56 protein-coding genes, 1 pseudogene and 1 CRISPR repeat array (2 of these 58 only partly in view) are annotated in these 54,495 nt (G+C 74.0%); of the genes and pseudogenes, 36 read left to right on the top strand and 21 right to left on the bottom strand.

The window, feature by feature from the left end; translation table 11 throughout:
* On the bottom strand, positions 1-599 hold the 5' portion of the coding sequence (locus O7625_RS24635; protein ID WP_282341912.1) for a glutamate-cysteine ligase family protein. 880 nt of this gene lie to the left of the window's left edge; only the first 599 of its 1,479 coding nucleotides appear in the window; the start codon lies at positions 597-599; the stop codon falls past the left edge of the window.
* A 162-nt stretch (positions 600-761) separates the two neighbouring features.
* Here O7625_RS24635 and O7625_RS24630 point away from each other — a divergent pair, with 162 nt between their 5' ends.
* On the top strand, positions 762-1,097 hold the full coding sequence (locus O7625_RS24630) for a DUF3817 domain-containing protein (protein WP_067310957.1): 336 nt from the start codon (positions 762-764) through the stop codon (positions 1,095-1,097).
* A gap of 31 nt (positions 1,098-1,128) precedes the next feature.
* On the opposite strand, the gene O7625_RS24625 is transcribed toward O7625_RS24630, so the two are convergent.
* A complete protein-coding gene (locus O7625_RS24625; RefSeq protein ID WP_282347077.1) occupies positions 1,129-1,674 on the bottom strand; it encodes a hypothetical protein in 546 nt (181 codons plus the stop codon).
* A gap of 154 nt (positions 1,675-1,828) precedes the next feature.
* Here O7625_RS24625 and O7625_RS24620 point away from each other — a divergent pair, with 154 nt between their 5' ends.
* The 4 genes from O7625_RS24620 (at position 1,829) to O7625_RS24605 (ending at position 7,718) form a co-directional block, all read left to right on the top strand.
* Positions 1,829-2,947, top strand: coding sequence for a Vms1/Ankzf1 family peptidyl-tRNA hydrolase (locus O7625_RS24620; protein WP_282341910.1), 1,119 nt, complete (start codon positions 1,829-1,831; stop codon positions 2,945-2,947).
* A complete protein-coding gene (locus O7625_RS24615; protein ID WP_282341909.1) occupies positions 2,940-4,709 on the top strand; it encodes a thiamine pyrophosphate-binding protein in 1,770 nt (589 codons plus the stop codon). Before O7625_RS24620 ends, O7625_RS24615 begins: the two co-directional genes overlap by 8 nt.
* Positions 4,710-4,844: 135 nt before the next feature.
* A complete protein-coding gene (locus tag O7625_RS24610) occupies positions 4,845-6,233 on the top strand; it encodes a hypothetical protein (protein WP_282341907.1) in 1,389 nt (462 codons plus the stop codon).
* Positions 6,234-6,578: 345 nt separating this feature from the next.
* Positions 6,579-7,718: a SigB/SigF/SigG family RNA polymerase sigma factor gene (locus tag O7625_RS24605; RefSeq protein ID WP_282341905.1), complete on the top strand. Its 1,140-nt coding sequence runs from the start codon at positions 6,579-6,581 to the stop codon at positions 7,716-7,718.
* Positions 7,719-7,785: 67 nt separating this feature from the next.
* Here the strand turns inward: O7625_RS24605 and ctaD are convergent, their stop codons facing one another.
* From ctaD to O7625_RS24585, 4 genes are all read right to left on the bottom strand, one after another.
* Positions 7,786-9,789: a cytochrome c oxidase subunit I gene (gene ctaD / locus O7625_RS24600; protein ID WP_282341903.1), complete on the bottom strand. Its 2,004-nt coding sequence runs from the start codon at positions 9,787-9,789 to the stop codon at positions 7,786-7,788.
* 89 nt (positions 9,790-9,878) lie between these two features.
* Positions 9,879-10,607 carry an ATP-binding protein gene (locus O7625_RS24595; protein ID WP_282341901.1) on the bottom strand — a complete coding sequence of 243 codons (729 nt, stop codon included), beginning with the start codon at positions 10,605-10,607 and terminating at the stop codon, positions 9,879-9,881.
* A 104-nt stretch (positions 10,608-10,711) separates the two neighbouring features.
* Positions 10,712-11,869 carry a glycosyltransferase gene (locus tag O7625_RS24590; protein ID WP_282341899.1) on the bottom strand — a complete coding sequence of 386 codons (1,158 nt, stop codon included), beginning with the start codon at positions 11,867-11,869 and terminating at the stop codon, positions 10,712-10,714.
* Between the two features lie 109 nt (positions 11,870-11,978).
* Positions 11,979-12,995 carry a glucosyl-3-phosphoglycerate synthase gene (locus O7625_RS24585; RefSeq protein ID WP_282341897.1) on the bottom strand — a complete coding sequence of 339 codons (1,017 nt, stop codon included), beginning with the start codon at positions 12,993-12,995 and terminating at the stop codon, positions 11,979-11,981.
* Between the two features lie 233 nt (positions 12,996-13,228).
* On the opposite strand from O7625_RS24585, the gene O7625_RS24580 reads away from it, so the two are divergent.
* Both O7625_RS24580 and O7625_RS24575 read left to right on the top strand, forming a co-directional pair.
* Positions 13,229-14,443 carry a Gfo/Idh/MocA family oxidoreductase gene (locus O7625_RS24580; protein WP_282341895.1) on the top strand — a complete coding sequence of 405 codons (1,215 nt, stop codon included), beginning with the start codon at positions 13,229-13,231 and terminating at the stop codon, positions 14,441-14,443.
* Complete coding sequence (locus O7625_RS24575; RefSeq protein ID WP_282341893.1) at positions 14,436-15,524, top strand: zinc-binding alcohol dehydrogenase; 1,089 nt, start codon at positions 14,436-14,438, stop codon at positions 15,522-15,524. The genes O7625_RS24580 and O7625_RS24575 overlap by 8 nt, the downstream gene beginning before the upstream one ends.
* A gap of 344 nt (positions 15,525-15,868) precedes the next feature.
* Here O7625_RS24575 and O7625_RS24570 read toward each other — a convergent pair.
* Positions 15,869-16,144, bottom strand: a pseudogene (locus tag O7625_RS24570) (hypothetical protein); the annotation flags it as partial.
* Positions 16,145-16,410: 266 nt separating this feature from the next.
* Between O7625_RS24570 and O7625_RS24565 the strand changes: the two are divergent.
* The 7 genes from O7625_RS24565 (at position 16,411) to O7625_RS24535 (ending at position 24,865) form a co-directional block, all read left to right on the top strand.
* Entirely contained in the window at positions 16,411-17,178 is a 768-nt protein-coding gene (locus O7625_RS24565; RefSeq protein WP_282341891.1) for a DUF5753 domain-containing protein, read from the top strand.
* Positions 17,169-17,369, top strand: a complete 201-nt coding sequence (locus O7625_RS24560; protein WP_282341890.1) for a DUF397 domain-containing protein — start codon at positions 17,169-17,171, stop codon at positions 17,367-17,369. Before O7625_RS24565 ends, O7625_RS24560 begins: the two co-directional genes overlap by 10 nt.
* A 39-nt stretch (positions 17,370-17,408) precedes the next feature.
* A CRISPR array of direct repeats spans positions 17,409-18,107; the repeat unit is 28 nt; unit sequence CTGCTCCCCGCGCATGCGGGGGTGATCC.
* 146 nt (positions 18,108-18,253) lie between these two features.
* Complete coding sequence (locus tag O7625_RS24555) at positions 18,254-19,498, top strand: IS256 family transposase (protein WP_282341888.1); 1,245 nt, start codon at positions 18,254-18,256, stop codon at positions 19,496-19,498.
* Between the two features lie 627 nt (positions 19,499-20,125).
* The gene (gene secA2 / locus O7625_RS24550) at positions 20,126-22,417 is read left to right on the top strand and encodes an accessory Sec system translocase SecA2 (RefSeq protein ID WP_282341887.1); all 2,292 of its coding nucleotides are present in this window, start codon (positions 20,126-20,128) and stop codon (positions 22,415-22,417) included.
* Positions 22,418-22,595: 178 nt separating this feature from the next.
* Complete coding sequence (locus tag O7625_RS24545) at positions 22,596-23,336, top strand: GAF and ANTAR domain-containing protein (RefSeq protein WP_282341885.1); 741 nt, start codon at positions 22,596-22,598, stop codon at positions 23,334-23,336.
* A gap of 175 nt (positions 23,337-23,511) precedes the next feature.
* On the top strand, positions 23,512-24,015 hold the full coding sequence (locus O7625_RS24540) for a DUF2231 domain-containing protein (RefSeq protein WP_067314398.1): 504 nt from the start codon (positions 23,512-23,514) through the stop codon (positions 24,013-24,015).
* Between the two features lie 70 nt (positions 24,016-24,085).
* Positions 24,086-24,865 (top strand): class I SAM-dependent methyltransferase, encoded by a 780-nt coding sequence (locus O7625_RS24535; RefSeq protein ID WP_282347076.1) that lies wholly within the window; start codon positions 24,086-24,088, stop codon positions 24,863-24,865.
* Between the two features lie 83 nt (positions 24,866-24,948).
* On the opposite strand, the gene O7625_RS24530 is transcribed toward O7625_RS24535, so the two are convergent.
* Complete coding sequence (locus tag O7625_RS24530; RefSeq protein WP_282341883.1) at positions 24,949-25,341, bottom strand: ankyrin repeat domain-containing protein; 393 nt, start codon at positions 25,339-25,341, stop codon at positions 24,949-24,951.
* Between the two features lie 169 nt (positions 25,342-25,510).
* Here O7625_RS24530 and O7625_RS24525 point away from each other — a divergent pair, with 169 nt between their 5' ends.
* From O7625_RS24525 to O7625_RS24480, 10 genes are all read left to right on the top strand, one after another.
* On the top strand, positions 25,511-25,963 hold the full coding sequence (locus O7625_RS24525) for a cysteine dioxygenase family protein (protein ID WP_282341881.1): 453 nt from the start codon (positions 25,511-25,513) through the stop codon (positions 25,961-25,963).
* Positions 25,964-26,019: 56 nt separating this feature from the next.
* Entirely contained in the window at positions 26,020-26,511 is a 492-nt protein-coding gene (locus O7625_RS24520; RefSeq protein ID WP_282341880.1) for a rhodanese-like domain-containing protein, read from the top strand.
* Between the two features lie 137 nt (positions 26,512-26,648).
* Positions 26,649-27,146 carry a winged helix-turn-helix domain-containing protein gene (locus O7625_RS24515; RefSeq protein ID WP_282347075.1) on the top strand — a complete coding sequence of 166 codons (498 nt, stop codon included), beginning with the start codon at positions 26,649-26,651 and terminating at the stop codon, positions 27,144-27,146.
* A gap of 283 nt (positions 27,147-27,429) precedes the next feature.
* Positions 27,430-28,047 (top strand): winged helix-turn-helix domain-containing protein, encoded by a 618-nt coding sequence (locus O7625_RS24510; protein ID WP_282341879.1) that lies wholly within the window; start codon positions 27,430-27,432, stop codon positions 28,045-28,047.
* 69 nt (positions 28,048-28,116) lie between these two features.
* Complete coding sequence (locus O7625_RS24505; protein ID WP_282341877.1) at positions 28,117-28,773, top strand: uridine kinase; 657 nt, start codon at positions 28,117-28,119, stop codon at positions 28,771-28,773.
* Between the two features lie 125 nt (positions 28,774-28,898).
* Positions 28,899-29,297: a TraR/DksA C4-type zinc finger protein gene (locus O7625_RS24500; protein ID WP_067314378.1), complete on the top strand. Its 399-nt coding sequence runs from the start codon at positions 28,899-28,901 to the stop codon at positions 29,295-29,297.
* A 278-nt stretch (positions 29,298-29,575) separates the two neighbouring features.
* The gene (locus O7625_RS24495) at positions 29,576-29,767 is read left to right on the top strand and encodes a hypothetical protein (RefSeq protein WP_067314404.1); all 192 of its coding nucleotides are present in this window, start codon (positions 29,576-29,578) and stop codon (positions 29,765-29,767) included.
* Between the two features lie 5 nt (positions 29,768-29,772).
* On the top strand, positions 29,773-30,201 hold the full coding sequence (locus O7625_RS24490; protein ID WP_282341873.1) for a DUF2267 domain-containing protein: 429 nt from the start codon (positions 29,773-29,775) through the stop codon (positions 30,199-30,201).
* Positions 30,202-30,349: 148 nt separating this feature from the next.
* A complete protein-coding gene (locus O7625_RS24485) occupies positions 30,350-30,655 on the top strand; it encodes a hypothetical protein (protein ID WP_282265679.1) in 306 nt (101 codons plus the stop codon).
* Between the two features lie 8 nt (positions 30,656-30,663).
* Positions 30,664-31,935 (top strand): cupin domain-containing protein, encoded by a 1,272-nt coding sequence (locus O7625_RS24480; protein ID WP_282341871.1) that lies wholly within the window; start codon positions 30,664-30,666, stop codon positions 31,933-31,935.
* Positions 31,936-31,974: 39 nt separating this feature from the next.
* Here the strand turns inward: O7625_RS24480 and O7625_RS24475 are convergent, their stop codons facing one another.
* The 5 genes from O7625_RS24475 to O7625_RS24455 form a co-directional block, all read right to left on the bottom strand.
* On the bottom strand, positions 31,975-32,634 hold the full coding sequence (locus O7625_RS24475; RefSeq protein ID WP_282341870.1) for a hypothetical protein: 660 nt from the start codon (positions 32,632-32,634) through the stop codon (positions 31,975-31,977).
* On the bottom strand, positions 32,631-35,315 hold the full coding sequence (locus O7625_RS24470) for an FtsK/SpoIIIE domain-containing protein (RefSeq protein ID WP_282341868.1): 2,685 nt from the start codon (positions 35,313-35,315) through the stop codon (positions 32,631-32,633). Before O7625_RS24470 ends, O7625_RS24475 begins: the two co-directional genes overlap by 4 nt.
* Positions 35,308-36,387 (bottom strand): hypothetical protein, encoded by a 1,080-nt coding sequence (locus O7625_RS24465; protein ID WP_282341866.1) that lies wholly within the window; start codon positions 36,385-36,387, stop codon positions 35,308-35,310. Before O7625_RS24465 ends, O7625_RS24470 begins: the two co-directional genes overlap by 8 nt.
* Positions 36,388-36,396: 9 nt before the next feature.
* Complete coding sequence (locus tag O7625_RS24460; protein WP_067305468.1) at positions 36,397-36,657, bottom strand: hypothetical protein; 261 nt, start codon at positions 36,655-36,657, stop codon at positions 36,397-36,399.
* 222 nt (positions 36,658-36,879) lie between these two features.
* A complete protein-coding gene (locus O7625_RS24455) occupies positions 36,880-37,257 on the bottom strand; it encodes a hypothetical protein (protein ID WP_067305471.1) in 378 nt (125 codons plus the stop codon).
* A gap of 122 nt (positions 37,258-37,379) precedes the next feature.
* Here O7625_RS24455 and O7625_RS24450 point away from each other — a divergent pair, with 122 nt between their 5' ends.
* Genes O7625_RS24450 through O7625_RS24440 form a run of 3 tightly spaced genes read left to right on the top strand, consistent with a single transcriptional unit; the run spans position 37,380 to position 40,454 of the window.
* Complete coding sequence (locus O7625_RS24450) at positions 37,380-39,926, top strand: ATP-dependent Clp protease ATP-binding subunit (RefSeq protein WP_282341864.1); 2,547 nt, start codon at positions 37,380-37,382, stop codon at positions 39,924-39,926.
* Positions 39,927-39,939: 13 nt separating this feature from the next.
* Entirely contained in the window at positions 39,940-40,104 is a 165-nt protein-coding gene (locus tag O7625_RS24445) for a hypothetical protein (RefSeq protein ID WP_172898358.1), read from the top strand.
* Positions 40,104-40,454 (top strand): DUF3140 domain-containing protein, encoded by a 351-nt coding sequence (locus O7625_RS24440; RefSeq protein ID WP_067305479.1) that lies wholly within the window; start codon positions 40,104-40,106, stop codon positions 40,452-40,454. Before O7625_RS24445 ends, O7625_RS24440 begins: the two co-directional genes overlap by 1 nt.
* A 97-nt stretch (positions 40,455-40,551) precedes the next feature.
* Here O7625_RS24440 and O7625_RS24435 read toward each other — a convergent pair whose 3' ends face one another.
* From O7625_RS24435 to O7625_RS24425, 3 genes are all read right to left on the bottom strand, one after another.
* Complete coding sequence (locus O7625_RS24435) at positions 40,552-40,788, bottom strand: hypothetical protein (RefSeq protein ID WP_282341861.1); 237 nt, start codon at positions 40,786-40,788, stop codon at positions 40,552-40,554.
* A gap of 19 nt (positions 40,789-40,807) precedes the next feature.
* On the bottom strand, positions 40,808-41,806 hold the full coding sequence (locus O7625_RS24430; RefSeq protein ID WP_067305487.1) for a LysR family transcriptional regulator: 999 nt from the start codon (positions 41,804-41,806) through the stop codon (positions 40,808-40,810).
* A gap of 85 nt (positions 41,807-41,891) precedes the next feature.
* Positions 41,892-42,512 (bottom strand): hemerythrin domain-containing protein, encoded by a 621-nt coding sequence (locus tag O7625_RS24425; RefSeq protein ID WP_282341858.1) that lies wholly within the window; start codon positions 42,510-42,512, stop codon positions 41,892-41,894.
* Positions 42,513-42,736: 224 nt separating this feature from the next.
* Here O7625_RS24425 and O7625_RS24420 point away from each other — a divergent pair, with 224 nt between their 5' ends.
* Entirely contained in the window at positions 42,737-44,065 is a 1,329-nt protein-coding gene (locus O7625_RS24420; protein WP_282341857.1) for a M20/M25/M40 family metallo-hydrolase, read from the top strand.
* 45 nt (positions 44,066-44,110) lie between these two features.
* Complete coding sequence (locus tag O7625_RS24415) at positions 44,111-44,770, top strand: hypothetical protein (protein WP_067305496.1); 660 nt, start codon at positions 44,111-44,113, stop codon at positions 44,768-44,770.
* 101 nt (positions 44,771-44,871) lie between these two features.
* On the opposite strand, the gene O7625_RS24410 is transcribed toward O7625_RS24415, so the two are convergent.
* Positions 44,872-45,063 carry a DUF5703 family protein gene (locus tag O7625_RS24410; RefSeq protein WP_282341856.1) on the bottom strand — a complete coding sequence of 64 codons (192 nt, stop codon included), beginning with the start codon at positions 45,061-45,063 and terminating at the stop codon, positions 44,872-44,874.
* A gap of 102 nt (positions 45,064-45,165) precedes the next feature.
* Positions 45,166-46,137 (bottom strand): aldo/keto reductase, encoded by a 972-nt coding sequence (locus tag O7625_RS24405; protein ID WP_282341854.1) that lies wholly within the window; start codon positions 46,135-46,137, stop codon positions 45,166-45,168.
* 257 nt (positions 46,138-46,394) lie between these two features.
* Here O7625_RS24405 and O7625_RS24400 point away from each other — a divergent pair, with 257 nt between their 5' ends.
* From O7625_RS24400 to mshC, 6 genes are all read left to right on the top strand, one after another.
* Positions 46,395-47,447 (top strand): LLM class F420-dependent oxidoreductase, encoded by a 1,053-nt coding sequence (locus tag O7625_RS24400; protein ID WP_282341852.1) that lies wholly within the window; start codon positions 46,395-46,397, stop codon positions 47,445-47,447.
* Entirely contained in the window at positions 47,444-48,280 is an 837-nt protein-coding gene (locus tag O7625_RS24395) for an undecaprenyl-diphosphate phosphatase (protein WP_282341851.1), read from the top strand. Before O7625_RS24400 ends, O7625_RS24395 begins: the two co-directional genes overlap by 4 nt.
* 79 nt (positions 48,281-48,359) lie before the next feature.
* Positions 48,360-49,064, top strand: a complete 705-nt coding sequence (locus O7625_RS24390; protein ID WP_282341850.1) for a histidine phosphatase family protein — start codon at positions 48,360-48,362, stop codon at positions 49,062-49,064.
* A 102-nt stretch (positions 49,065-49,166) separates the two neighbouring features.
* The gene (locus O7625_RS24385; RefSeq protein ID WP_282341849.1) at positions 49,167-49,742 is read left to right on the top strand and encodes a DUF3090 domain-containing protein; all 576 of its coding nucleotides are present in this window, start codon (positions 49,167-49,169) and stop codon (positions 49,740-49,742) included.
* Entirely contained in the window at positions 49,739-50,554 is an 816-nt protein-coding gene (locus tag O7625_RS24380) for an SCO1664 family protein (protein WP_282341848.1), read from the top strand. Before O7625_RS24385 ends, O7625_RS24380 begins: the two co-directional genes overlap by 4 nt.
* A 67-nt stretch (positions 50,555-50,621) precedes the next feature.
* Positions 50,622-51,860, top strand: coding sequence for a cysteine--1-D-myo-inosityl 2-amino-2-deoxy-alpha-D-glucopyranoside ligase (gene mshC / locus O7625_RS24375; RefSeq protein WP_282341846.1), 1,239 nt, complete (start codon positions 50,622-50,624; stop codon positions 51,858-51,860).
* Positions 51,861-51,964: 104 nt separating this feature from the next.
* Here mshC and O7625_RS24370 read toward each other — a convergent pair whose 3' ends face one another.
* A complete protein-coding gene (locus O7625_RS24370) occupies positions 51,965-52,411 on the bottom strand; it encodes an Lrp/AsnC family transcriptional regulator (RefSeq protein ID WP_282341845.1) in 447 nt (148 codons plus the stop codon).
* A 68-nt stretch (positions 52,412-52,479) separates the two neighbouring features.
* Here O7625_RS24370 and O7625_RS24365 point away from each other — a divergent pair, with 68 nt between their 5' ends.
* Positions 52,480-53,259 carry a LysE family transporter gene (locus tag O7625_RS24365; protein WP_282341842.1) on the top strand — a complete coding sequence of 260 codons (780 nt, stop codon included), beginning with the start codon at positions 52,480-52,482 and terminating at the stop codon, positions 53,257-53,259.
* 58 nt (positions 53,260-53,317) lie between these two features.
* Here the strand turns inward: O7625_RS24365 and O7625_RS24360 are convergent, their stop codons facing one another.
* Together O7625_RS24360 and O7625_RS24355 are read right to left on the bottom strand one after the other, a co-directional pair.
* On the bottom strand, positions 53,318-54,109 hold the full coding sequence (locus tag O7625_RS24360; RefSeq protein ID WP_282341840.1) for a GntR family transcriptional regulator: 792 nt from the start codon (positions 54,107-54,109) through the stop codon (positions 53,318-53,320).
* 119 nt (positions 54,110-54,228) lie between these two features.
* Positions 54,229-54,495, bottom strand: the final stretch of a protein-coding gene (locus O7625_RS24355; protein WP_067305527.1) for a PAC2 family protein. 603 nt of this gene lie beyond the right edge of the window; the window shows 267 of its 870 coding nt (coding positions 604-870); its start codon lies beyond the right edge, outside the window; its stop codon occupies positions 54,229-54,231.

Genomic DNA, 54,495 nt, shown 5'->3' with positions numbered 1-54,495 from the left:
TCGGCCGGGCTGACCTGGAGGTGGAACTGGGTGCTGGTGCAGGCCGCCTCCGGGGTGATGGTGTCGGCGGTGGTGGCCAGCCGCTCCACCCCGCTGATGGCGATCCGCAGATCCTCGCCCCGGGCGGCGAAGATCTGCTCGTTGAGCAGCGCGTAGCGCGGGTTCGCCGACAGTGCGCCGGCGGTCAGGTGCCCCGGTTCCAGGGTGGGCAGGATGCCGATCATGACCATGTGGGCGCCGACCGTCCGGGCCTTCTCCTCGGCGGCGTTCAGGCTGGCCCGCACGTGCGACTCGAACTCGGCCGTGCCGGTGCCGACGAGCCGCCGGGGCGCCACGTTGATCTCCACGTTGAACTGGCCCAGCTCGGTCTGGAAGCTGGGATCGGCGACGGCGGCGAGCACGTCGGCGTTGCGCATCGTCGGGCGGGAGTCGTCGTCGACCAGGTTCAGCTCGATCTCCAGGCCGGTCATCGGCCGTTCGACGTCGAACCGGGACTCCCGCAGCATCTCGGCGAAGACGTCCAGACACCGGCGTACCTTCTCCCGGTATCGGGCCCGGTCCTCCCGGCTGAAGGTGCGCGCTCCGACTTCCTCGCCCATGGCCACCGCCCTGTCACCGTTGGTCCGATCAACCTTGCACGTCCCCGGGGAACCGGAAAGGCCCGAAGGACCCTCTACGTACCCACCGACGACCCTGGTGATCCCCACGGTCTCCCGGCCGTCGCGGACCGGCCGGCGACGACCGCTGGATAGCATGGCGCGATGCGCGAGAAGACGACCCGACTGTTCGTGGCGGCCGCCATCGCCGAGGCGTGCTCCTGGCTGGCCCTGCTGGTCGGCATGGCGGTGAAGTACGGCCCGCCGGGCAACGAGATCGGCGTGCAGGTCTTCGGGCCGATCCACGGCGCGCTCTTCGTGGCGTACGGCATCCTGGTGCTCGCCGTCGCCCGGCTGCACCGGTGGTCCCCCGGGGTCACCGTCGTCGCGCTGGTCTGTGCGGTGCCGCCCTTCGCCACCCTGTTCTTCGAGCGGTGGGCCGCCCGTCGGGGGCTGCTGCGGGCCACCCCGGCGTCGCGCCCGCTGACCCCGGTCGGCTGACCCGCGCCCGCTGACCCCGGTCGGCCCGCGGTCAGGTGAGGATCACGGCGGCGGCGACCAGCAGCACCAGCACCGCCCCCAGCACCGCCTGGATCAGCAGCGGCGGGCCGAGGTGGCTCCACACCGTCGCGATACGCGGGGTCAGCAGCTGCCCGGTGGTCAGGTTGACGATCCGCTCTATGCGCGGCGGCAGGTCGACGTCCTGTGGGCGGAGGGTCAGCTGCACCCAGTCGGACGGGTGCACCGCGCTCTGGGGCAGGTGCCCGTGCAGCTCCACCTCGTAGAGCTGGCCGTTGTCGTCGCGCACCCGCAGCGGGGTGACCAGGAACTCCGGCCCCTTTTTGAGGTCCTTCCACTTTCGGCGGGCGCCCCCACCGCCGAGGCTGGACAGCACCGTACGCACCAGCATCACCAGCAGCCCCGCCACGCTCGCCGCGGTCAGCACCGCCACCAGCACCGGCTGGCCGATCCTGACCTCGCGGGAGTAGCCGTCCATGAACCGGACCACCCGCCCGGTGAGTATCCGCTGCGTCGGGCGTATCACCCGATTACGGAGATCGCTGTCCATGTTCACCACCGAGAGTCCGGTTCCGTTCACTGATGGTATCCGCCTCCTGGGTCGAATGACGTGAATGAACCGGCGTCTCACGGCCCCCGGCCGCCCCGTCGTGACGAGGTGACATCCCGGGTGGCGCGGGTAAGCGGGCGGTCGAGCCGGAAAGGGGTCGAGCATGCAGCTGTCCTTCCTGCGCCCGCTCTACGACCGTCCCGGGCCGTGGTGCTCTGTCTATCTGGACGCCTCCCGGGACACCCAGGACGCGCGTCCGGCACTGGACCTGCGCTGGCGTGCCCTGGCCGAGCAGCTCGTCGCCGACGGGGCGGACGAGCCCACCGTCGCGGCACTGGACCGGGTGGTCCGGGGCCACGACCCGATGCCGGGCGACTACGGGCTGGCCGCGTTCGCCAGCCGGGGCCGGGTGGTCCTCTCCGAGTACCTGTCCGCGCCGCCGCTGCGCGACCTGGCCGCGTACACCGCGCTGCCGCACGTCATGCCGCTGCTCGCGCAGCGTGGTGAACAGGTCGCCTGGGTCCGGGTGCTCGCCGACCGCACCGGCGCGGACGCCGTCGCGGTCAGCGCCGGCGGGGTGCCCCGGCGGTCCCACGTCACCGGCACGCAGACCTACCCGCTGCGCCGGGGGCAGTCCGGCGGCTGGTCCCAGTCCCGCTACCAGCGGGCCGCGATGGAGGCCTGGCACCACAATGCCGGGGACGCCGCCGCGGCCACCGCCGAGCTGGCCGACCGGGTCGGCGCGGACGTGGTGGTGGTCGCCGGGGACATCCGGGCCACCGGAATGATCGCCGCGCAACTGCCGTCGCGCTGGCAGGACGTGGTGGTCCGCACCGACGCCGGCTCCCGGGCCGGCGGCGCCGACCCGACCGCGATGGACGACGTCACCGTGCAGACCATCGCGGAGGCGGCCGACCGGCACGTCACCGCCGCCCTGGACCGGTTCGGCACCCAGCAGGACGTCGGGGCGGGGCTGGACGCCGTGGTGGACGCCCTGCAACGCCACCAGGTCGACACCATGCTGCTCGTCGACGACCCGTCGGCCATCGGCGAGCTGTGGATCGGCCCGCGGCCCACCGACCTCGCCACCGCACCCGGCGGGCTCGCCGCGGTGGCCGACCCGCAGCGGGTCCGCGCCGACGCGGCACTGGTCCGGGCGCTGGTCGGCACGGACGCCGACCTGACCGTCCTCGGGCCGGACGAGGCCCCCGAGCTGGCCGACGGGCTCGGCGCCGTGCTGCGGTACGCCGATCCGGCCACCCCGGGACGGGACCATGGCTGACCGTACGGTCGCCCAGCTGGTGGTGGACCGGTTGCGGGCCTGGCGGGTGCCCCGCGCCTTCGGCTGCCCGGGAGACGCGATCGCCCCGGTGGTCGGGGCGTTGGACTCCGCCGGTGGGGATCCGGAGTTCGTCCCCGCCCGGCACGAGGAGACCGCCGCCTTCATGGCGACCGGCCACGCCAAGTTCACCGGCGGCGTGGGGGTCTGCCTGGCCACCCAGGGGCCGGGCGCGGTGCACCTGCTCAGCGGCCTGTACGACGCGAAACTGGACAGCCGGCCGGTGGTGGCCATCATCGGCGAGGACGTCTGCGGGCCGCTGGGCGAGGTGCACGAGGAGATCGGGCTGAGCCGGCTCTTCGCCGACGTGTGCCACCAGTTCGTCCGTTACGGCCGTACCCCGGCGCAGGTGCCGGCGCTGCTCGACCAGGCGTTCCGTACCGCGGTGGCGACCCGCAGCCCGACCTGCGTGGTGCTGCCCCGCGCGTTGCAGGTAGCCGCCGTGGCCGACCTGCAACCGCACGCGGCGGGGGTGCTCAACGCGACGCCGGGTGAACCGCTGGCCCGGGTGCTGCCCCACCGGGCGGACCTGGACGCCGCCGCGGCGCTGCTCACCGTCGGGCGACGGGTGGCGATCCTGGTCGGGCAGGGCGCCCGGGGCGCGGCGGAGCAGATCACCGTGCTGGCCGACCGGCTGGGCGCGGGGGTGGCCAGCTCGCTGCCGGGCAAGCCGGTCCTCGACGAGCGGCTGCCGTTCCACACCGGGGTGCTCGGCGAGGTCGGCACCCCGGCCGCCGCGGAGCTGATGGGCGGCGCCGACACCCTGCTGCTGGTGGGTACCAATGACCCGTGGACCGACTACCTCCCGCCGCCGGGCCAGACCCGCACCATCCAGATCGACATCGACGGGCGACGGATCGGCACCCGCTACCCGGTGGACGTGCCGCTGGTCGGCGACGCCGCCGAGACGCTGCGCGCCCTGGTGGGCCAGGTCGCCGACCGGCCGAACCGGCAGTGGCGGGCCACCGTGGAGGGCTCGGTGGACCGGTGGCGCAGCGCCGCCGCCGCCCGCGCCGCCGAACCGGCCGAGCCGGTCAACCCGCAACTGGTGCTGCACGAGCTGTCCACCCGGCTGCCCCGGACCGGGGCGGTCGCGGTCGACGTCGGTGCGGTGCTGCCCTGGTACGCCCGCCACCTGACGCTGCCCCCCGGGGTCGACGCGCAGCTCTGCGGTGCCCTCGGCTCCCCGGGCTGCGCGCTGCCGTACGCGTTCGCGGCCAAGCTGGACCGCCCGGACGCACCGGTGGTCGCCCTGCTGGGCGACGACGCGATGCAGCTCAGCGGGCTGGCCGAGCTGATCACCGTGGCGCAGCGCTGGCAGGAGTGGGTCGATCCCCGGCTGGTGGTGCTGGTGCTCAACGACCGTGACCACCGCGACCCGGGTGGCGGCCGGTGGGTGCCGGCCGGGGTGGCCGCCCGGTCGCGTCCCGGGGCGGCGGGCGTCCGCCGGGCCGACGTGCCGTACGCCGGGTGGGCCCGGCTGCTCGGGCTGCACGGTGTCCGGGTGGACCGGCCGGAGCTGGTGGGAGCCGCCTGGGACGAGGCGCTCGCCGCCGACCGGCCGTGCGTGCTGGAGGCGGTGGTGGACCCGACGGTGCCCCGGCGGGCACCGGAGCCGGCCCTGGCCGACCTGCGGGACCTCGTCGCCGACGGCGACGCCGCCCGGCGGATCCGGGACCGGATGATGTCGGCCGACGGGCGGTGACCGCCGTGTCGGAGCCGCCGGGGCCTACCGGCCGGAGGTCGAGGATTGCGCCCGTCGGCGCGGGATGCCCTGTTTAGACCCCAGCGGGACGGGAAGCCGGGCCGCGTGGTGAGCGATCGGGGCAGGACGGAACCGGTGCCGTGGGCGACGACGGCCCCGGACGCCGGGCTGTCCGGTGACCGGGTGGTCGCCGCGGGCAGCACCGCGCGGGTGCTGGTGGCCGCCGCCGCCCGGGCGTTGCGCGGGCTGGACTGCGCGGACCTGGGGCACCCCGGCCCGTCGTCCCGGTCCACCGTCGCCGCGGAGCCGGCCCGGCGGGACGCCGGCCGGGTGACACTGACCGCCGCGCAGGCCGCCGGGGTGGACGGGGAGCGGGTGGCCCGGTGGATCGTCGGCCAGTACCCCCGGCAGCGCTATCCGGCGGTGGTGCTGGGCTCACCGCACGCCGCCGCCGTCCACCTGGCCGTGGCGCTCGGGGTGCCCTGGTTGCCGGCCGGGTTCGAGATGACCGCCCAGTGGACGCACGGCGCGGTGGACCGGCCCGGGGCGGCCCTGGACCACGGTGCCGCGTTCGCCGCCCGGGTCCTCGCCGGCAACCCCGACCTGCACGTACGCCAGGTGCACTGCCCGGCCAGCCGGGGCGCGCTGGCCGGGACCACGCTCAGCCTGGTGGCCCGGTGGCGGTCGCTGCCGGTGGCGTACGCCCGGTTCCTGGCCGACCGGCTGACCCGCCGCTCGGCGGTGCTGCTCGTCGGCGACGGACGCGGCTGGCCGGTGTCGGACTCCGGACCGGGGCACAGCTTCCAGCTCGGCTCCCCGGCCTGCGGCCTGGAGCCGGTGGACTTCCATCCGGACTCCCCGACCCTGCGCCAGGTGCTCCGGGCCGCCGGCGGTACCGGGGCCGGGTGGGAGCCGCCGCCGGTCACCGCCGCCCGGGGCTCCGCCGAGCACGGGGTCGAGCCGGGTTTCGCCAGTGCCCTGGACCAGTGGACCCGTACCCGGGGGCACGAGCTGCGGCAGGTCGGGGTGCCGCACCCGGGGGCGCTCAGCGCGGCCACCGCCGACCTCTACCGGCGGTGGCTGCGCCGGGCCGGCAAGACCGGCGACCGGTTGGTGGTCGAGTGCGGCCGGTTGCTCGACCCGTGGCAGGTGGTGCGGGCGGGGCTGGTGCCGTACTGGTGTGAGAACGCGACCCGGCGCAGCGTGGACGACGTGGAGTGGTGGCTGGCCGGCAGCGAACCGTTCAACTCGGTGGACGTGCTGCCCGAGTCGCCGGGGATGCGGTCCCCGGCGTTGGCCGGGCTGCCGCAGTGGCTGGCGGTGGCGGCGTTCGGGCGTCGTCGCCGGGCGCTGGACCGCACCGCCGCCCGGGGCTACCCGGTCGGGCCGGTGGCCACCCGGCGGGCCACCGAGGTGCTGCGCGGCCAGCCGTACGACCTGCCGACACCGCCGCCGCTGGGTGTCGGCGAGGCGCTCGCCGGGTTGCACGAGGCGGGTGCGTCGCTGGGGTTGGCGGTGTCCTGACCGGTCCGTGCCGACCGTCGGCCGGCTCCGGTGGGAGCGCCGGTGACCCCCGACCGGCCGGGCGGGGTTAGCCCGGAAAGGGGACGCCCGGGGTGTCCGCGCCGCCCGGCCGGACCCGGCGCACCGAAACATCCTCGCGAACCCGGGGCTGCGTGGTTGAGTACCTGGGGAGCGGGAGGACCGCCCGCCGCGACGGTTCGACCACGTCGCGTGACGGTCGGTCGCCGTTCCCACGCGTCCGGTGATCCCGGCGCGGCAGGTGACCTACTTCCGACCCGGTGCGTGGTCCCACCACGCGCACGACCGGCTCGATCCGGGCGGGGGACCTTCCTGAGGGAGGCGCGGATGTTCGGACAGACCACCACGACCACACCACCGCCGACCGATCGCGGTCTGGAGGACCTGGACGCCGCGGCGCTGGCGTACGCGGCGCGGATCGCCGGCCTGCCACCGGAGCGTCGGGGGGAGGCGCGCGAGGACCTGGTCCGGTTCGCCCTGCCGTTCGCCGGCCGGCTGGCCCGCCGCTACCGGGGGCGGGGTGAGCCGCTGGAGGACCTGGAGCAGGTGGCCCGGCTCGGCCTGGTCAACGCCGTCGACCGGTACGACCCCGAACGGGGCTCGTTCACCGCGTACGCGGCGATCACCATCGTCGGGGAGATCAAGCGGCACTTCCGGGACCGGACCTGGGGGGTGCACGTGCCCCGCCGGCTGCGTGACCTGATCCTGGAGGTCGGCCAGGCGACCTCGGCGTTGACCAGTGAGCTGTCCCGGGCGCCGAGCGTGGCCGAGCTGGCGGCCCGGCTGGAGACGCCGGAGGAGGAGATCCTGGCCGCGCTGGAGTCGGCGGCCGGGTACAGTCCGGCCTCGCTCAACGCGCCGGTCGGCGGGGAGAGTTCCGCCGAGTTCGGTGACCTGGTGGGGGAGTCGGACACTGACCTGGAGTCGGTGGACGACCGGGTGACGATCAGCGGGTTGCTGCACCGGTTGCCCTGGCGGGAGCGGCGGATCCTGGCGATGCGCTTCTACGGCAACCAGACCCAGGCGGAGATCGCCGCCCGGTTCGGCATCTCCCAGATGCACGTCTCCCGGCTGCTGTCCCGGGCGTTGACCTGGCTGCGTCAGGCGATGCTCGCCGACACCCCGCCGCCGTGGCAGAACGGCGCCGCGGAGACGGAGACCGGCCGGAACCGGATCGTGGTCAGACGCACCGCGGAGCGAACCGTGGTGGAGGTCGGGGGCGAGATCGACCGGGACGGCGCGGCGCAGTTGCGCCGGACGATGCTGGAGGCGGTCGCCGGGCAGCCCCGCGAGCTGGTGGTGGACCTGGACGGCGCGGGCGGGGTCGACGCCGGCGGCATCGCCGCCCTGGTGGCGGGCCGGGACGCGGCGATCCGTACCGGGGTGCCGGTGCGGCTGACCCGGGTCCAGCCGGCGGTGGGGCGGTCGCTGGCCGCCGCGGGTCTGCCCGCCCCCGTGGACGCCTGAACCGACGACGGCCGCCGGGCCGGCACCCCCTCGCGGGAGCGCCGGCCCGGCGGCCGTGGCGTGCCGGTCAGCGCCGCCCGGGGTCGTCGTCCGTGCCGTGCGGGTGACGCCACCGCCCGGGGGTGTCGGGATCCGCGCCGCCGGGTGGTTCGCTGTCGGGCGCGTCGGAGTGCGCGAAGCCGGGCCGGCGGACGTCCTCCGGTTCGGGCACCTCCACCGGGCGGGCACCGGACTGCGGGGCGGGCTGGTAGGCGACCGCCTCCCGGGCACCGTGCGCGCCCTCGGCCGCCGGTGACTCGGGGACGTGCCGTTCGTGGTGCAGCTCGTCGTGCAGTTCCTGCGGCGGTCGGGTGGTGCGTTGCGGCAGGTCCCGGCCGAGGTCGGCGACGAGCGGACCGTACTTCGCGTCGAAGGCGGGGCGTTCGGAGCGGATCCGGGGCATCCGGTCGAAGTTGCGCAGCGGCGGCGGGCAGGAGGTGGCCCATTCCAGCGAGTTGCCGAAGCCCCACGGGTCGTCCACCGTCACCAGCGCGCCGTACCGCCAGGACTTCCAGACGTTGTAGAGGAAGAACAGGGTGGACGCGCCGAGCACGAACGACCCGACGGTGGAGATCATGTTGAGCGTGGTGAAACCGTCGCCGGGCAGGTAGTCGGCGTACCGCCGGGGCATGCCCTCGTCACCCAGCCAGTGCTGGACCAGGAAGGTGGCGTGGAAGCCGACGAACATGGTCCAGAAGTGCAGCTTGCCGAGCCGTTCGTCGAGCAGCCGGCCGGTCATCTTGGGGAACCAGAAGTAGACCCCGCCGAAGGCGGCGAAGACGATCGTGCCGAACAGCACGTAGTGGAAGTGCGCCACCACGAAGTACGAGTCGGTCACGTGGAAGTCCACCGGCGGGCTGGCCAGCAGCACCCCGGTCAGGCCGCCGAGCAGGAAGGTCACCAGGAACCCGACGGCGAACAGCATCGGCGTCTCGAAGGTGAGCTGGCCCTTCCACATGGTGCCGATCCAGTTGAAGAACTTCACCCCGGTGGGCACCGCGATCAGGTAGCTGAGGAAGCTGAAGAACGGCAGCAGCACCTGCCCGGTGGCGAACATGTGGTGCGCCCAGACGGTCATCGACAGGACGGTGATCGCGACGGTGGCCAGCACCAGGCCGGTGTAGCCGAAGATCGGCTTGCGGCTGAAGACCGGGATGATCTCGGTGATGATGCCGAAGAACGGCAGCGCCACGATGTAGACCTCGGGATGGCCGAAGAACCAGAACAGGTGCTGCCAGAGCATCGGCCCGCCGGTCGCCGGGTCGTAGACGTGGGCGTCGAGCAGCCGGTCCGCGCCGAGGGCCAGCAGCGCCGCGGCCAGCAGCGGGAAGACCAGGATCACCAGGACGGCGGTGAGCAGCATGTTCCACGTGAAGATCGGCATCCGGAACATGGTCATGCCGGGGGCGCGCAGGGTCAGCGTGGTGGTGATCAGGTTGACCGCGCCGAGGATGGTGCCCAGCCCGGAGACGACCAGGCCGACCACCCACAGGTTCCCCCCGATACCGGGGGAGTTCGTCGCGTCGCTGAGCGGGTTGTACGCCGTCCAGCCGAAGTCCGCCGCGCCGCCCGGAGTGAGGTAGCCGCCGACGACCATGGTGCCGCCGAACAGGTAGAGCCAGTACGCGAACGCGTTGAGCCGGGGGAACGCCACGTCCGGGGCGCCGATCTGCAACGGCACGACGTAGTTGCCGAAGGCGAACACCAGCGGGGTGGCGAAGAGCAGCAGCATGATCGTGCCGTGCATGGTGAAGGCCTGGTTGTACTGCTCCGGGGAGAGGAACTGCATCCCGGGCCGGGCCAGTTCGGCCCGGATCAGCAGGGCCAGCACCCCGCCGACCAGGAAGAAAACGAACGACGTGACCAGGTAGAGCAGGCCGATCTGCTTGGCGTCGGTGGTGCCGAGCAGCCGCAGCAGCTTGTTCCCGGGCAGCGCCGGACGGACCGGGCCGGGGAAACCGCCGAACCGGGCCGGGGCGAGGATCGCCGGCCCCCGGTCCCGGGCCGGTTCCGTGGTTACCCGTCTGGGCATGGTTCTCTCACCCCGTCGTGACGACAGAAAGGACGGGCGCGACTACCCGCCCCACTGCCCATGTAACCAGGCGAGAGGGGGAATTTCGGTCAATTGGCCGGCAGGAGTGCCCAGACCACCTTGCCGTCGACCAGCGGAGAGCTGCCCCAGCGCTGCGCCATCTCCCGGATCAGCAGCAGCCCCCGGCCGCCCTCGGCGGAGAGGCTCGGGCTGGCCTCGCGCGCCGCCGTCCGGCTGCCGTCGGCCACCGCCACCCGCAGGTACGGCTGGTGCAGGGTCAGCGTGATCCGCATCGGGGTGTGGGCGTGGCGCACCACGTTGCCGACCAGCTCGCTGAGCACCAGCGACGCCGGCTCGACCAGGTGCGGCACGTTCCACCGGGCGCAGGCGTCACCGACCAGCTCCCGGGCGCGTCGGCAGGCCCCCGCCACCGGCTCCAGCCGGGCCCGCAGCCGGGGCGCGGCGACTGCTCCGGCCAGCCGGGTCGCCTCCGCGCAGTCCTGCCGCACCGGCACCACCCGACAGGTGGTGGAGGTGGCCAGCCAGGCCGCGGCGTTCGGCGGGGGAGAGCAGAGCACCACCGGCACGGCCGGCCAGTCGGCGGCCTGCCGGGCGGCGGCGGCGAACACCGACAGCGCCAGCCGGTCGGCGACGGTCACCCGGCCCAGGTCGACCACCAGCGCGTCCGGCAGGGTGGTCAGGCAGCGGTCCAGCACGGTGTGCACGGCGCGCATGGTCCCGAGGTCGAGCGCGCCGGCCAGGCGTACGACGGTCACCGGCGACTCGTCGTTGACCTCGCAGGTGATCCGGCTGACCATCGGCCCTCGATTCCGTTCGTGGTGCTCGGCAGGACCGCCAGGTACCCGCGACCCGGCGGGGCGAAACCGGGGCCGGCACCGCCCCGCCGCCGGGTACCCGCGGCTCAGGCGGCCCGGAGCTGCGGCAGTGCCGCCGAGGCCCGGACCGTCTCGTAGAGGGTGACGTACCTCTCGGCCATCACCGCCGGGGTGAACCGGGTGGCAGCCTCCCGCCGGCACTCGTCCGGGTCGATCCGGTGGGCCGCCAGCAGCAGCTCGCCCAGCTCCTCCTCGTCGTCGGTGAGCAGGCCGGTGCGCCCGTGCGTGATCAGCTCCGGCAGGCAGCCCCGCCGGGTCGCCACCACCGGCGTGCCCAACGACAGCGACTCCACCACGGCCGTCCCGCCGGGCTCCTCCCAGCGCAGCGGGAACAGCGACGCCCGCGCTCCGGCCAACAGGTCGTCGCGCTCCCGGCCGGCCACCGTGCCGACCCAGCGCACCAGGTCACCGTCGACGTGCGGGGCGACCTGCTCGTAGAAGAAGCGCACGTCCGGGTTCTGCCGGGCCTCGTCGCCCGCCGCCGCCAGATCCGCCGGCCGGTGGTACGGCCCGACCGGGCCGGCGAGCACCAACGGCACCCCGGTCCGGTGGGCCAGCCGGGCGCCGACGTCCTGGCCCTTGCCCGGGTTGATCCGGCCGAGAACGACCGCGTAGTCGCCCTTGGCCGGCCGGGGCGCCCGGTCGGCGTGCACGGCCAGCGGGGTCGACAGGTGCACGTGCCCGACCGAGTGCTCCCGCAGCGCCCGGGGTGCCCGGGCCAGCTGGGCTGCGGAGACCCCGTTGACCCGGACCCGTGCCCCGGCGTCGAGGTTGCCGTACAACTCGGGGTGTTTGGCCAGGTCCCAGTGCAGGGTGTGCAGCACCGGCGGGGCGGCCGGCCCCATCGCCGCGAGGGTGGCCAGCCCGACCGCCTCCACGTGGTCGTGCACCAGGTCGATGTCGGTCCGCCCGTGCACCTGCCGGACCACTCCGGCCAGGTGCGCCTGGGACACCCCGCACACCTGGTTGTACGGCCGTTGCAGGGCGGCGAACTGCCCGTCGTCGTAGACCGAGAACTTCTCGTCCACCGGCAGGGTGCTCGACCCCACCGAGGCGAGCACCACCTTCACCCCGAGCCGACGCAGCTCCGGCACCAGGGTGGCGATGACGTTCTCGATGCCGCCGTACCCGGGCGGGGGGACGGACAGCCACGGGCCGGCGTTCATCAGCACGGTGAGGCTCATGGTCGGGGTTTCCTCTCGGGGCGGGCGGAGTCTCGGGACGGTGTCCGCCCGTTCGGGGGGCGACGCCGGGTCGGTCGCGGCCGGGGAACCCCGGGCCGGACCAGCCTGGTCACGCGGCCGCCACCCGCCGGCGCGGCACCCGGGGCCGCAGGTCGGCGAGGGGCGGACGTTCCTGCACCGAGACGTCGTTGACGACGATCTCCCGGTCGAGGCTGGGCAGCGCCTCGGAGCCGCCCCGGCGGAACTGGGTCAGGGTGCCCGCCGGGCTGGTGCCCGGGGCGGCCCAGCCCCGCTGCTGCAACCGTGTCCAGGCGGTGTGCATGATCTGGGCGGACATCCGGCCGAGGGCCGCGGTGTCCTGGTGCCGGTGTTTGCGCTCGCCCAGGTCGACCTGGGCGAGCGCGTCCAGGCCGACCAGCTCCAGCAGGTCGATCAGCATGGCCGTCTCGACGCCGTAGCCGGTGACGAACGGCACCCGTTCCAGCACCGCGCGCCGGCCGGCGTACTCACCGGCGAGGGGCTGTACGAAGCCGGCCAGTTCCGGCCAGAACAGGTTCAGCAGCGGGCGGGCCATCAGCTCGGTCACCCGCCCGCCGCCGTCGGCCTCCACGCCGGCCGTGCCGACCAGCGGCCGGTGGTAGAAGCCCTTCACGAACTCGACGGACGGGTCGACCAGCAACGGGCCGATCAGACCGGTCACGAAGTGCGGCCGGAACTCGCGCAGGTCGGCGTCGACGAAGGCGACGACGTCACCGTCGGCGGCGGCGAGACCGGCCCAGAGCGCGTCGCCCTTGCCGGTCAGCCGGGGCAGGCCCCGGGTCATCTCGTCCTGGCCGACGACCTCCGCGCCGGCCGCGCGGGCCACCTGGGCGGTCCGGTCGGTGGACCGGGAGTCCACCACGATCAGTTCGTCGACCAGTGGCACCCGGTCCATCAGGTGTTCCCGGATCGTCGAGACGATCGCCCCGACGGTGGCCTCCTCGTTGCGGGCGGGCAGCACGACGCTGACCCGGTTGTCCCCCTTCGCCCTCATCAGCCGTCGCGTGGGCCAGTCCTGCGCCGACGTCGTCCGGTATGTGGCCCATGCCTCCACGACAGGTGAGACGGTCGGTTCTGTATCCCGCACTGGCAAACCCCCAGATCCATGGCGGAAAACCCGTTTGTGGTTTTCCCATCCCCGCATTGCCGCTAACCGGATAATCCCTAACAGCTTGATCACATCGGTCCACCGCCCGGTTCCCGGCAGGTGAACGCTGTGTTGCGGACCCGCCCCGGGTTTTGCCGCTCCCCGTCGGGGGGAGTGCTGACGGCATGGGTCGTGACCGCGTCGAGAGGGCCGAAGGAATGCACACGTGCCGGGTGGGGCTGGTCGGGGCCGGCGGGGTGGCGCAACGCCACGCCCGCGTACTGGGGAGTTTTCCGGACGTGGACCTGATCGGCGTCACCGACGTCGCCCGGGAGGCGGCGACGGCCCTGGCCGACGCGCACTCCGCGCGGGTCTACGCCGACATCGACGAGCTGCTGGCCGCCGGCCCGGACGCGGTGTACGTCTGCGTCCCCCCGTTCGCCCACGGGCCGGTCGAGGAGGCGGTGATCGCGGCCGGCGTGCCGATGTTCGTGGAGAAGCCGGTCGCGGTCGACCTGGACACCGCCGAACGGGTCGCCGCCCTGGTCGAGCAGCAGGGCCTGCGCACCGCCGTCGGGCACCACTGGCGCTACCTGCACGTGGTCGAGCAGGCCCGGGAGCTGCTCGCCGACCGACCGGTGCGGATGGTCAACGGGGCCTGGCTGGACAAGGTGCCTCCGGTGGCCTGGTGGGCGGTGCGGGACCGCTCCGGTGGCCCGGTCGTCGAGCAGGCCGCCCACGTGCTGGACCTGATCCGGGCGCTGGTCGGGGAGGCCGTCGAGGTCACCGCGTACGGCGACGGCAGCCCGCCCCCGGTCGACGGCGCCGACATCGACTCGGTGACCGCGGCCACCCTGCGCTTCGCCAACGGGGCGGTGGGCACCCTCGCCGCCGCCTGCGTGCTCGGCTGGAAGCACCGGGCCGGTCTGGAGATCCTCGCCGACGGGCTGGCCCTGTCGCTGGCCGAGGACGGCCTGACGATCCGCGACGCCGACGGGGAGCGCCACCTCCCGGCCGACCCCGACGGCGCCCGGGTCGCCGTGGACCGGGCCTTCGTCGACGCGGTCACCGGGGCCGGCGACGACATCCGGGTGCCGTACGCGGAGGCGCTGCGCACCCAACGGCTGGCGGTCGCGGTCGCGCAGAGCGCCCGTACCGGCCGCAGCGTCACCCTGCCCACCGGCCCGGCCGCGCTCGCCCCGGCGGCCGGCGGCGTCCCTGCCGGGGGTATCCCTGGCGGCGGCGTCCCTGCCGGGGGTATCCCTGGCGGGGGTGTCCCTGACGGAGAGGCCCGTGCCGGGGGTGTCTTCGGCGGTGACGTTCGTGCGGGGGATGTCCGCGCTGGCGGTGTCCCTGACGGTGCGGTCGGCGCCGGGGACGTCGGCGTTGCGGACGTCCGGGCCGGTGGCGGGCACGGGGCACCGGCGGGGGTGACCCTCGATGCGTGACACGGTGGTGGTGGTCAGCGGCCCCGGGCAGGTCGAGTTGGCCGAGCAGGAGACCGGTGAACTGGGCGACGGCGCGATTCGGGTACGGACCCGCTACAGCGGGGTCTCCGCCGGCACCGAGCTGAGCTTCGTCAAGGGCACCAACCCCTTCCTCAACGTCACCTTCGATGCCACCCTGGGCCTGTTCCGGCCGGGGACGGCCAGCACGCCGTACCCGGTCACCCGGCTCGGCTACATGCAGGTCGGTGAGGTGGTGCAGAGCCGTACCCCGGCGATCGCCGTCGGCACCGTCGGCGCGATGACCTACGGCCACCGCACCGGCTACGTCGCCGACCCGCTGGCCGAACGGTTCGTGCCGCTCCCCGGGGACCTCGACCCGATGCTCGGCGTCTACGCGGCGCACATGGGGCCGATCTGCGCCAACGGCCTGCTGCACGCCGCCGCCGACCTGTGTGGCACCGACGTACGCTCGCTCGGCGACGGGGTGCGCGGCCGCCGGGTGGCAGTGGTCGGCGGTGGCGTGGTGGCCCTGCTCACCGCCCTGTTCGCCCGGCGGCACGGAGCCGCCTCGGTGGTGGTGCTCGACCCGACCCCGCAGCGCCGCCAGGTCGCCGAGGCGCTCGGCCTGGAGACCCTCGACCCGGAGGCCGACGATCCGGCGGTGCTGCTCAAGACCCGCTGGCACCACAGCGCCGGGGACCGGGGCGCGGACGTGGTGTTCCAGTGCCGGGGGCAGGCCTGGGCGCTGCACCTGGCGCTGCGCCTGCTGCGTCCCCAGGGCACCGTCATCGACCTGGCGTTCTACCAGGGCGGTGCGGAGGCCGTCCGGCTCGGTGAGGAGTTCCACCACAACGGCCTGTCGCTGCGGTGTGCCCAGATCGGCCGGGTGCCCCGGGGGCTCGCCCCGACCTGGGACCGGGAGCGGCTCTCCGCTGAGACGATCGACCTGCTGCACCGGTACGGCGACCTGATGCGTAAGCACCTGATCTCCGCGGTGGTCCCGTTCACCGAGGCCCCGGCCCTGCTCACCGACCTGGCCGAACGCCGCCGCCAGGAACTCCAGGTCGTCCTCACCTGCTGACTTGCGCCCCACGTGATGATCGCCTTGCGGCGTGCCGTCCCGCCCCGTTCGGGGTGCCTCATGATCACTTTGCAGAATGCGGCATTCTTTCCCGCTGCTCGTGTTGTTGCGGCCACGGTGCCTCATGATCACTTTGCGGAATGAAGCACTCCTCCCGGCGTGTCGTCTTCATTTCGGCAAGCTGATCATCGGGCGCGATGTCGGGTCGGCGATGCGGTGGAGCCTGTGGGAGCCGGCGCGGGGAGCGGCGGGTCAGATCGGTGCTCCGGTCGGGGGGTGAGCTGGTTGCCCGGTAGGCGTCCCCGCCGTGCGGCCGGTGCGCGCTGGTTGGTGCGCCGGATCGGCGGGGTGCCGGACGTCCGTGGGCGGGGTGCCGGTGGGGTGGGGGCGGGCAGCCAGTGCAGGCCGTCGCGGCGGACGTACAGCTCGCGGCGCCGGACCGCTTGATGGGCGGCGTCCAGTTGGTACGCGGTGATCCACACCCATCCCTGGTAGGTGTGCCGGTCGGTCAGCTCACGGATGACCCGTACCGTGATCGGCTGGGTGAACTGCGGTGACGCGGTGCGGGTCAGGAGCAGCACGTCACCCGCCCGGAGCGGACGGTGGTTCGTCGGGGTCAGTGCGGGCGTCGGGGTGCCGGGCCTTGGTGTCGGATGACGGTGCTGTACGTGGTCGTGCTGCGGCATGGTGGCGTCCTGTCCCTCGGGTGTGGAGGGTGGGGCCGCCCGCCCCTCGTCGTGCGGCCCCACCCGACAGGCGTCGCCGCTGGTGCTGGACCGGAACGGCGGCGTCGTCCTGCCGCCCAGCTTGCCGAGAGTGTCTAGACAATCACACAGCGTTGTGCTAATTCTTGCGGACAGTTGCATTGTTCGGGGAGGGAAAAGGCATGAATCACGCATTTGTCGAAGCGCTCGCCGAGGCGGGATACACCGCCGAGAGCCTGGCGGGCCAGCTCGGTCTGCACCCGAAGACCGTGGCCCGGTGGGCAAACCCCGGACACATCCCGCAGAGCCGGCACCGGGCCACCGTCGCAGATCTGCTGGAGCGGGATGTCGATGCCCTCTGGCCGGACATCGTCAAGCGGCGCGAGCCGGTCTGGTTCCGGCCCTGGGTCGACATCGAGCGGGAGGCGACCACGCTACGGGCTTTTCAACTGGCCTGGGTGCCCGGCCTGCTCCAGACCGAGGCGTACGCGCGGGCGACCCTCGCCGGTGGCACCCTGGCGGCCGAGGCGATGGACGAGCTGACCGAAGCGCGACTCGCCCGTCAGGCGATCCTGCACCGGGAGCGCAGCCCTCTGCTCGTCGCCGTCCTGGACGAGGGCGTCCTGCGCCGCCGGGTCGGTGACAGCCGAGCGCTCATGGCGGCCCAACTCACCCACCTCCTCGCCTGTACCGAGATGCCGAACGTGCAACTGCACGTCGTGCCGGCCGACGCCGCGAGCTACCCGGGGCTCGACGGACCGTTCGTCATCGCCGACCTGCCGGAGGGGGCGCGAGTGGCCCACGTGGACGGTCCGGCACAGGCGCAGATCCTGGACAAGCCGTCCGACCTTGTTAACCTTGAACGGCGCTGGGAACGCATCCGTGGCGAGGCGCTCCCTCGTGGACGGACCCTCGATCTCCTGAGAGAGGCGGCTGCATCATGGACCTGACCGGCGCGCGGTGGCACAAGAGCACGAAGAGCGGCGGCAACGGTGGAGACTGTGTCGAGGTCGCGGGGAACCTCCCCGGTGTCGTCCTGGTGCGGGACACCAAGGACCGCGACGGTGGGGTGCTCGCGTTCACTCCGGCGGCCTGGCAGGGCTTCCTCGGCTTCGCCAGCCGGCGCCAACAAGTGAAGTAAATCCCCCAAGTTGATCTACAGCGCCCCAGCTCAGAAAGCCTGCTCCCCGCGCATGCGGGGGTGATCCCGGCTGTCTCGTGAATCCGGGCCAGATTCCGGGCTGCTCCCCGCGCATGCGGGGGTGATCCCGCGCAGAAGGTGTTCGACCGCTCCATCGAACACTGCTCCCCGCGCATGCGGGGGTGATCCGGCCGCCGACCTGATGACCGAACTGGGCATCAACTGCTCCCCGCGCATGCGGGGGTGATCCCCGCACGACACCCACTTCGAGATCGCCCTCGACCTGCTCCCCGCGCATGCGGGGGTGATCCCGACGCAACTCGTCGTATTGCTTCAGGTAGCGACTGCTCCCCGCGCATGCGGGGGTGATCCCCGGCCCGATCACGACCGGACGGGAGTCCACCACTGCTCCCCGCGCATGCGGGGGTGATCCCGTCTCCGACGTCAGGTCCTCGGCCGTGGCCCGCTGCTCCCCGCGCATGCGGGGGTGATCCATCGTGGCAGAACGACTCGGGGTACACGCCGTACTGCTCCCCGCGCATGCGGGGGTGATCCGGCGATCGACCGCCGCCGGGCGTGATGATCTATCTGCTCCCCGCGCATGCGGGGGTGATCCACGGTCCACCACCAGGGGGCCGACAGCGTTGAACTGCTCCCCGCGCATGCGGGGGTGATCCGGATGAGGACTACGGGGTGTGGGGTGGCAGCACCTGCTCCCCGCGTATGCGGGGGTGATCCCCCGGCAGCAGTCAGGGCAGCACCAGGGGTCGCGTCCACGGGAGTGGTGTACGACTTGCCCGTGATGGGCGTGTTGCGTAGATGAGAGACGGCCACCGCGCGATCCTTCGAGACGGCTAAGTCCGAGTGAAGGAGAGTGATGCGCGATGGCCGCATCTGAGAGTGTGAACCCTGTTGAGCTGCTGTGCGAGCAGATCGCGGGCGCGTCGCCGGATGTGTTGCAGGCGATGATCAAGACGTTCGCGCAGGCGCTGATGTCTGCCGAAGCTGATGCGATCTGCGGTGCCGGCTATGGACAGCGCAGCGACGAGCGGGTCAACTCGCGCAACGGATACCGGCAGCGCGAGTGGGACACCCGGGCTGGCACGATCGACTTGGCGGTGCCGAAGCTGCGGCACGGCAGCTACTTCCCGGACTGGCTACTGACGCATCGTCGGCGGGCCGAGCAGGCTCTGGTCTCGGTGGTGGCCACGAGTTACCTGCTCGGGGTGTCGACACGGCGGGTGGAGAAGCTCGTCGAGCAGCTCGGTGTCCGTCAGTTGTCCAAGTCGCAGGTCTCGGAGATGTCCACGCACCTGGACGCGCAGGTCGAGGCGTTTCGCAACCGGCCCTTGGACGCCGCCCACTACACGTTCGTGTGGATGGACGCGCTGACAATGAAGACCCGTGAACACGGACGGACCGTCAACGTCCACGCCCTGATCGCGGTCGGGGTCAACGCCGACGGCCAACGCGAAGTCCTCGGTCTGGACGTCGCCTCCGACGAGGACGGCGCCGGATGGCTGGCGTTCCTGCGCTCGTTGACCGCCCGCGGTCTGTCCGGTGTCCGCCTGGTCATCTCCGACGCCCACGCCGGCCTCGTCGCTGCGATCGGCGCCGCCCTGCCAGGAGCCGCATGGCAACGATGCCGCACCCACTACCTGCGCAACCTGCTCACCAAAGTCCCGAAGTCCGCGCAGCCATGGATCGCTACCCTCGTCCGCACGATCTTCGACCAGCCCGACGCCGACGCCGTCCACGCCCAGTACCGGCGGGTCGTGACCACGATCGAAGCGAAGTTCCCGGCCGCCGCCGAGCACCTCGACACCGCCCGCGACGACCTCCTCGCGTTCACCGGCTTCCCCCGTGAGATCTGGCGTCAGATCTGGTCGAACAACCCGCAGGAACGCCTGAACAAGGAGATCCGCCGCCGCACCGACGTCGTCGGGATCTTCCCCAACCGGCCAGCGATCATCCGCCTCGTCGGCGCGGTCCTGGCCGAACAGACCGACGAATGGACCGAAGGCCGCCGCTACATGAGCCTGGAACTCCTCGCCAAAGCCCGCCTGATCACCCTCGACACCAGCCAACACGACACCGACCACACCGACCCCGCCCCGATCACCGCATAACATCAGACCGGATCACGCGATGGCCGTCTCTTACACCACCAGCGCGGACGTAACCCCACCACAGCGGGTCTACTCCCCGCGCATGCGGGGGTGATCCCGACGAGATTGGCGGCTGGTCCGTCTCGCACAACTGCTCCCCGCGCATGCGGGGGTGATCCGTGCTCCCGGGACATCGCCCGGAACTCGCGGCCCTGCTCCGCGCATGCGGGGGTGATCCTGTTCGCCCGCTCGCCGGACTTCTCCACGGACCTGCTCCCCGCGTATGCGGGGGTGATCCCACCCTCACCGCCAAGGTCGAAGACATCGTGGCCTGCTCTCCGCGCAGGCGAGGGTGGTGCCGAGGCGCCCCGGCACCGTCCGAACCCGGTAGCTGTTCGTGGGGGAGTTGCCGTCGGCCCACCCACCGAGAGTTCGTGATCTTCCTGCCGTGCCGCCCCGCCGGGCGCAGCTCCGTTGATCATCGACGACCGTCAGCCCGCGCCCGTGGCGGTCGGCTGCCGCCCTTTTCGGGCTGATGGGTCGATGACCCCTGCTGAGCTGCCCGGATGTGCCGGGAACTGGACACCGGGGCCACCATGCCCGGACCGGGCAGCTTTTTCCGGTCAGGTTCGCGTACCGTTGCCGCTCATGGGTGTGTCGCAACGGTTGAAGAGCAGGTTCCGCCGGTTCCTCCAGCGCCCGGGGACGACGGTCGACCTGGCTCCGCTGGAGAAGCTGCTGCCGCGGATCGCCGCGCGCGAGGACGAGCTGTCGGCGCTGGACGACGCCGCGTTGACCGAGGCCGCCGGTGCGGCCACGGAGTACGTGGAGATCTGCGCCGTCGGCCGGGAGGCCGCCCGTCGTGGCCTCGACCAGCGGCCGTACGACGTGCAGCTGCTCGGTGCGATGGCGCTGCTGTCCGGCAAGGTCGCCGAGATGGCCACCGGTGAGGGTAAGACCCTGACCGCCACCATCGCCGCCTACGGGCACGTCCGGCTGGGCAACGGCCCGGTGCACGTGCTCACGGTCAACGACTACCTGGCCCGCCGGGACGCCGAGTGGATGATGCCGGTCTACCGGCTGCTCGGGCTGAGCGTGGGTTGGGTCAACGAGGCGTCCACCCCGGCCGAGCGGCGGGAGGCGTACGGCTGCGACGTCACCTACGTGTCGGTCAGCGAGGCCGGTTTCGACTTCCTCCGCGACCAGCTCGTCACCGACCTGGCCGACCGGGTCCAGCCGCCGCTGGCCACCGCGATCGTCGACGAGGCCGACTCGATCCTGATCGACGAGGCCCGGGTGCCGATGGTGCTGGCCGGTTCGGTCACCGGTGAGCAGGACCCGGTGCACGCCGCCGCCGCGCTGGTGCGTGGCCTGCGCAAGGGCCGGCACTACACGGTCGCCGACGACGGCCGCAGCGTCGCCTTCACCACCGAAGGGCTGGCCGCCGTCGAGGCCAAGCTGGGCGGCATCGACCTGTACGACACCGAGCACGTCGGGCAGCTCTCGGCGGTGAACGTGGCGTTGCACGCGCACGCCCTGCTGCACCGCGACGTCGACTACATCGTGCGGGACGGCTCGGTCGAGCTGATCGACGAGATGCGCGGCCGGGTCGCCCAGCGCCGGCGCTGGCCCGACGGCCTCCAGGCCGCCGTGGAGGCGAAGGAGGGCCTGGACGCCACCGCCGAGGGGGAGGTGCTGGGCACCATCGCCGTGCAGGCGTACATCGCGCTCTACCCCAAGCTGTGCGGCATGACGGCGACCGCGGTGCTGGTCGGCGACCAGCTCCGCGAGTTCTTCGGCCTCGAGGTGGCGGTGATCCCGCCGAACACCCCCTGCGTCCGCGAGGACGAGCCGGACCGGATCTACGCGACCCGGGCCGAGAAGGAGGAGGCGCTGATCGACGAGATCCGGCGCTGCCACGAGGCGGGCCGCCCGGTGCTGGTCGGCACGCTCGACGTGAAGGAGTCCGAGGGGCTCGCCGCCGGTCTGCAGGCTGCCGGGGTGCCGTGCGTGGTGCTCAATGCCAAGAACGACGACGAGGAGGCGGCGATCATCGCCGAGGCCGGCGCGTACGGCGCGGTGACCGTCTCCACCCAGATGGCGGGTCGGGGCGTCGACATCCGGCTCGGCGGCAGCGAGCAGGTCGACCAGGAGCGGGTGGCCGAGCTGGGCGGGCTGTACGTGATCGGCAGCGGCCGGCACGACAGCCGGCGGGTCGACGACCAGCTGCGCGGCCGGGCCGGCCGGCAGGGCGACCCCGGTGGCTCGGTCTTCTTCGTCAGCCTGGAGGACGACCTGGTGGTGCGGCACGCCGGCGACACCATCCCGGCGTCGCCCCGGATGAACGCCGACGGCCTGGTCACCGACGAGCAGGTCGACTACGCGGTGGAGCACGCTCAGCGGGTCGCCGAGGGCGTCAACCACGAGATCCACCGCAACACCTGGCGCTACAGCGTGGTCATCGAGCAGCAGCGGATCGCGCTGGCCGAGCGCCGGGAGCGGCTGCTCACCTCCGACATCGCCGCGCTGATGCTGCTCGACCGGATGCCCGACAAGGCCGGCGAGATGGACGAGGACCTGCTGGCCCGGGTGGCCCGGTCGATCGCGCTCTACCACACCGATCGGCTCTGGGCGGAGCACCTGGCCGAGCTGTCCGAGGTGCGCGAGGGTGTGCACCTGCGGGCGCTGGGTCGGCTCGACCCGCTGGACGAGTTCCACCGGGCGGCGGTGCCGGCGTTCACCAACCTCATCCCCGAGATCGAGACGCGGACCCTGGCCACCTTCGAGGAGACCGAGTTCGCCGAGGACTGGGAGCCGGACGCCGCCAAGCTGGTCCGGCCCAGCGCCACCTGGACGTACCTGGTGCACGACAACCCGTTCGGCTCGGAACTGGACCGGCTGATCGCCTCGGTCGGCCGCCGGCTCGCCGCGGCCCGCTGAACGTCACGAGGTACCCCTCCGGGACGGTCCGGCACCGGAGGGGTACCTTTACGCGGTTTCGATCCGGTTTCGGCAGGGTAGTAGCCCGGGGCTCACGACTCGGAAGAGAGATCACGACGATGACGCAGGCAACGACGTCGGTGGCGGGCGGCAGGTGCGCAACGGAGCCCGTGGTTCGGTGAGACTGGACATGCGGGAGCTGACGAGTGACACGCTCGGGGTGCTGGAGACGGCCGCCCTGTTACGGGAGCTGACCGCGGGGCTGATCGCGGTCGACGACTTCGACGCGGCACTGGCCGAGCTGGTCCGGATCACCGCCGACGCCGTGCCGGGCGTGGCCTGGTGCGGGTTCACCGCGTTGCTGGCCGGGGAACCCGCCGGGGTCGCCGCCTCCGATCCGCGGCTGGCCGAGCTGGACGACCTGGGACACGGCGGGGAGTCACCGGCGATGAACGCGATCCGTCGCCGGGAGATGACCATCGCCGCGGACCTCACCACCGAGGACCGGTGGCCGGCGTGGACCGAGAGCGCCCGCCGGCTCGGCGTCCGTGGGGTGATCTCCGCCCCGGTGGACGTCGACGAGCAGGCGATCGGTTCGATCAACCTGTACGCCGACCGGGCCGCCCTGCTGGGCACCCGGCAGCAGCTCACCGCGATGCTGCTGGCCGAGCACGCCGGGCTGCTGCTGGCCGCCGTCCGGGACCGGGCCCGGCGGGCCGAGCGGGCCGGTGAACGCGACGGCGCGCTGCTCGGGGAGAACGTGGTCGGCCAGGCCGTCGGGGTGATCATGACGCAGCGCGGCTGCCCGGCCCCCGAGGCGCTGCACGTGCTGCGCAGCGCGGCGTCCTCCCTGGACATCCCGCTACGGGAGGTCGCGGAGCGTCTGGTCACCACCGTTTCCCGGCCCCGCGAGTCGTGAGGCACACGCCGCTGCCGGACAGCGGTCGGGGCCGGCGGTCGGGGGCGCGGTCGTCGTCCGGCGGTCGGGTGTCGTTTCTTCCCGGCCCCGCGAATCCTGGCGCGGCCGTTTCGCCGGGCGGTGCCTCGGGTAGCACCCTGGACCGGTGAGCTGAGCCGATCCTGGGGAGGAACCGATGGAGAGCCGCCTGAGGGTGCAGGGGCATCCCATCCAACCGATGCTGGTGACGTTCCCCTTCGGGCTCTTCGTCAGCGCCACCGTCTTCGATCTCGCCGACGTGGCGGGTGGCCCGGTCTTCCTCGGTGAGGTCGGCTACTGGACCGCCATCGCCGCACTGGTGGCCGCCGGGCTCGCCGGGGCGGCCGGCATGATCGACCTGTGGGACGTCCGGCCGGGGCCGCACCGCCGTACCATGGTCATGTTCAACATGGTCAACGCGGGCATGGCTGCGCTCTTCCTGCTGGCCTGCCTGATCCGCGCGGACGCCCCGCAGCGCGGCGCGACCGGGATGCTGCTGGTGACCGAGCTGGTCGCGCTGGCCGTCGGCGCGGTCGGCGTCGGGCTCGGCGCCCGGCTGATGCGCCAGTTCGACTCCGGCCACCGGGAGCCCACCGGCTTCGAGACCCTCGACGGCGTGCCCGCCGGCTCCACCGTGGAGATCCTCCGCTCCACCCCCTGACCGCCGGGGTGGCGCACCGCCGGTGGCCAATCGGGTTGCCGGCGGCGCCCCGGTGCCGCAGGGTGGGCGGATGGTCGAGCGGAGCTGTGCCGAGTTGATCGCCGAGGCGACGGCCGCGCCGGTGGACGGCTGGGGGTTCGACTGGCTGGACGGCCGGGCCACCGAGGAACGTCCACCGTGGGGCTATGTCCGCCAGGTCGCCGACCGGATGGCGACGGTCGCCGCGGCGTTGGACATCGACACCGGTGGGGGCGAGGTGCTCGCCGAGGTACCGCAGCCGCCGCCGCTGCTGGTCGCCACCGAGGCGTGGCCGCCGAACGTCGCGGTCGCCCGGCGGACGTTGCGTCGGGTCGGCGGCCGGGTGGTCCAGGTCGCCCCCCGCTCCCGGCTGCCCTTCCGGGACGCCGGCTTCGACCTGGTGACCAGCCGGCACCCGGTGGACACCGACTGGGCGGAGATCGCCCGGGTGCTGCGGCCCGGGGGACGCTACCTGTCCCAGCAGATCGGCGCGGGCACCATGCGGGAGCTGAGCGAGGCGGTGCTGGGGCCGTTGCCGCCGCCGGCCACCCGGCACACCGCCCAGGCGGTCGCCGCCGCCCGGACCGCCGGCCTCGACGTGGTACGCCTGGAACGGGCCACCCTGCGGGCGGTGTTCCACGACGTCGGCGCGGTGGTCTGGTTCCTGCGCAAGGTGGTCTGGACCGTGCCGGACTTCGACGTGGACCGGTACCGCCCGCAGCTCGAACGGCTGCACGCGCGGATCCGGGCCGAGGGCGCGTTCGTCGCCCGTTCCCGCCGTTTCCTGATCGAGGCGGTCCGGCCGGCACCGGGGGACGTCGGGTCGGCCTGAGCGGCCCCGGGTAGCCCGTCCGGGGCGGCGGGGCCGGCGACGGGTCACGCCCGACGGGGTGACCGCTCCGGGCCGGTGGGGGGTCAGTCGCGGGCGAGCAGGGTGAGCATGTCCGGCAGGTCGAAGAAGCGGGCCGTCTCCACCGCGGACGGGGTGCCGTGGTCGGGGTCGGCGCCGGCGTCGAGCAGCGCCCGTACCGTCTCGGTGTCGCGTCGGAAGACCGCCGCGGCGAGCGCGGTCTGCCCCCGGTCGTTGACCCGGCGGTGGTCCGCGCCCCGGGCCAGCAGCGCCGCGACGGTCTCCGGGCGGGCGTGGTAGGCGGCCAGGATGAGCAGGGTGTCGCCCTTGGCGTTGGTCATGTTCACCGGCAGCCCGGCATCCACGTGGTCGCCGAGTTCCCCGGCCTCGCCCGCGCGGGCCAGGTCGAACATCCGGTGGGCGAAGGCCAGTGTCTCGGCGTCGAGATCCTCGGTCACCGGTCCAGCCTAGAGGCCGGGGTGCGGGTGGGCGGCGCGGACCGACGGTGCCGGCCGTGATGGGGACTCGTCGTGGACGCATCCTGGATCCCAGTATCCGGTATTACCTACTAAACCTATAGGCTTTGGCGTTTAGAGTGTCCCGGAGACGCGTCACACGGGAGTAACCATGACCAGCATCCGCACCATCGACCTGCTCACCGTCGCCGGCCGGTACGCCGACCCGACCACCTGGTCGGTGCCGCTGCGATTCGACCGCGCCGAGCGCTGGTACGCCCTGCTCGCCTCGACCGGCGAGCACGAGGTCTGGGCGCTGAGCTGGCTGCCCGGCCAGGGCACCGACCTGCACGACCACGGCGGCTCCTCCGGTGCCTTCCTGGTGGTGGCCGGCGAGCTGACCGAGCAGACCGTCTCCGGTGGCCGGCTGCGCCCGCACCGCCTCGCCGCCGGCACCGGCCGCCGGTTCGGCCCCCGGCACGTGCACCAGGTGGCCAACCGGGGTGACCAGCCCGCGGTCAGCGTGCACGTCTACCTGCCGGCGCTGCGGCACATGACCCGGTACCACCTCGTCGACGGCCGGCTCCGGGCCGCCGAGATCGCCCGGGCCGGCGTCTCCTGGTGACCCCGCCCGTTCCCGTTCCCCCCACCCGTCGGCTCGCCCCTGGAAGGACCGCGACGATGCCGTTGCACACCATCCCCACCGAGAGCTGTCCGGCCCCGCCACCGGGTTCGCGCGGCATCGACGAGATTCTCGCCGAGGCCCGGACCCGGCTGCGCCGGCTCGATCCCGAGCAGGCGCACCTGGCCCACCGGGGCGGGGCACTGATGGTCGACATCCGACCGGCCGCCCAGCGCGCCGCCCACGGCACCGTGCCGGGCGCGCGGGCGATCGAACGCAACGTCCTGGAATGGCGGCTCGACCCGCGCTGTCCGGCCCGGTTGACCGAGGCGGTCGACTACGACCTGCCGGTGCTGGTGATCTGCCAGGAGGGTTACACCTCGTCGCTGGCCGCCGCCGCCCTGCAGGACATCGGCCTGCACCGGGCCACCGACGTGGTCGGCGGCTTCGTCGCCTGGCGGCTGGCCGGCCTGCCCGCCCTGGGGCCGGCGCTGTCGCACCGTACCCCGCCCCTCGCGCCGCCGGTGACCGCCGGCCGGACGCCGCACTGACCGTCGCGCCCCACCGGGCCTGGCGGACGCACCGTACACAGGAGGCTCCCATGTCCCTCGTCACCCTCACCGCGCGTCCGCATCCGCCGGGCCGCCCCGACCGGGTGGCGCCGGGCCGGCCCCGGTCCACGCCGTCGCTGACCATCACCCTCGACCTGGCCGCCGGCCCCCTGACGCCCCGGCTGGCCCGCCTGGTCGACCTGCTCGGCGAGCTGGCCGAGACGGGGGAGGGGGTGGTCCGGTTCAGCGAGCCGGCCGCGCCGCGTCTGCTGTCGTCGGTGCCGGCTCCGCGCCCGACGCCGACCGGTGGAGAGCCGGCCCAGGCCGACGGCGAGACCCTGCGGATTCTGGCCGGCACCCGGGTGGTCCGCCACGGCGACCGGGAGATCCCGCTCACCCGCATCGAGTTCGACCTGCTGCTCTTCCTCGCCGAGCACCCGCACCGGGTCTTCACCCGGCTCCAACTGCTCGCCAGCGTCTGGGGGTACGAGCACGCCGTCGTCCGCACCGTGGACGTGCACGTGCGCCGGCTGCGCGCCAAGCTCGGGGCGGACGCACCCCTGGTGACCACCGTGTACGGGGTGGGTTACCGGCTCGCCGACGACGCGAGGGTGCGGGTCGAGCGGTTTCACTGACCATCGCACGCGCCGACGCGACGCACCCGACTCGTCCGAGCGGGTGCGTCGCGTCGTGTCGGCCGTCGTGGACCGGGCGGGCACCCCCGTATCCGGGCAGTTCGGCGCTTCTGCTGTAATCATCTGGCTCGTACGCAGAGCGAGGGACCGGCTGCTAACTGTTCGTCGATTGTCACATTCATGCAACGCGGTCGCCCCTTGACCCCCGTCCAGGGGCCGGGAAGCATCGATGCAGCGGCGTCCCGGGCCGTGGGGAGATTCCGGACCAGCCCCAAGGAGGACCATGTCGGTCAGCCCTGCATCCTCGCGCGCCGGATGGCATACGTCCCAGCCCTCGGTTCCCGGTCGACCCCCCGGCGGCCAGCGGCGTCCCGCCCACGCCACCACGCCCGTCCTCACCGTCACCCTGTCCATCCCGCTGGCCAGCGAGGAGTCGCTCACCGCGCCGGCCCGCCGGCTGCTGGAGGCGGCCCGGGAGATGCTGGAACGTGGCGAGGGCACCATCACCACCATCACCACCACCGGCGTTCCCGCCGAACGGCGGCCCGACCAGGCCCCTGCCGGGCGCCCCCCGGCCCGCGCCCTCGCGGCCACCATCCCGATGCTGCACATCCTGGCCTCGTCCCGTTCGGTGCTGCGTGACGGCGAACCGCTGCCGCTGACCCGGCTGGAGTTCGACCTGCTGCTCCATCTGGTGGCCCACCCCCGGCGGGTGTTCACTCGGCTGCAACTACTCAACGCGGTCTGGGGGTACGAGCACGCCGGGGTACGCACGGTGGACGTGCACGTCCGCCGGCTACGCGGCAAGGTCGGCGTGGACGTCCCGTTGGTGACCACGGTCTACGGGGTGGGCTACCGGCTCGCCGACGAGGCCCGGGTCACCGTCGACCGCACCGGCTGACCCGGGGCGTCGGGCCCGGCCGACCTGGGCACCCGGACCGGCCGCCGTCCGGCGGGGCACCATGGTCGGATGCGTGTCCGCCCGATCTCGCCCGACCGGCTCGTCGCCGAGCTGACCGAACGGCTCCGTAACGCCGCGACCCGCTGCCCCGCCCACCTGCGGGTCGCCGTCGACGGGGCACCCGCCGCCGCCCCCGACCGGCTCGCCGAAGCCCTGGTCGACCCGCTGCGCGCCGGTGGCCACCCGGCGCTGCACCTGCGCGCCGGGGACTTCCTCCGGCCCGCCTCCGTCCGCTTCGAGTTCGGCCGGACCAACCCGGACGCCTACTACGAGGGGTGGACGGACGAGGCCGGACTACGCCGGGAGGTGCTCGACCCCGCCGGCCCCGGCGGCAGCGGCCGGGTACTGCCCTCGCTCTGGGACACCGGGACCGACCGGGCCAGCCGGGCGGCCTACCAGGATCTGCTGCCGGGCACGGTGCTGCTGGTCAGCGGCGCGCTGCTGCTCGGCGGGGGACTGCCCTTCGACGTCTCCGTGCACCTGCATCTCTCTGCGGGCGCGCTGGCCCGCCGCACCGACCCGGCGCAGCGGTGGACCCTGCCGGCGTTCGCCCGGTACGCCGACGAGGTCGCCCCGGCCTCCTTCGCCGACGTGGTGGTCCGGGCCGACGACCCCCGCCACCCGGCTCTGGTGCACCGCGACGACCCCGGTGACCTGCTCGGATGAACCGATGGTTTACCGGGCTGCGACGTTGGGTAATCGCCCGGCTCACAGGGCACGGATGATCTCGCCGTGCCGTCCGCGTCCGGGGCCGGTCCCCGCGCGCCCGGCCTAAGGAAAGGCAGGCAGCGATGCTCGTCCACGACAGTGTCGGCACCGCACGTACCGAGGCGGAGGCCGACCGGATCCGGATCGCCCTGCGGACCCGCTACGACGAGCTTTCCGCCGAGTACGAGCACACGGTCGCGCAGAGCCAGGTGCTGCGGCTGGTGGAGGTCGGCGACACCGCCGGCGACGACCAGGCCGACAGCGGCACCAAGACCGCCGAGCGGGACACCGCGCAGTCCCTGCTGCGTGCCATCCTCGACCGTCGGGCCCAGTTCGAGCACGCGCTGACCCGGTTGGACGAGGGGACCTACGGCTTCTGCGAGGGCTGCACGTCGCCGATCCCGGTGGAGCGGCTGGAGATCTTCCCTGCGGCCACCTCCTGCGTGGCCTGCAAGCAGCACCGGGAGCGGCGGGCCGCCTGAGCCGGTCGCTGCCCGCCGGCACCGGACCGCCCCGAACCGGTGCCGGCCGTCCCGTGGGTGGGACCGGGACCGGCACCGCATCCCGCCCGAGTCCGACACCGGTCGCCGGCCGGTTCACCCCGGCAGGGTGAGGACGGCTCACCCTGCCGGAGCGCAGCATGGGTGGTGCCGGTCGGACCGTCCGGCCGGGACAGACGCCGGCCGGGTCGTTCGGGCCGGGACAGACGCCGGCCGGGTCCTCCGGCCGGACACCGAGGACAGGCACGGGGGTGACCGAGATGGCGGTACGGGTGGTGGCGGATCCGCGGCGCGGCGCGGTGCTGCACGTCGTCGGTACGGGCGGGGACAGTCGTCGACCGGAGCGGCCCGGCCGCCCCGGCAGCCCGGCCCGGCAGGGGCGGGGACCGTCGGGGCCGCCCCGACGCGCCGAGGACCGGCGGTGGGACGGCGATCCGAAGGCCGGGGGGTGACCGCGGTGGCAGAGCAGCTGATCTCGGCGGTCGAGTCCTCGGTGGACAAGACCAACCTGATCCTCAAGGACATCGAGCAGGCGTACGGCTGGCCCCGGGCACAGCGCAACCAGTCGTACGCGGCCCTGCGGACGGTGCTGCACCTGCTGCGGGACCGGATGACCGTGACGGAGTGCGCGGAGTTCGCCGCGCAGCTGCCGATGCTGGTGCGGGGCATCTACTTCGACGGCTGGCAGCCCGAGAACGTGCCGGTCAAGCTGAACCGGGACGACTTCCTCTACGAGATCCGCCAGGGATTTCCCTACGACGTGGAGGGCGGCCCGGAGCGGGTTGCCCAGGTGGTGCTGGACACCCTGCGCCGGCACGTCACCCAGGGTGAATGGCAGGACGTCAAGTCCGGCATGCCGCGGGACCTGCAACGGCTGATTCCCTGACCGGACCCGTGCCCATCCGTCCCGACGATCCGGGTCCGTGTGTCGGACGGGCCGACTACGGTGGGGTTAGAGAAGATCGTGTCGGGGGTACCAACCGCACACGACAGACCCCGCCCCACGGCGGGGCAGCACATCCGAGGGAGCACCCATGGCACTGAACGACGACGACATTCAGACCACCAGCGGCGGCGGCGTCGAGGGTCCGGCCGATGGCGGGGCGACCCCGGGTCAGCATGACGGTGGCGCGGACGGCAGCGCGGAGGGTCCGGCCGATGGCGGGGCGACCCCGGGTCAGCATGACGGTGGCGCGGACGGCAGCGCGGAGGGTCCGGCGGACGGCGGGGCGACCCCGGGTCAGCATGACGGTGGCGCGGACGGCAGCGCGGAGGGTCCGGCCGATGGCGGGGCGACCCCGGGTCAGCACGACGGCGGCGCCGACGGCAGCGCCCGCTGACCGACACCATGGCGATCATCGACCCGCCGGGCGGCCACGGTCGCCCGGCGGTCCCGCCGGCTGCGGCGTCGGCCCTGGCCCGCTGCGTGAGCCTCGAACCGGAGAAGTTCGCCGCCGCCCACTGGGGCCGCGCGCCGCTGCTGTCACGGGCCGCCGAACTGCCCAACGCCGACGGGTTCACCGACCTGCTCAGCCCCGAGGACGCCGACGAGTTGCTCAGCCGACGCGGTCTGCGTACCCCGTTCCTGCGGGTGGCCAAGGACGGCCAGTTGGTGCCGGCGGCCCGGTTCACCGGCGGCGGCGGGGCGGGGGCGGAGATCGGCGACCAGGTCCGCGACGAGCGCATCCTGGAGCTGTACGCCGCCGGGGCGACGCTGGTGCTCCAGGGGCTGCACCGGCTCTGGCCCGCCCTGATCGACTTCACCCGGGACCTGGGCACCGCCCTGACCCAGCCGTTGCAGGTCAACGCCTACCTCACCCCGCCGGGTAGTCAGGGTTTCGCCACCCACTACGACACCCATGACGTCTTCGTGCTCCAGGTCGACGGCCGCAAGCACTGGCGGATCCACCCGCCGGTGCTCACCGACCCGCTGGAGAAGCAGCCCTGGGGCGGCCGGGCCGACGAGGTGTCCGCCACCGCCGACGGGCCGGCCGCGCTCGACGTGGTCCTCGAACCGGGCGACGCGCTCTACCTGCCGCGTGGCTGGCTGCACAGCGCCCAGGCCCAGGAGTCCCGCTCGCTGCACCTGACCGTCGGCATCCGCGCGTTGACCCGGTACGCCCTGGTCGAGGAGCTGCTGGCGCTGGCCGCCGAGGATCCCCGGCTGCGGGCCGGGCTGCCCTTCGGCACCGACGTCGCCGACCCGGACGCCATCGAGCCGGAGCTCGCCGAGACGGTGGAGGCGCTGCGCGACTGGCTGCTGTCGGCCGATCCGGCCGTGGTCGCGGCCCGGCTGCGGGACCGGGCCTGGCCGGCCGCCCGACCGGCCCCGATCCGGCCGCTCGCCCAGGCCGCCGCGCTCGACATGCTCACGGCGGACAGCACGATCGCCCCCCGCGACGGCCTGCGGTGGCAGCTCACCCCCACCGCCGACGGCCGGGTGGCGCTGCGGTTGACCGACCGCACCGTCACCCTGCCCGCCCAGTGCGCGCCGGCCCTGCGGGCGGTGCTCACCGGCACCGGCGTCCGGGTGGGGGAGCTGCCCGGCCTCGACGACGACGCCGACCGGCTGGTGCTGGCCCGCCGGCTGCTGCGGGAGGCGGTCGCCGTCCCGGCGTGAGCCGGGCCGTCCCGACACGGGTCGCCGCGCCGGGACACCTCAGCGGGTCGACACCAGCAGCAGCACCGTGGTCAGCACCCCGGCGGCCAGGACGATCGCCAGCGGGCGGGGGCCGAGCAGGGCGTGCCGCCGGTCGGCCAGCCGTTTCGCCGGTGCCAGCCCGGCCACCGGGCCGAGCAGCGTGACCACCAGCGCCAGCACCGGCATCCCCACCGCCAGGTCACCGCCGTACCGCTGGCCGACCGCGCGGGCGGCGGCCCCGAGGACGTACGCGACGACCGCCCCGGCCACCCCGCAGAGGGCGAGCAGCGGGTTCATCGACCCCGGCAGCTCACCCCGCTGGCCGGTGCGGTCGAGCAGTTCGCGTACCCCGTGCAGCAGCGGCACCGGGTCGCCGGTGACGTCCCGCGCCGGCCCCGGCGGGTCGCCGAGCCGACGGGTGCCCAACCGGGACCGCAGCTCGGCCCAGAGATGACCGACCTCGGTGTCGACCCGTTCCAGCATCGACCGGGCGTCGGTCACCTCCTGCTCGGCGTCGTGGAGCTGGGTGACCGCCTGCTGCACGGCCCGCTCGGCGGCCACGCACTGCTGGTCGTGCCAGGCCTGCGCCTCGGCCCGCTGGGCGGCCACCCGACCGGTCAGCTCGGCGAGCCGGCGGACGTGGGCGGCGTAGGTGTCACTGGCGACCGGTTCGTTCATCGGGACGGACCATAGGGGATGATCACCTGTCCGGTGCGGTGCACCGCCCGGTCGAAGAACAGCCCGCGCCACGGACGCGGGTACCAGTCCGGGCCGCCGGAGCCGGGGTAGAGCGCCGAGCCCAGCTCGCCGCCCTGCACGTCCAGGGCCACCCAGGCGCCGATCTGGTCGGTCCGGGCGGCCGGCCCGCCCAGGTCCGCCCGCATCCGGGCCACCCCCCGCCACCAGGCCAGCACATGGGTACGCCGCTCCGGCCCGTCGTGCAGGATCCGGCGCAACCGGTCCAGGCCGGTGGCTCCGGGCGAACCGGTGGCCAACGCCCCGGCCGCCGCGTCCACGGCGAACAGCAGCAGGTAGTGCGGGGTGGACGGGGTGCCCGGTCGGGTCAGCGCGGTCGCCGTCTCGGCCATCAGCTCGGCGACGGTCTCCTCGTCGTACCAGGCGGCGTCGTCGGCGAGGTCCTCGTAGAGGGCGCGGGCCGCCGGGTCGGCGTCCGGGTCGAGGCAGGCGATGGAGAACCGGGCGCTGCCGGGGCGGTGCTGCCGGGCCAGCGAGCGGGCGGCGGCGTCGAGCACCGCGCACGCCTCGTCGACCCGGGTTCCCAGGACCGCGAGGTTGCGCCCGGGCGCCCGGGGCAACCGCAGCGCCGCCGACCGGGACTGCACGTCGATGATCTCCCCGAGTACGGCGACCGGCCCGCGCGGCGGGAGGTCGTCCCCGGGCGGGGTGAGCGCCCGGAAGTCGGGGGCCTCGGCGAGCCGGGGGATCGCGTCGCCGTCGAAGAGCCGCGCCGGGGCGGCGTCGGCGGGCCGCATCCGCCACAACCGGTGCTGCAGCTCGCTCCAGGTCTCCCAGTCGCTGGCCGACGGGATCCGGGCCACCTGGTTGCCCTCGGTCATCCCCGACTCGGCGTTGACCACCGCGTGGTGCCGGGGCAGCGCCTGCGCGGCGTCGTTGCGTTCGGCGAGGATGCGCAGCGCCTTGGGCAGCGCGATCCGCAGGGTGAACTGGGCGACCAGGGCGGGCCGCCCCCACAGCGCCTCGATGCCCCGGACGTCCTGCGAGGCGAGTACCAGGTGGATGCCCTGCGAGCGGCCCCGGCGGGCCAGGTCCTCCAGCAGGTCGGCGGCCTCCCGGGCGACCACGTCCCGGCCGGCGAGCAGCGCCTGGAACTCGTCGACCACCGCGACGATTCGGGGCCAGTGCCCGGTCGGATCCACCGCCCGCAGCTCGGCCAGCTTGGTGACCTCGTGCTTCTTGGCCGCGTCGGCCCGGCGGCGCAGCTCCTCGGCGAGGAAGCGCAGCAGGGCCAGGCCGAACTCCCGGTCGGTGTTCACGTTGATCCCGACCAGTCGCATGTGCGGCAGCCAGCTCGGGTCGCGGCGGCCCTGGGCGAACCGGGCGAAGGACACCCCCTCCTTGAAGTCGAGCAGATAGAACTCCAGCTCGGCGGGGGAGTAGCGGGCGGCCAGCGCGCCGATCCAGGCGAAGATGAGGTTGGTCTTGCCGGTCCCCGACGGCCCGCCGATCAGGGCGTGCGGGGGGTAGTCGCCGAGGTTCAGCAGCACCGGACGGCCGTGCGGCCCCTCGCCGATCGGCGCGGTCAGCCCGTGCGCCGAGTCCTCCTTCCACATCTGCTCCGGCGGTGGGAGCAGGTCGGTGAAGGGGGTCGGGGGCGGGCCGGCATTGACCCGGGCGGCGACCTCCCGGCAGGTCTCGGTGACCAGGGTGGCCGGTGGCGGCGGGTCGAGGCGTACCGGGGGACCGGGTGGGGTGCCGATGCGGGCCTCGCCCGGCCCGGCGACGATCCGGGTGAGGCTCGGGTCGTCCGGCAGGTCGATGCCCCGGACCACCAGGTGCACCCCGCAGGCCACCCCGGTACGGACCACCCGGTCGAGCTGGCCGCGTTCGTGCCGGGACAGCTCGTCGCCCCCGAGCAGCACCGCCACCCGCCACGGTTCGGGTCGCCGGCCGGTCGCCACGGCCAGGGCGCGCAGGGAGCCGTACTCGCCCGCGAGGACCGTCTCGTTGATCCGGCGGATCTGCTCGACCAGGTCGTCGAGGAGGCGGGCCAGGCCGCCCGGACCGACGAAGGTGAGCAGCCCGGCGGTGCCGAGCGGGGCGAAGCCGGCCAGCCCGCCGCCGAGGTGCTCGGGGTCGTAGCCGTAGAGCCGGACGGCTCCCGGGTCGGCCCGGCCGACCCCGCGCAGCAGCAGTGCCGACACCACCGCGTCGGCGCCCTCCCGGTCGTCGCCGTGCAGCTGCACGTGGCCGGTGTCGAGCAGCGGCACCAGCGCCGGGACGGGTTCCGCGCCGGGCACCCGCAGGGTGCCGATCCGCAGTGGACCGGGGGTCTCGCCGCGGCCGGCCGGGGTGGGCCGCCACGGCGACCAGGCGGCGGAGGCCGCGCCGGGGGCCTCCCGGCGGGCCGCCTCGGTGGCCCGGTGGGCCAGCTCGGCGAGCCGCGCGGCGTGCCGGCGGTCGATCTCGGCGAGCCGTCTGTCGCGTTCGGCGCCCACCCGCTGCGGCACCGTCGCGGCGGCCCGCCGGACCCGGGTCAGCCGGTCCCGGGCGACGGTCAGCTCCGACTCGGCCGAGGCGAGCCGGGCACGGGTGACACCGAGCGCCTCGGAGAGCATCCCCCGCACCCGCGCCGCCAGCTGGGCACGCAGGTCAGCCATGGGGCCTGCCGTCCGCCCACGGACTCCTGCGGCCCGGCGCGGGGAATCCGGGAGGCGGACCCGCTCCCGGCGGCGGGCTCGGCGCGGGCCGGCGTTGCGGGGCCGGCTCGGGCCGACGCGGTGGGCGCGGCTCGGGGTGACGTTCGGCCGGCGGACGCGGCCGGGACCGGTCGGGTTCCGCTGCCCGCTCGGGCTGCTGCCGCGACGGGTCGGGCTCGTCGCGGGGCAGGTCGCGGCCGAGCCGGTCCAGCAGCACGCCGGTCAGCACCCCCGCGGTGACGGCGGGATCGGCGGCGTGCGGCTGTTCGCCGTCCCCCTCGACCCGACGCGGCGGGGGCATCCGGCAGACCCGGGTGAGCAGCGTTTCCAGCACCGGTGGTGGCAGGCCGGGCAGCAGGTCGCGGACCCGGCCGTCGAGTTCCCGGCGCAGCCGGGGCAGGTCGTCGGCGCGGGGCGGATGCCCGAGCAGCTCGCCGGCGAGGTCCCGCAGCAGCGGCGGGGCGATGGCGGCGAGGCCGAGGCCGACGTCGGCGTGGGCGGCGCGCAGCTCCCGGTGCAGCCGGTCCCGGTCGCCGGAGCGGATGCCGGTGACCACCCGGCGCAGCAGCTCCCGCGAGTCGGCGACCCGCTCGTCGGGCTGCTCCGGCGGACCCTCCCGGCCACCGGTCAGCTCGGCCACCCGGACCGCCCACCAGCGCTTGACGGTGGGGTCCTCCTCGGTGGCCGGGGGCGGGGCGGCCGGCGGTGGGTCGGCCTCGCCGCGCGGCCCGTCGTGCCTCGGTGCGGGGCCGGTGGCCCGGGGCGGGGGTGGGCCGTCGGGGGCCAGCCCGATCGCGGCCAGGTAGCCGGTGAGCTGTTCCTGGGCGACCCGCAGCGCGTGCCCGGCCGACTCGGCGTGCTCGGTGGCGGCGGCGAGTTCCGGCACCCCCATCGGGTTGGCCGACTCCTGGCGTACCCAGCGCAGCCGCTCGGTGGCCTGGCCGAACTTCTCCAGCGCCAGGGCGAGCTGGGCGAGCGGGAACTCCTCGGCGGCGGCCCGTACCTGGGCTCCGACGTCCTCGACGATCGACACGGCGGCCCGCTACAGCGACGACACGTAGAGCTGCGCCTGTTCCACCGCGACGAGCGTCGCGGCGAGACATTCCTCCAGCTCCTGGCCGGCCTGGGTGAGTGACGCCTGAGCCGCCTCGACGGTCTCGTGCCCGCTGCCCTCCAACGCCCCGGCGAGGGTCTGCTGTGCTTCGGAGAGCTTCTCCCCGGCGGCCTGTACGGCTGTCTGTCCGTCACCGATCTGTTGAAGGGCGATGTCGATCGCGGCCTTCAGTTCGGCGACGCTCGCCACGATGACCTCCTGGGGGCGGGGAGATCTCCATTACAACGTATACCTGACGGGGAGAGAACATCCGCCCTGTCGGTGTCGCGGCCCGGGTGTCCGGTCACCGCCCTGACGTGCACGAAGTCCCCGAGGGCGTCCCGTCAAAAAGACAGCTGGTCCCGTCGATGGGACTGCCCTCCGGCCGGTTGGGCCGGCCGGGAGACCCCGGGGCGGGGCGCTCGACCGGGCTCAGCCGGGCAGCCAGCGGGGGCCGTACACCTCGGCGCCCAGCGCGCCCACCCGCCCGCGCAGCTCCCGGTCGGCCGTCACCACCAGCCGCCGCCGGTCCGGCGCGTCCCGCACCAGGTCGACGATCGTGTCGTCGCCCGAGCCCGGCGCCGCGACGGTGCGTACCCCGGCGACCCCCGGCACGTCCCGGGCCGCGCCCTCGACCACCAGCACCACCTCGACGGGCGCGGGCAGCTCCGGGGGCACGCCCACGTCGGCCACCGGGACCAACCGGTCGCGCAGCCGGGCCGCCGCCCCGGCCCGGTCGTGCCACCAGCCGTCCGGCCGGGAGCCGACCACGTTCGCACCGTCGACGATCAGCAGCGGGTGGGATTCCATCCGCCCAGCCTGCCACCTCGGGGCGTTTGTCGGGGCGACCGTCGGGTAGCCACCGGCGATCGTGTCGCGCCCGGGTGTCGCCGCCGGCGACCCTGCCGCGGCCCAAGGAGCGGAGGACAGCCATGCTAGGACCCGGGGACTTCGGCTCCGACCCGTGGGACGAGTTCCTGGCCCGGTACTTCGGCCGGGGCGAGGGCGGACGCCGCCCGGCGCACCGGGTCGACATCACCCGCCTGATGACCGCCGACGCCCGGGAGATGCTGGCCGACGCCGCCCGGCGGGCCGCCCAGAAGCACAGCACCGACCTGGACACCGACCACCTGCTCTGGGCGGCGTTGCAGCGCGACCCGCTGCGGGACCTGGTCCGCCGCGCCGGGGCCGACCCGGACGCCCTGGTCAACGCGCTCGGCGGACGCGGCGACGGCGCTCCGCGCGGCGAGGTGCCGCCGAACCTGTCGCTCACCCCGGCCGCCAAACGGGCGCTGCTCGACGCGCACCAGCTCTCCCGGGCGATGGGCGCGAACTACATCGGACCCGAACACATCCTGATGGCGCTGCCGCTCAACCCGGAGTCCCCGGCCGGTCGGATGCTCGCCGCCGGCCGGATCCAGCCCGAGTCGCTCCAGGCGGCCGGGGCGGAACGTGGCCCGATGGCCGGCCCGAAACCCGACCGGGGCACCCCCACCCTCGACCAGTACGGCCAGGACCTCACCGACCTGGCCCGCAACGACCAGATCGACCCGGTGATCGGCCGCGCCGACGAGATCGAGCAGGCGGTCGAGATCCTGTCCCGGCGGACCAAGAACAACCCGGTGCTCATCGGGGAGGCCGGTGTCGGCAAGACCGCCATCGTGGAGGGCCTGGCCGAGCGGATCTGCGACGGCGACGTGCCGCAGACCCTGCTCGGCAAGCGGGTCGTCCAGCTCGACCTGGCCGGTCTGGTCGCCGGCACCCGCTACCGGGGCGACTTCGAGGAGCGGCTCAAGAAGGTGATCGACGAGATCCGGGCGCACCGGGACGAGCTCATCATCTTCCTGGACGAGATCCACACCCTGGTCGGCGCGGGTGGCGCCGGCAGCGAGGGCGGGATGGACGCGTCCAACATGCTCAAGCCGGCGCTGGCCCGGGGCGAGCTGCGGGTGATCGGGGCAACCACGCTGGACGAGTACCGGCGCAGCATCGAGAAGGACGCCGCCCTCGCGCGCCGGTTCCAGCCGGTGCTGGTGCCCGAGCCCGACGTCGAGGACACGGTGGCCATCCTGCGCGGCCTGCGGGACCGGTACGAGGCCCACCACCAGGTCCGGTTCACCGACGAGGCGCTGGTCGCCGCCGCCGAACTCTCCGACCGGTACGTCACCGACCGGTTCCTGCCGGACAAGGCGATCGACCTGATCGACCAGGCCGGTGCCCGGGTGCGGCTGCGCACCCGGACCCCCGCCTCGGACGTCCGGGAGTTGGAACAGCAACTGGAGGACGTCCGCCGGGACAAGGAGCAGGCGGTCGCCGACGAGCAGTACGAGAAGGCGTCCGCGCTGCGGGACCGGCTCGCCGAGCTGGAGGCGCAGATCGGGCGGGCCCGGGGCGACGGCGGGGACAATCAGGTCCCCTCGGTCGACACGAAGGAGATCGCCGAGGTGGTCTCCCGGTCCACCGGCATCCCGGTCAGCCAGCTCACCGAGGAGGAGCGGGACCGGCTGCTACGACTGGAGGGGCACCTGCACCAGAAGGTGATCGGCCAGGACGACGCGGTCAGCGCCATCGCCGAGGCGGTCCGCCGGTCGCGGGCCGGGCTGGCCGACCCGAACCGGCCGATGGGCAGCTTCCTCTTCCTCGGCCCCACCGGCGTCGGCAAGACCGAACTGGCCCGGGCGCTGGCCGAGGCGCTCTTCGGCGAGGCCGACCGGATGGTCCGGGTGGACATGAGCGAGTTCCAGGAACGGCACACCGTGGCCCGGCTGGTCGGTGCGCCCCCCGGCTACGTCGGCTACGAGGAGGCCGGCCAGCTCACCGAGGCGGTCCGCCGCCGCCCGTACGCCGTGGTGCTGCTCGACGAGATCGAGAAGGCCCACCCGGACGTGTTCAACATCCTGCTCCAGGTGCTCGACGACGGCCGGCTCACCGACAGCCAGGGCCGCACGGTCAACTTCAAGAACACCGTGCTGATCATGACGAGCAACCTGGGTTCGGAGCTGATCACCGGAGCCCAGCGGACCGTCGGCTTCGGCGTCGGCGCGCAGGGCGACCAGCAGGAGGCCGACGAGCTGCGGGAGCGGCTGATGCGTCGGCTCCAGGAGAACTTCCGTCCGGAGTTCCTCAACCGGATCGACGAGACGATCATCTTCCAGCGGCTGGAGGCCGAGCAGCTCCGCCAGATCACCGGGCTGCTGCTGGAGGAGACCCGCCGCCGGCTGCACGCCCAGGACATCCGGGTCGAGGTCACGTCGACCGGCACGGACTGGCTGGCCGAGCACGGCTACCAGCCGGAGTTCGGAGCCCGCCCGCTGCGGCGGGTGATCCAGCGCGAGGTGGACAACCGGCTCTCCCGGATGCTGCTGGAGAACCAGCTCTCCCCGGGGCAGAAGGTCACCGTCGACGCCCGGGACGGGCAGCTCACCTTCGACGTGTCGGCCGGCGACCACGCCCCCGCCACCACCTCGCATCCCCGATGACCGGAGGGCGGAGATGACCGAACCCGAGGAGACCGAGGAGAACGCCGAACGGACCGCACCGATCCCGGCCGCCCCGACGGCCAACCCGGCCCGGGTCCAGGTGCCGCCGGAGGGCCTGAAGCAGTGGACCGACGACGGGAACCCGGCACCGCCCGGGCCACCGGAAGAGGAGGCGTGATGGCACGCGAACAGCGACTCGACCCCGAGGTCGAGGTGCTCTGGGAGGACTTCCACGCCGAGGTGAACGTCCCCTCCGAGCAACTGCGGCAGTGGCTGCTGACCAGGGGGTCCGGGGAGGAGGCGTTCGGCCCCGACCCGGATCTCGACCTGCCCGAGCCCGGCCGGCAGATCCTGGCGGTGCTGCGTAAGCGCAAGGTCGACATCACCCCGGCCGACGTCGCGGTGATGCGGGCGGCGATCGACCGGATCCGGTCGTTGGTGGACGAGCGGCCCGGCGGCGGCAACGCCGACGACGAGTGGCGGCACGCCCTGCTCGACCTGGGCCACGACGTCCTCGTCGAACGCTGACCCGCCCGGTCGACGGCCGTGCCGGTCCGCCGTGCCCGTGGGGGGCCCGACGGCCGGGCACCCGGGACGCCGTCCCGGGTGCCCGGCCGTCGGGGGGCTACCCGGACCCGAGGCTGGGCAGCTGCAGGCCGGCGGCGTCGGCGGCGTCCTGCCGCTCGGCGCGGGTCTGCTCCTCCCGGCTGAGCAGCGTCGCGTACTCGGTGATGTCGGCCGGGTCGGGCACCTCGGGCAGCCGGCGCAGGAACGCCTCGACGTCCCGGGCGGCGGCGGTGTGCGCGCTGGCCGCCCGACGCAGCAGCTCCCGCTGGTCGGCGGCCGGATAGAGATCGGTCATGCAGGGCTGATACCCGTCGTCACGCCGTTCGCACCCGCCCGGTCGCGCGGGCCGCACCGCCGTCCCGCGCGCCGAACTCCGGATGTCGCAGCAACCAGGCCAGGTAGTCGGGGTGGGCGGCCAACGAGTCGGTGTACGCGGCCACCGCGTCCTCCAGGACGGGATCGGCGACCCGGGCCGCCGGGGACTCCGGGTGCCAGCCGAGCAGCAGCCGCCACCGCAGCGGGGTACCGGCCAACCGGCGCGTCACCAGGCCGGCGACCGGGCGGAAGGTGGCCTGGCACAGGGCCACCGCCTCACCGGCGTCGACCAGGTCCATGCAGCCACGGACGTCGGTCTCGTACACCTTGCGGGGGGTGAAGCCGGCGCGGGCGCACGCGGCGGCGAAGCAGTCGCCGAAGCAGCCGTCACCCGGCGCGGCGACCCACTGCTCGTGCCGCAGGTCGCCCAGGCCGACCTCGTCGCGGTCGGCCATCGGGTGGGCGGCCGGCAGCAGCACCAGCACCGGGTCGACGGCCACCTCCCGCCAGGACAGGCCGAACTCCGCCGGCGGGGTGGCGTCGCCGCAGATGCCGGTCAGCGCGAAGTCGAGCCGGCCGCCGGCGACCAGGGCGGCCAGTTCGTCGGCGGACCAGGACGCGTAGGTGGTGATCTGCGCGTGCGGCTGTTCGGCGGCGAGCCGGTGCACCAGCCGACCCAGGATCGGGCTGTTCACCCCGCCGAAGCGGTACCGGCCGAGGGCGTCGTCGGCCCCGGCCAGTCGGGCCGCCTCGTCCTGGAGGCCCTTCATCGCCGGCAGCAGCACCCGGGCACGGGACAGCACCAGCTCGCCCAGGGCGGTGGGGCGGGCACCCCGCCGGTCCCGTTCGAACAGCGGGCCGCCCAGCGTCCGCTCGATGCGCTGAAGCTGGGCGGTCAGGGCCGGCTGGGCCAGGCCGAGGGCGGACGCGGCTTTCGTCACGCTGCCCGTCTCGGCGATCGCGCAGACCACCCGCAGGTGGCGCAGCTCCAGGTTCATAGGGTGACGGTATGGCCACACGTCGATAGACGGAAGGGTCTGGACCGAACCGGGCCGACAGACCTGACGGATAGGGGTCGACCGATCACCGCCCGGAACGGCGGGTGAGGTCGGACAACTGGGTACGGCGACCGGTCACCGCGTCGCGCAGCTTGTCCACCACCCCCACGGCCGGTTCGACGATCCGGTTCCACGGCGGGGTGGCCGGGGTGCCCGGGTGCGGTCGGGTCGGGGCCGCCTCCTCGGCGATCGCCCACCGGTTGCCCAGCCGGATCAGCTCCGCGTCGGTGGCCACCTCGCGCAGCGGGGTGATCAGCTCAGCGACCGCCTGCACGTGCCGCCGGATCCGGGCCGCCACGTCGGCGAGCGTCGGGTCGTCCGGGCCGCGGAGGGCCTTCAGCGCGGTGAGCAGCGCCACGTCCGCCGTCACCTCCCGGTCCACCCGGTCGGCGGCGGCGGGCAGCGCGGCGCGGGCGGCGGGCAGCAGGTACTGCTCCTCGGCCGAGAGGTGCCGCGACACCACGGCGGTGAGCACCTGGAGCACGTCCCGCCGCCGCTGCACCGCCAGGCTCTCGTCGGTGACCTGGTCGACCAGGTCGAGGAGCTGCCGGTGCTCGGCGTCGGCGAGGTCGGCCATGCTGCGCCCGCCGGGGCGGTAGGCGTCGTCGGCGGCCGGTGGCAGCGGGGGCAGGGGTACGGCGGACATGACGCCCTCCTCGGCGGGGCCGGCACGGGTGGCCGGCCGGTGCGACGGGCGGAACGGGGACGCCAGCGCCGGTACCCGTACCCGACGATCGGCAAACCCGGGACGGCCGCGCCGCCGGGGCCGCCGGTCCGGGCCGGCCGGCGGGCGGCGCGGCGGCCCCGGCGCGGCGGCGACGGGCGGGTCGGGCGGTTCGCGGCGCGGCCGGCGACTGGTAGAAAGAGGCGATGACGAGCGACGCCGCCTCCGCCCCGCCCGACCCCACCGCCGAGGTCGTCGACCTCTGCGGTGACCTGCTGCGCATCGACACCACCAACACCGGTGACAACGCCACCAGCGCCGGCGAGCGCCGGGCCGCCGAGTACGTCGCGGAGAAGCTCGCCGAGGTGGGCGTGGACGTCGAGATCCACGAGTCCGCGCCGGGCCGGGCCAACCTGGTCGCCCGCATCCCCGGCGTGGACCCGGGCCGGGACGCCCTGCTGGTGCACGGCCACCTGGACGTGGTGCCGGCCGACGCCGACGAGTGGTCGGTGCACCCGTTCTCCGGGGAGGTCCGCGACGGCTACCTGTGGGGCCGGGGCGCGATCGACATGAAGGACTTCGACGCGATGGTGCTGGCGGTGGTGCGGCACTGGCAGCGCACCGGCGTCCGCCCACCCCGCGACATCGTGCTGGCGTACACCGCCGACGAGGAGGCGGGCAGCGACTACGGCGCGCACTTCCTCGTCCAGCACCACCGGGGGCTCTTCGACGGCTGCACCGAGGCGATCGGCGAGGTCGGCGGCTTCTCGTACTCGATCAGCGACGCCCAGCGGCTCTACCTCATCGAGACCGCCGAGAAGGGCCTGGACTGGCTGCGGCTGCACGCCCGGGGCCGGCCCGGGCACGGTTCGTTCATCCACGACGACAACGCGGTCACCGCGCTGGCCGAGGCGGTGGCCCGGATCGGCCGGCACCGCTTCCCGATCACCGTCACCCCCACCGTACGGGCCTTCCTGACCGAGGTGTCCGACGTGCTCGGCGTCGAGCTGGACCCGGACGACCCGGAGACGGCGATCGCCAAGCTCGGCCCGATCGCCAACATCATCGGCGCGACCGTCCGTAGCACCGCCAACCCGACCAGGCTGGCCGCCGGCTACAAGGACAACGTCATCCCCGGGCGGGCCACCGCCACCATCGACTGCCGCAGCCTGCCCGGCCAGTCGGAGATGCTGGAGCGGCAGCTGCGCGAGCTGGTCGGCCCGGACATCGAGATCGAGTACATCCAGCGTCAGCCCGCCCTGGAGACCACCTTCGACGGCGATCTGGTCGAGGCGATGTCGGCGGCGCTGCGGGCCGAGGACCCGGGGGCCCGGCCGGTGCCGTACATGCTCTCCGGGGGTACCGACGCCAAGGCGTTCGCCCAGCTCGGCATCCGCTGCTTCGGTTTCGCCCCGCTGCGGCTGCCGGCCGACCTCAACTTCTCGGCGTTGTTCCACGGCATCGACGAGCGGGTACCGGTGGACGGACTACAGTTCGGCGTGCGGGTGCTCGACCGGTTCCTCCGCAACTGCTGACCGGTGCCGGTGCCGCACCCCCCCATTCCTCGAAGGGACTGCCTCATGACCGACCAGCACGCTGAGCTGGACGTCGCCCTGGAGCGCGTGATCGACGCGGCCCGCGCCCACCTGACGGCCGTACGGGCCGCCCAGGGGCGGATCGACGACGACGACGTCTGGCAGGCGTACGTGGCGTTGAACAACGCCTCCTTCGCCTACGACGAGCAGCTGCTCGACGCGTTCGGCGAGGTCACCCCCTGGGACGTCGAGTCGATCGACCCGGACGAGGCGGACGAGCGGTTCGGCTCCGGCGAGGGTGACCCGGCCACCGACCCGCACCCGCAGGTCATCTCGGTGCGGCAGCGCCGTGACTACCGGGTGCCCAGCGTCTCGGCGCTGCTGCGGGTCGCCGAGGTGGCCCGCCGGGAGGGCACGCCGGAGGGCGACGAGCCCGCGCCGGTCGAGGGGGTGGGCGAGGCGGTGCTGGAGCTGTTGCAGGGCGGTGACGGCTCGCTCGGCGCCCTGGACGTGCCGGAGCTGGAGCCGTTGGACGGCGTGGTCATGGTCAGCGAGGTCGGCACCCCGGTCGACCTGGAGTCGTTCAGCGACGACGACCCGGTGGGTCCGTTCACCCCCGCGGCCGACGACCGGCTGGTGGGCCGGCTCGACGAGCACCCGTTCCTCGACGAGGACGACCACGACCACGCCGGGCACCAGCACTAGGCGGCGGCCGGCCGGGGCACCGGCACTAGGCGGCGACGGCCGGCCCGGGGCGGCACGCACCGGGCCGGCCGTTCCCGTACCGCCGCCGGGTGCCGGGCGGGTCAGTAGGACAGGCCCGGTTGGGGCTGGTTGACCCGACGGCGACGCAGCATCACCTTGCGGGTGCCGTCCCGGAAGAGCTGCACCCGGGCCAGCTCCCAGCCGGAGAACTCCGCCTGGATCGCCAGTTGCGCCGCGGCGGTCAACCGGTCGACGTTGGGCGGCAACCGCAGCGGCGCGTATTCGTAGTCCATGGCACCCATGCTGCCCAGCCCGGCGTCCCCGCGCCACCCCTTAGCCGGTGCGCCGCGCCACCCTCGGGGGCGGCCGCGCCCGCCGTGGGGTCCGCGGCGGGGTCAGCCCTCACGTTCCGGGTAGCCGACCGGCACCGCGGACACGTCGTCCAGGGCTGTGGTGATCTCCTCCGGCAGGGTCATCCGTTCCACCTGCAACGCCCCGAGCAGCTGGCCCACCGTCCGGGCGCCGAGGATCGGCGCGGTCACCCCCGGCCGGTCCCGGATCCAGGCCAGCGCCACCTCCAGCGGGGACACCCCGAGCCCACCGGCGGCGATGCTCACCGCCTCCACGATGCTGGAGCAGCGCGGCTCCAGGTAGGTGGCGACGAACGGCTCGAAGTGCGCCGAGGCGGCCCGGGAATCCGCCGGGCGACCGTTGCGATACTTGCCGGTCAGCACCCCCCGCCCGAGCGGCGACCAGGGCAGCACCCCCAGGCCGAGGGCGGCGCAGGCCGGCAGCACCTCCCGCTCCACCCCCCGCTCCAGCAGCGAGTACTCGACCTGGGTGGCGACCACCGGGGACCGTCCCGGCCAGGCGGCCTGCCAGGCGGCGGCGCGGGCGGTCTGCCAGCCGGAGAAGTTCGACACCCCGACGTACCGGACCCGGCCGGAGGCGACCGCGTGGTCCAGCGCGGCCAGGGTCTCCTCCAGCGGGGTGTCCGGGTCGTAGCCGTGCACCTGCCACAGGTCGACGTGGTCGGTGCCGAGCCGGCGCAGGGAGGCGTCCAGGGTGCGCAGCAGGTGCCCGCGGGAACCGTCCCGCCGCCGGCCACTGCCCGGACGCAGGCCCGCCTTGGTGGCGATCAGCACGTCCTCGCGGGGGACCAGGGTGCCCAGCAGCGACCCGAGCACCGACTCGGCGTCCCCGTCGGCGAAGACGTCGGCGGTGTCGACCAGGTTGCCGCCCGCGTCGAGGAAGCTCTTCAGCTGGGCCGCCGCGTCGTCGGCGTCGGTGTCCCGGCCCCAGGTCATGGTGCCGAGCGCGAGCCGGGAAACCGCCAGCCCGCTTCGGCCGAGCGGTCGCTGTTGCATGGGTGAACCTTATTTCGAACCCGGCGCAACCGATATCCTCGCTCCCGGCATCTCTGCCTGTCGGGTCGCCGATCCGACCGTCACCACCGCCCTGGGTCGCTCGTTTGGCACTCCACGCGCCGGCCCGGTCGCTCGTCGTCCACCTCCCGTCGCGGCCCGCGGCACGCGGCCCGTCGGCGGGGGCGAGCCGGTGGGCGGCGGGGGCCGGGTCATTGCGTAACCTGATGCGACCTGTGGGTGCGGGATGGGGAGGATCAGTGCGACTCGGGCTCAACCTCGGATATCAGACAGCGTGGAGTACGCCGGCCGGCTACCTGGCGCTCGCCCAGGAGGCGGACCGCCTCGGCTACTCGGTGGTGTGGGCGGCGGAGGCGTACGGCTCCGACTCGCCGAGCATGCTGGCCTGGATGGCGGGCCAGACCGAGCGGATCGACCTGGGCAGCGCGGTGATGCAGATCCCCGCCCGGACCCCGGCGATGACCGCGATGACCGCGGCGACCATCGACGCGCTCTCCGGCGGCCGGTTCCGGCTCGGCCTGGGCGTCTCCGGCCCGCAGGTCTCCGAGGGCTGGCACGGCGTCCGGTTCGCCAAGCCGCTGGCCCGCACCCGCGAGTACGTCGACATCGTGAAGCTGGCGGTGGCCCGCAAGGAGGTCGCCTACGACGGCGCGCACTACACGCTGCCGCTGCCCGACGGCCCCGGCAAGGCGTTGCGGCTGGGCTTCCATCCGCCGCGCGCCCACATCCCGGTCTACCTGGCCGCGGTCGGGCCGAAGAACCTGGAACTGGCCGGTGAGATCGCCGACGGCTGGCTGGCCGTCTTCTACTCCCCGGAGTTCGCCGAGGAGCAGCTCGCCTCGGTGCGGGCGGGCCGGGCCCGGGCCGGCAAGGAGCTCGCCGGTTTCGACGTGGTGCCGTCGGTGCCGGTGGTGGTCGGCGACGACGTGGCCGCCTGCGCCGAACTGGTCCGCTGGTACGCCGCGCTCTACGTCGGCGGGATGGGCAGCCGGCAACAGAACTTCTACAACCAGCTCGCCACCCGGATGGGTTACGGCGACGCGGCCCGCCAGGTGCAGGACCTCTACCTGGCCAAGCAGCAGCGCGACGCGGCGGCGGCGGTGCCGATGGAGTTCATCGACCGCACCTCGCTGCTCGGCCCCAAGGAACGCATCGCCGAGCGGATGCGGGAGTACGCGGCGGCCGGGGTGACCACCCTGTCGGTCACCCTGTTCGTGGCCGACCGGGAGAGCGGCGTGCTGACCCTGCGGACCGTCGCCGAGGCCCTCGACCTCTCGGGAGTCGGCGAGTGACCTGGGTCGAGGCCATCGTCCTGGGCATCGTCCAGGGGCTCACCGAGTTCCTTCCGGTGAGTTCGTCGGGGCATCTGCGGATCACCTCGGCGATCTTCTTCGACCGGGACGCGGGCGCGTCCTTCACCGCGGTAACCCAGCTGGGCACCGAGGCGGCCGTGCTCATCTACTTCGCCAAGGACATCTGGCGGATCACCCGGACCTGGCTGGTCGGCATCAGGGACGCCTCGGTCCGGTCCAGCCTCGACTACCGGATGGGCTGGTACGTGATCGTCGGCTCGATCCCGATCGGGCTGTTCGGTTTCCTGTTCAAGGACCAGATCCGCACCGCCGGACGCAATCTGTGGGTGGTCTCCACCACCCTGATCGTCTTCGCCTTCGTGCTGGCCTTCGCCGAGTACTGGGGCCGGCAGACCCGTACCCTGGCGAACTTCCGGATGCGCGACGGCATCGTGATGGGCTTCGCCCAGGCGATGGCGCTGGTCCCCGGGGTGTCCCGCTCCGGCGGCACGCTCACCGCGGGCCTGCTGCTCAACCTCACCCGGGAAGCCGCCGCCCGGTACTCGTTCCTGCTGGCCATCCCGGCGGTGGTGATGTCGGGCATCTTCAGCGTCGGGGACGTCTTCGAGCCGGCCGCGCCGGGCACCTCGGTGCCGTCGGTGGCGCAGATGGTGGTCGCCACCATCATCGCCTTCGGTGTCGGCTACGCGGCCATCGCCTGGCTGCTGCGGTACGTGGCGCACCACACCCTGTACGTCTTCGTGCTCTACCGGGTGGCGCTCGGCACCCTGGTGCTGGCGCTGCTGCTCACCGGCACGATCAGCGCCACCTGATCCGCCCCGGCCGACGGCCCCCGACACCGCCGCCGGTGTCGGGGGCCGTCGCCGTCCGGACTGCGCCTAGGGTGGGGGCGTGGCGACCCTTCTGCTTCTGCGACACGGCCGGACGACCGCGAACGCCGACGGTGGCCTGGCCGGCCGCCAGCCGGTCGAGCTGGACGAGACGGGCCGGGCCCAGGCGGTCGCGGTCGGTGACCGGCTGCGGCCGGTGCCGCTCGCGGCGGTGGTGACCAGTCCGCTGATCCGCTGCCGGCAGACCCTCGAACTGGCGCTGCCGCAGGCCGAGCCGGTGGTCGAGGACGGGCTGATCGAGTGCGGCTACGGCGCCTGGGAGGGGCAGCCGCTGAAGAAGCTGGCCAAGGAGCCGCTCTGGCCGGTGGTGCAGCAGCATCCCAGTGCCGCGGTCTTCCCCGACGGCGAGTCGATGGCGCAGATGTCGGCCCGCGCGGTCGCCGCCGTCCGCGCCTGGGACGCCCGGATCACCGCCGAGCACGGGCCGGAGGCGGTCTGGCTGGCGTGCAGCCACGGCGATGTGATCAAGGCCATCGTGGCCGACGCCCTCGGGGTGCACCTGGACCTGTTCCAACGCCTGGTCGCCGATCCGGCCTCGGTCACCGTGATCCGTTACACCCCGCTGCGGCCGTTCCTGGTCCGGCTCAACGACACCGGCGGTGACCTGGCCGCCCTGGTGCCCCCGCGGCCCAAGCGGCGGCGTCGGGCGGCCCGGCCGGTCGACTCCGACGCGGCCGTCGGCGGGGGCGCGGGGAACGCCGGCTGAACCGGCCGACCACGACCGGGCCGGGCCGCGCCGTTTCGCCCTCGGCTGATTCGGCGTCGGTGCCTTGCGCGACGGTTCCACGCTCCGGATAGGGTCGTGGGTATGACCCACCAGGTGCACGCGTTCGAGCCGCCGGAGCGGTTCGTCGCCGGGACGGTCGGGGCGCCCGGGGAGCGCACGTTCTTCCTCCAGGCCCGCGGCGGTGGCCGGCTGGTCAGCGTCGCGCTGGAGAAGGTCCAGGTGTCCCTGCTCGCCGAGAAGCTGGAGGAGCTGCTCTCCGAGGCGCAGCGCCGGTTCGGTGTCGAGCTGCCGGAGGCACCGGCCGCCGTCGGCGACAACGACCCGCTGGACAGCCCGGTCGACGAGGAGTTCCGGGTCGGCACCCTCGGGCTGGCGTTCGACGTGGACTCGGCCACCGTGGTGATCGAGGCGATCGCCGCCGGTGAGGCGGAGGCCGAGGTCGAGCTGGGCGACGACGAAATCGACGAGGACGACGACGAGGAGCCGGACGAGGATCTCGACCGGCTGCGGGTGCGGTTGACGCCCGAGGCGACCCGCGAGTTCATCGAGCGGGCCCGCCGGGTGGTCAACGCCGGCCGTCCGCCCTGCCCGCTCTGCGGCCAGCCGCTCGACCCGGCCGGTCACCTCTGCCCCCGGCACAACGGCTACCACCGGTGACCTCGTCGGAGGTGCAGCGCGAGGACGCCAGCGCCGCGCTCCGGCTGCTCTGCGACGGTGAACTGGAGCTGGAGGGTCGCCTGGTCGACGCCTCCAACACCACCCTGCGGGCGACCCTGACCCTGGACGACCGGACGGCCCGCTGCGTCTACAAGCCGGTGCGCGGTGAGCGTCCGCTCTGGGACTTTCCCGACGGCACCCTCGCCGGCCGGGAGGTCTCCGCGTACCTGGTCTCCCGGGCCACCGGCTGGGACCTCGTCCCGCCGACGGTGCTACGGGACGGGCCGCTCGGCCCGGGGTCGTGTCAGCTCTGGATCGACGAGCCCGACGACGCCGAGCCGCTGGTCGGGTTCGTGCCGGCCGAGGCGGTGCCGCCGCGCTGGTTCCCGGTGGCCGCGGCCCGGGACGAGGACGGCTCGGCGTACGCCCTGGCGCACGCGGACGATCCCCGGCTGGCCCGGTTGGCGGTGCTGGACGCGGTGCTCAACAACGCCGACCGCAAGGGCGGTCACGTGCTGGTCGGTGCGGACGACCGGATCTACGGGGTGGATCACGGGGTCTGCTTCCACGTGGAGGAGAAGCTCCGCACCGTGCTGTGGGGCTGGGCCGGCCGGCAGCTCCCGCCGGACGCGGTGCAGGTGCTCGACACCCTCGCCGGCCAGCTCGCCGGGGAGTTGGGCGAGGAGCTGGCCGCGCACCTGACCCTCGGCGAGATCGCCGAGGTGGGCGCCCGGGTGCGGCGGCTGCGGGACACCGGCCGCTACCCGCTGCCGCCGCAGGAGTGGCCGGCGATGCCCTGGCCGCCCATCTGAGTCGTTGTCGCGTTGATCACCCGAGCGGTTCCTCCGGGTGGCCGGAGCGCTCGTTAGGCTGACGGTCATGGACTCTTGGGTGGGACACGAGGTGCCACGGCTGCCGGGTGACGCCGGGCCACTGAGCTTGTACGACTCGGCCCGGCGCGGTGTCCACCCGAGTCGTCCCGCCGGCGCGGCGACCATGTACGTCTGCGGCATCACTCCGTACGACGCCACCCACCTGGGGCACGCCGCCACCATGATCACCTTTGACCTGGTGCAGCGGATGTGGCGCGACGCCGGGTCGACCGTCCGGTACGTGCAGAACGTCACCGACATCGACGACCCGCTGCTGGAGCGGGCCGAGCGCGACGGCGAGGACTGGAAGGTCCTGGCGATGCGGGAGACGGCCCTGTTCCGCGAGGACATGGAGGCGCTGCGGATCATCCCGCCCGCGCACTACGTCGGCGCGGTGGAGTCGATCCCGGAGATCGCCGACCGGGTCCAGGAGCTCCTCAAGGACGGTGCCGCGTACCGGCTCGACGACGGCAGCGGCGACGTCTACTTCGACGTCGCCGCCGCCCCGGCGTTCGGCTACGAGTCGAACCTGAGCCGGGAGCAGATGCTGGAGATCTTCCCGGAGCGCGGCGGCGACCCGGACCGGGCCGGCAAACGCGATCCGCTCGACCCGCTGCTGTGGCGCGGTGCCCGCGACGGCGAGCCGTCCTGGCCGGGCGGTGAGCTGGGCGCCGGCCGGCCGGGCTGGCACATCGAGTGCACGGTGATCGCGCTGAACCTGCTCGGCGACCGGCTCGACGTGCAGGGCGGCGGCAACGACCTGATCTTTCCGCACCACGAGTGTTCCGCCGCGCACGCCGAGCGGCTCACCGGCGAGGCGCCCTTCGCCGACCACTATGTGCACGCCGGCATGATCGGCCTGGACGGCGAGAAGATGTCCAAGTCCAAGGGCAACCTGGTCTTCGTCTCCCGGCTGCGCGCCGACCGGGTCGACCCGATGGCCGTCCGGCTCGGGCTGGTCTCCGGCCACTACCGGGACGACCGGGCCTGGACCGACGAGGTGCTGGACGCCGCGCACCGGCGGCTGGACCGCTGGCGGCGGGCCGCCGCCGCGCCGTCCGGGCCGTCCGGCGCGGCCTTCCTCGCCGGGGTACGTGAGCGCCTCGGTGACGATCTGGACACCCCGGGCGCCCTGGCGCTGGCCGACAGGTGGGCGGCGGCGACCCTCGCCGGCACCGGCGACGACCCCGGAGCCCCCGCGCTCTTCGCCGTCACCCTCGACGCCCTGCTCGGCATCCGCCTCTGACAGTGAGGACGTAGGGGCGGTTCACCCGGCTGGTCCGGCCCGGCCGCACGGGGGAGCGGATCACCCGGCTCTGGTCCGGCCCGGCCGCTGACGGTGGTGCGCGCTCACCGGCCGCCGCGTCGTGACGTCGGCTGGCGCAGCGCGACCCGGGTCTGGGTCTGCACCACGCCGCAGCTCTTCTTGAGCCGACGCAGCAGCGAGTCCAGGGCCGCGGTGTCGCGCAGCCGGGCCCGCAGCAGGTAGTCGTAGGGGCCGGTCATGTGCACCGCGTCGATGATCTGCGGGATCGGGGCGATGGCGGCGACGAACGTCTCGTAGTCGGTGTCGGCGTTGAGCAGCACGTCGACGAACACCTCCAGGCCACCGTGGGGTTCGGGTGCGTCGTGGCCGGTGACGACGGTGTAGCCGAGGATGACGCCGTCGTCCTCCAGCCGGCGGACCCGGGCGGCGGTGGCGTTGGTGCCGAGGCCGATCCGGCGGCCGATCTCGCTGAACGAGCACCGCGCATTGTCCTGCAGGATGCCGAGAATCTGCTCGTCCAGCTCGTCCACACCGGGAATCGTACGGTGCCGCCGGATAATTGTCGGCGGCTCGCCCGCGTTTCGCCCAGACTCGGGGGATGGTTGATGACGTCGTGGTGCTCGCGGTCGCCGGCTTCGCCGCCGGGCTGGGGGTGGCGATGCCGCTCGGGGCGATCGGGGTGCTGGTCGTTCGGGAGGGGATGCTGCGCGGCCACCGCAGCGGGTTGGCCGCCGCTTCCGGCGTGGCCACCGTCGACACCCTGTACTGTCTCGGCGCGCTCCTGACCGGGGCCGCGATCGCGCCGGTGATCGCCTCGTGGGGGGACACCCCCCGCTACCTGTCCGGGGTGGTGGTCATCGCGCTGGGCTGCTACCAGCTGATCGCGCTGCGCCGCGCGCCGACCGGCGCGCGCCCCGCCCCGGTCGGCCCCGTCACCGCCGGTCCTCCGACCGCCGGTCCGGCCGCCGACCCGGGGGCCGGTGCTGTCGCCGTAGACCTGGCCAGGGCCGGTGCCGCCGGCGGTCCGGTGCCGGTGGGGGTGGGTCCTGCGGGTCCGCCCGGTGCCGGCGTGGCGACCGGAAACCGGTCGGTCTACGCCCGGTTCGTGCTCCTGACCGCGATCAACCCGTTGACCCTGCTGTACTTCTTCGCGCTGGCCGGGATGGTGACCGCCTCGACGGGCACCTGGATCGGACCCGCCGTGTTCGTCGCCGCCGCCGGTCTGGCCTCGCTGCTGTGGCAGACCGTGCTCGCGATGATCGGCGCGGCCCTGGGCGCCACCGTCCCGCCCCGGGTGGGCGAGGTGCTCGGGGTGGTGGCCTCACTGGTCGTCGTCGCGCTCGGGGTGGCCGTGCTGGTGGCCACCGCGCGCACCTGACGCGTTCCCGGGTCGACCCGCCCACTGTCGCCCGCCGGTGTGCGCGGTGGGATCCCGGTCAGCCGAGGACCAGGCCGGGGTCCGGATCCGGGTCCGGCGCCGGGGCGGGTACCTGGTACTCCTCGGTCAGCGTGGTCATCGGGCCGGGCCAGGTGGCCTGGGCGACCTCGATCGGTCTGCGGTGGGCGTCGTAGGCGACGTGCAGCAGGTGCAGCACCGGGGTGTCCGGGCGGATCTGGAGGGTCTCGGCCTCCTCCCGGCTGGGCTGGCGGGCGCTGATGGTGTCGGCGGCGGTGGTGTACCGGCGTCCGGTCGCCTCCTCGGCCTCCTGGTAGAGCGGCCGACCGAACGCCTCGGCCCGCTCCAGTGAGGTGCCGGCGGTGTCCTTCGGCAGGAACCAGGAGGCGCCCACCTCCACCGGGGAGTCGTCGGTGCGGACCAGGTGCCGGCGGCAGAGCAGCTCGGTGCCGTCGGCGACGCCGAACGCGTCGGCCACCTCGGGCGGGGCGGGTGCCCGGCCGACCGAGACGAGCTGCTGGCGGTACCGGGCGGCGAGGTCGGCGTGGTAGCCCCGGAAGCCACCGTAGCGGCCCCGGGAGAGCCGGTTGAGTCGCCGCCGGGTGCCCCGGACGTACGTACCGGAGCCGGGTTTGGTGATCAGGATGCCCTCGACCCGCAACTGGTCGACGGCACGCTGCACGGTCTGCTTGGCGACCCCGAACATCTCGGCGATGGCCGGGATGGACGGCAGCCGCTCGCCCGGCCCCCAGTCCCCCCGGCGCACCTGGGCCTTGAGCTGCGCGGCGATCTGCCGGTGCGGGAACTCGGCGGCTCCCGGGTTGATCTGCACGCCCGCCTCCTCATGACAGCTAGGTTCCTAGGATGCCCTAGCGGGAGTGACGGCGCCACCCCGGACACGCGACCGCCCCGGTCAGCTGACCGACCGGGGCGGGCCGACGGTAGGCGTTGTTACCAGGAACCGGCGGTGGGGCCGGCGGAACCGCCCCGACGACGCAGGTACTTCTCGAACTCCTGGGCGATCTCGTCGCCGGTCAGCGGGGTGATGCCCGCGTCACCGACCCGCTCCTCCAGCTCGCGGACGTACTCGCCCAACTCGGCGTCCTGCTCGGCGGCGCTGCGGACCCGCTGCTCCCACTCGGCGGCCTCCTCGGCCAGATCGGCCATCGGCACCGGCAGGTCGAGCACGTCCTCCACCCGGTGCAGCAGGGCGAGGGT

Source organism: Micromonospora sp. WMMD714 (assembly GCF_029581315.1).
Lineage (GTDB): Bacteria > Actinomycetota > Actinomycetes > Mycobacteriales > Micromonosporaceae > Micromonospora > Micromonospora rifamycinica.
This window is presented reverse-complemented; position numbering and strand designations above follow the sequence as displayed.

Excerpts from the sequence above, each read along its gene's own strand:
- ctaD (WP_282341903.1), bottom strand. The coding sequence starts at position 9,789 with ATGCCCAGACGGGTAACCACGGAACCGGCCCGGGACCGGGGGCCGGCG.
- O7625_RS24620 (WP_282341910.1), top strand. The coding sequence starts at position 1,829 with ATGCAGCTGTCCTTCCTGCGCCCGCTCTACGACCGTCCCGGGCCGTGG.
- O7625_RS24565 (WP_282341891.1), top strand. The coding sequence starts at position 16,411 with ATGAATCACGCATTTGTCGAAGCGCTCGCCGAGGCGGGATACACCGCC.
- O7625_RS24510 (WP_282341879.1), top strand. The coding sequence starts at position 27,430 with ATGTCGGTCAGCCCTGCATCCTCGCGCGCCGGATGGCATACGTCCCAG.
- O7625_RS24630 (WP_067310957.1), top strand. The coding sequence starts at position 762 with ATGCGCGAGAAGACGACCCGACTGTTCGTGGCGGCCGCCATCGCCGAG.
- O7625_RS24445 (WP_172898358.1), top strand. The coding sequence starts at position 39,940 with ATGACCGAACCCGAGGAGACCGAGGAGAACGCCGAACGGACCGCACCG.
- O7625_RS24475 (WP_282341870.1), bottom strand. The coding sequence starts at position 32,634 with ATGAACGAACCGGTCGCCAGTGACACCTACGCCGCCCACGTCCGCCGG.
- O7625_RS24430 (WP_067305487.1), bottom strand. The coding sequence starts at position 41,806 with ATGAACCTGGAGCTGCGCCACCTGCGGGTGGTCTGCGCGATCGCCGAG.
- O7625_RS24590 (WP_282341899.1), bottom strand. The coding sequence starts at position 11,869 with ATGAGCCTCACCGTGCTGATGAACGCCGGCCCGTGGCTGTCCGTCCCC.
- O7625_RS24595 (WP_282341901.1), bottom strand. The coding sequence starts at position 10,607 with ATGGTCAGCCGGATCACCTGCGAGGTCAACGACGAGTCGCCGGTGACC.
- O7625_RS24480 (WP_282341871.1), top strand. The coding sequence starts at position 30,664 with ATGGCGATCATCGACCCGCCGGGCGGCCACGGTCGCCCGGCGGTCCCG.
- O7625_RS24520 (WP_282341880.1), top strand. The coding sequence starts at position 26,020 with ATGCCGTTGCACACCATCCCCACCGAGAGCTGTCCGGCCCCGCCACCG.
- O7625_RS24420 (WP_282341857.1), top strand. The coding sequence starts at position 42,737 with ATGACGAGCGACGCCGCCTCCGCCCCGCCCGACCCCACCGCCGAGGTC.
- O7625_RS24535 (WP_282347076.1), top strand. The coding sequence starts at position 24,086 with ATGGTCGAGCGGAGCTGTGCCGAGTTGATCGCCGAGGCGACGGCCGCG.
- O7625_RS24485 (WP_282265679.1), top strand. The coding sequence starts at position 30,350 with ATGGCACTGAACGACGACGACATTCAGACCACCAGCGGCGGCGGCGTC.
- O7625_RS24425 (WP_282341858.1), bottom strand. The coding sequence starts at position 42,512 with ATGTCCGCCGTACCCCTGCCCCCGCTGCCACCGGCCGCCGACGACGCC.
- O7625_RS24450 (WP_282341864.1), top strand. The coding sequence starts at position 37,380 with ATGCTAGGACCCGGGGACTTCGGCTCCGACCCGTGGGACGAGTTCCTG.
- secA2 (WP_282341887.1), top strand. The coding sequence starts at position 20,126 with ATGGGTGTGTCGCAACGGTTGAAGAGCAGGTTCCGCCGGTTCCTCCAG.
- O7625_RS24385 (WP_282341849.1), top strand. The coding sequence starts at position 49,167 with ATGACCCACCAGGTGCACGCGTTCGAGCCGCCGGAGCGGTTCGTCGCC.
- O7625_RS24495 (WP_067314404.1), top strand. The coding sequence starts at position 29,576 with ATGGCGGTACGGGTGGTGGCGGATCCGCGGCGCGGCGCGGTGCTGCAC.
- mshC (WP_282341846.1), top strand. The coding sequence starts at position 50,622 with ATGGACTCTTGGGTGGGACACGAGGTGCCACGGCTGCCGGGTGACGCC.
- O7625_RS24415 (WP_067305496.1), top strand. The coding sequence starts at position 44,111 with ATGACCGACCAGCACGCTGAGCTGGACGTCGCCCTGGAGCGCGTGATC.
- O7625_RS24470 (WP_282341868.1), bottom strand. The coding sequence starts at position 35,315 with ATGGCTGACCTGCGTGCCCAGCTGGCGGCGCGGGTGCGGGGGATGCTC.
- O7625_RS24410 (WP_282341856.1), bottom strand. The coding sequence starts at position 45,063 with ATGGACTACGAATACGCGCCGCTGCGGTTGCCGCCCAACGTCGACCGG.
- O7625_RS24615 (WP_282341909.1), top strand. The coding sequence starts at position 2,940 with ATGGCTGACCGTACGGTCGCCCAGCTGGTGGTGGACCGGTTGCGGGCC.
- O7625_RS24540 (WP_067314398.1), top strand. The coding sequence starts at position 23,512 with ATGGAGAGCCGCCTGAGGGTGCAGGGGCATCCCATCCAACCGATGCTG.
- O7625_RS24605 (WP_282341905.1), top strand. The coding sequence starts at position 6,579 with ATGTTCGGACAGACCACCACGACCACACCACCGCCGACCGATCGCGGT.
- O7625_RS24500 (WP_067314378.1), top strand. The coding sequence starts at position 28,899 with ATGCTCGTCCACGACAGTGTCGGCACCGCACGTACCGAGGCGGAGGCC.
- O7625_RS24525 (WP_282341881.1), top strand. The coding sequence starts at position 25,511 with ATGACCAGCATCCGCACCATCGACCTGCTCACCGTCGCCGGCCGGTAC.
- O7625_RS24365 (WP_282341842.1), top strand. The coding sequence starts at position 52,480 with ATGGTTGATGACGTCGTGGTGCTCGCGGTCGCCGGCTTCGCCGCCGGG.
- O7625_RS24435 (WP_282341861.1), bottom strand. The coding sequence starts at position 40,788 with ATGACCGATCTCTATCCGGCCGCCGACCAGCGGGAGCTGCTGCGTCGG.
- O7625_RS24555 (WP_282341888.1), top strand. The coding sequence starts at position 18,254 with ATGGCCGCATCTGAGAGTGTGAACCCTGTTGAGCTGCTGTGCGAGCAG.
- O7625_RS24575 (WP_282341893.1), top strand. The coding sequence starts at position 14,436 with ATGCGTGACACGGTGGTGGTGGTCAGCGGCCCCGGGCAGGTCGAGTTG.
- O7625_RS24455 (WP_067305471.1), bottom strand. The coding sequence starts at position 37,257 with ATGGAATCCCACCCGCTGCTGATCGTCGACGGTGCGAACGTGGTCGGC.
- O7625_RS24560 (WP_282341890.1), top strand. The coding sequence starts at position 17,169 with ATGGACCTGACCGGCGCGCGGTGGCACAAGAGCACGAAGAGCGGCGGC.
- O7625_RS24505 (WP_282341877.1), top strand. The coding sequence starts at position 28,117 with ATGCGTGTCCGCCCGATCTCGCCCGACCGGCTCGTCGCCGAGCTGACC.
- O7625_RS24405 (WP_282341854.1), bottom strand. The coding sequence starts at position 46,137 with ATGCAACAGCGACCGCTCGGCCGAAGCGGGCTGGCGGTTTCCCGGCTC.
- O7625_RS24440 (WP_067305479.1), top strand. The coding sequence starts at position 40,104 with ATGGCACGCGAACAGCGACTCGACCCCGAGGTCGAGGTGCTCTGGGAG.